This is a genomic window from Microcoleus sp. POL10_C6 (assembly GCF_036701585.1).
Lineage (GTDB): Bacteria > Cyanobacteriota > Cyanobacteriia > Cyanobacteriales > Microcoleaceae > Microcoleus.
Map to the genome: position 1 here is coordinate 41,441 of NZ_JAUBRB010000029.1, position 47,239 is coordinate 88,679.

General features: G+C 45.9%; 27 protein-coding genes and 2 pseudogenes. 20 read left to right on the forward strand and 9 right to left on the reverse strand.

Annotated elements, in window-relative coordinates; all coding sequences use genetic code 11:
* Positions 1 to 570 (forward strand): tetratricopeptide repeat protein (locus QUA34_RS17475; protein WP_333324550.1); only part of this gene is annotated, 570 nt, incomplete at its 5' end.
* An 87-nt stretch (positions 571 to 657) separates the two neighbouring features.
* A pseudogene (locus tag QUA34_RS17480) lies at positions 658 to 1,236 on the forward strand (Uma2 family endonuclease).
* Between the two features lie 245 nt (positions 1,237 to 1,481).
* Here the strand turns inward: QUA34_RS17480 and QUA34_RS17485 are convergent.
* A complete protein-coding gene (locus QUA34_RS17485; protein ID WP_333388610.1) occupies positions 1,482 to 4,508 on the reverse strand; it encodes a PAS domain S-box protein in 3,027 nt (1,008 codons plus the stop codon).
* Positions 4,509 to 4,542: 34 nt separating this feature from the next.
* Positions 4,543 to 4,698 (reverse strand): hypothetical protein, encoded by a 156-nt coding sequence (locus QUA34_RS17490; protein ID WP_333388613.1) that lies wholly within the window; start codon positions 4,696 to 4,698, stop codon positions 4,543 to 4,545.
* Between the two features lie 229 nt (positions 4,699 to 4,927).
* Between QUA34_RS17490 and QUA34_RS17495 the strand changes: the two genes are divergently transcribed.
* Positions 4,928 to 6,352 carry a diguanylate cyclase domain-containing protein gene (locus QUA34_RS17495; protein WP_333388616.1) on the forward strand — a complete coding sequence of 475 codons (1,425 nt, stop codon included), beginning with the start codon at positions 4,928 to 4,930 and terminating at the stop codon, positions 6,350 to 6,352.
* Between the two features lie 723 nt (positions 6,353 to 7,075).
* Here QUA34_RS17495 and QUA34_RS17500 read toward each other — a convergent pair.
* Complete coding sequence (locus tag QUA34_RS17500; RefSeq protein WP_333388620.1) at positions 7,076 to 12,223, reverse strand: CHAT domain-containing protein; 5,148 nt, start codon at positions 12,221 to 12,223, stop codon at positions 7,076 to 7,078.
* A 205-nt stretch (positions 12,224 to 12,428) separates the two neighbouring features.
* Here QUA34_RS17500 and coaE point away from each other — a divergent pair, with 205 nt between their 5' ends.
* Both coaE and patX read left to right on the forward strand, forming a co-directional pair.
* On the forward strand, positions 12,429 to 13,166 hold the full coding sequence (gene coaE / locus QUA34_RS17505; RefSeq protein ID WP_333326511.1) for a dephospho-CoA kinase: 738 nt from the start codon (positions 12,429 to 12,431) through the stop codon (positions 13,164 to 13,166).
* Positions 13,167 to 13,981: 815 nt separating this feature from the next.
* Positions 13,982 to 14,182 carry a heterocyst-inhibiting protein PatX gene (gene patX, locus QUA34_RS17510; protein ID WP_333388623.1) on the forward strand — a complete coding sequence of 67 codons (201 nt, stop codon included), beginning with the start codon at positions 13,982 to 13,984 and terminating at the stop codon, positions 14,180 to 14,182.
* A 310-nt stretch (positions 14,183 to 14,492) separates the two neighbouring features.
* On the opposite strand, the gene QUA34_RS17515 is transcribed toward patX, so the two are convergent.
* Positions 14,493 to 15,899 carry a TldD/PmbA family protein gene (locus tag QUA34_RS17515; protein ID WP_333388626.1) on the reverse strand — a complete coding sequence of 469 codons (1,407 nt, stop codon included), beginning with the start codon at positions 15,897 to 15,899 and terminating at the stop codon, positions 14,493 to 14,495.
* Between the two features lie 268 nt (positions 15,900 to 16,167).
* On the opposite strand from QUA34_RS17515, the gene QUA34_RS17520 reads away from it, so the two are divergent.
* Positions 16,168 to 17,784, forward strand: coding sequence for a HAMP domain-containing sensor histidine kinase (locus QUA34_RS17520; protein ID WP_333388629.1), 1,617 nt, complete (start codon positions 16,168 to 16,170; stop codon positions 17,782 to 17,784).
* A 159-nt stretch (positions 17,785 to 17,943) separates the two neighbouring features.
* Here the strand turns inward: QUA34_RS17520 and QUA34_RS17525 are convergent, their stop codons facing one another.
* The 3 genes from QUA34_RS17525 to QUA34_RS17535 form a co-directional block, all read right to left on the reverse strand.
* Entirely contained in the window at positions 17,944 to 23,460 is a 5,517-nt protein-coding gene (locus QUA34_RS17525) for an AAA family ATPase (RefSeq protein ID WP_333388632.1), read from the reverse strand.
* Positions 23,461 to 23,629: 169 nt separating this feature from the next.
* Positions 23,630 to 25,132 carry a UDP-N-acetylmuramoyl-L-alanyl-D-glutamate--2,6-diaminopimelate ligase gene (locus QUA34_RS17530; protein WP_333388635.1) on the reverse strand — a complete coding sequence of 501 codons (1,503 nt, stop codon included), beginning with the start codon at positions 25,130 to 25,132 and terminating at the stop codon, positions 23,630 to 23,632.
* A 199-nt stretch (positions 25,133 to 25,331) separates the two neighbouring features.
* Entirely contained in the window at positions 25,332 to 25,637 is a 306-nt protein-coding gene (locus QUA34_RS17535) for a glutaredoxin family protein (protein WP_333388675.1), read from the reverse strand.
* Between the two features lie 328 nt (positions 25,638 to 25,965).
* Here QUA34_RS17535 and QUA34_RS17540 point away from each other — a divergent pair, with 328 nt between their 5' ends.
* From QUA34_RS17540 to sbcD, 3 genes are all read left to right on the forward strand, one after another.
* Entirely contained in the window at positions 25,966 to 27,243 is a 1,278-nt protein-coding gene (locus QUA34_RS17540; RefSeq protein ID WP_333388638.1) for an ATP-dependent DNA ligase, read from the forward strand.
* 90 nt (positions 27,244 to 27,333) lie between these two features.
* Positions 27,334 to 27,909, forward strand: a complete 576-nt coding sequence (locus QUA34_RS17545) for a Uma2 family endonuclease (protein ID WP_333388641.1) — start codon at positions 27,334 to 27,336, stop codon at positions 27,907 to 27,909.
* 190 nt (positions 27,910 to 28,099) lie between these two features.
* Positions 28,100 to 29,341 carry an exonuclease subunit SbcD gene (gene sbcD / locus QUA34_RS17550; protein WP_333388644.1) on the forward strand — a complete coding sequence of 414 codons (1,242 nt, stop codon included), beginning with the start codon at positions 28,100 to 28,102 and terminating at the stop codon, positions 29,339 to 29,341.
* An 84-nt stretch (positions 29,342 to 29,425) separates the two neighbouring features.
* Here the strand turns inward: sbcD and fmt are convergent, their stop codons facing one another.
* Complete coding sequence (gene fmt / locus QUA34_RS17555; RefSeq protein ID WP_333388647.1) at positions 29,426 to 30,424, reverse strand: methionyl-tRNA formyltransferase; 999 nt, start codon at positions 30,422 to 30,424, stop codon at positions 29,426 to 29,428.
* 421 nt (positions 30,425 to 30,845) lie between these two features.
* Here fmt and QUA34_RS17560 point away from each other — a divergent pair, with 421 nt between their 5' ends.
* From QUA34_RS17560 to QUA34_RS17610, 11 genes are all read left to right on the forward strand, one after another.
* Complete coding sequence (locus tag QUA34_RS17560; protein WP_333326530.1) at positions 30,846 to 31,031, forward strand: hypothetical protein; 186 nt, start codon at positions 30,846 to 30,848, stop codon at positions 31,029 to 31,031.
* A 146-nt stretch (positions 31,032 to 31,177) separates the two neighbouring features.
* A complete protein-coding gene (locus QUA34_RS17565) occupies positions 31,178 to 31,795 on the forward strand; it encodes a hypothetical protein (RefSeq protein WP_333388651.1) in 618 nt (205 codons plus the stop codon).
* Between the two features lie 65 nt (positions 31,796 to 31,860).
* Positions 31,861 to 33,201, forward strand: coding sequence for an ABC transporter substrate-binding protein (locus QUA34_RS17570; protein ID WP_333388654.1), 1,341 nt, complete (start codon positions 31,861 to 31,863; stop codon positions 33,199 to 33,201).
* Between the two features lie 561 nt (positions 33,202 to 33,762).
* The gene (locus tag QUA34_RS17575; protein ID WP_333388657.1) at positions 33,763 to 36,276 is read left to right on the forward strand and encodes an MASE1 domain-containing protein; all 2,514 of its coding nucleotides are present in this window, start codon (positions 33,763 to 33,765) and stop codon (positions 36,274 to 36,276) included.
* A 951-nt stretch (positions 36,277 to 37,227) separates the two neighbouring features.
* Positions 37,228 to 40,938, forward strand: coding sequence for a response regulator (locus tag QUA34_RS17580; RefSeq protein WP_333388660.1), 3,711 nt, complete (start codon positions 37,228 to 37,230; stop codon positions 40,936 to 40,938).
* Entirely contained in the window at positions 40,931 to 41,305 is a 375-nt protein-coding gene (locus QUA34_RS17585) for a response regulator (RefSeq protein ID WP_015177895.1), read from the forward strand. Before QUA34_RS17580 ends, QUA34_RS17585 begins: the two co-directional genes overlap by 8 nt.
* Complete coding sequence (locus tag QUA34_RS17590) at positions 41,302 to 42,360, forward strand: adenylate/guanylate cyclase domain-containing protein (RefSeq protein ID WP_333388663.1); 1,059 nt, start codon at positions 41,302 to 41,304, stop codon at positions 42,358 to 42,360. Before QUA34_RS17585 ends, QUA34_RS17590 begins: the two co-directional genes overlap by 4 nt.
* 77 nt (positions 42,361 to 42,437) lie before the next feature.
* Entirely contained in the window at positions 42,438 to 42,956 is a 519-nt protein-coding gene (locus tag QUA34_RS17595; RefSeq protein WP_333082593.1) for a Ycf51 family protein, read from the forward strand.
* A gap of 146 nt (positions 42,957 to 43,102) precedes the next feature.
* Positions 43,103 to 44,440: an ATP-binding protein gene (locus tag QUA34_RS17600; RefSeq protein WP_333388666.1), complete on the forward strand. Its 1,338-nt coding sequence runs from the start codon at positions 43,103 to 43,105 to the stop codon at positions 44,438 to 44,440.
* Positions 44,437 to 46,323 carry a tetratricopeptide repeat protein gene (locus tag QUA34_RS17605; RefSeq protein WP_333388669.1) on the forward strand — a complete coding sequence of 629 codons (1,887 nt, stop codon included), beginning with the start codon at positions 44,437 to 44,439 and terminating at the stop codon, positions 46,321 to 46,323. The genes QUA34_RS17600 and QUA34_RS17605 overlap by 4 nt, the downstream gene beginning before the upstream one ends.
* A 35-nt stretch (positions 46,324 to 46,358) precedes the next feature.
* Positions 46,359 to 46,493 (forward strand): hypothetical protein, encoded by a 135-nt coding sequence (locus tag QUA34_RS17610; RefSeq protein ID WP_333388672.1) that lies wholly within the window; start codon positions 46,359 to 46,361, stop codon positions 46,491 to 46,493.
* 311 nt (positions 46,494 to 46,804) lie between these two features.
* Here QUA34_RS17610 and QUA34_RS17615 read toward each other — a convergent pair.
* A pseudogene (locus tag QUA34_RS17615) lies at positions 46,805 to 46,939 on the reverse strand (transposase family protein); the annotation flags it as partial.
* Positions 46,940 to 47,239 lie beyond the last annotated feature (300 nt).

Genomic DNA, 47,239 nt, shown 5'->3' on the forward strand with positions numbered 1-47,239 from the left:
ACGAGTTCCGGCGAAGTCGCCCCGATTAAAACCGGATTTAATGCAGCAGTTCCCATCAATACATTTATCGCGAAGCTAGTGGCGGCGGGAATCAACAAATCCGAGTTGAAAGTAGACAATACTCCCGCAACGATCGGCCCGGTATCCACCACCAATCCGCAAGACGCCCAAGCCTATTATTTTCGAGGACTTTCGCTGTTAGATCAAGGAGATGCTTGGGAGGCGATCGCCGATTTCAACAGAGCACTCGCTTTCAAGCCCAAATATACCCCTGAATTGTATTTTAATATCGGCAATGCCCGCACTTTCATTGCCAGCCTCGAAACAACCCGCGGGCCCAGGCCTATTAGCGCTATTAGCGCTATTAGCGCTATTGAAGCATACACGCGGGCGATCGAAGCCAATCCCGGTTTTGCCGACGCTTACTACAACCGAGCTTTAGCTTACCTGGACAACAAAGACCAACCCCAAGCAATTGCCGACTTTCAAAAAGCAGCAGAACTTTACAAGCAAGGCGGCAGAACCAGCGCCTATCAAGACGCGCTCACCCGAATCAAACAATTGCAGTAAAATGAGAAGTTAATAATTAAGAATTAAAAATGAGTAATCCCATTTTTAATTCTTAATGTAGTTCATAAAAACAGCAGGTAAATAACCATGACTGCTATCACCTTAAACCTCAACTCCCTGATTAAACTAACTTCAGAACAGTTTTATCAACTGTGCGAAGAAAACCCAGACGTGAAACTCGAACGCAACGCCAACGGAGAATTAATCGCCATGCCGCCAACCGGAGGAGAAACAGGGAAACGCAATGTCAAATTGACTACCCAATTGGATGTGTGGAACGAACAAACCGAACTCGGAGAAGTGTTTGGTTCCTCCACAGGATTTACCCTTCCCAACAAAGCCGATCGATCTCCCGATGCTTCTTGGGTATAAAAATCTCGCTGGTCAGCTTTGACGCCAGAACCAAGAGAAAAATTCATCCCCCTTTGTCCCGATTTTGTCATTGAATTAGTCTCGCCCAGCGACAGTTTGAAAAAAAGTCAGGAAAAAATGCAAGAATATATGGAAAATGGCTGCCCTTTGGGTTGGCTGATTAACCGCAACAAACGCGAAGTTGAAATTTATCGCCCCGGTCAAGATGTGGAAGTTTTACAATCTCCTCTCACTCTTTCTGGGGAAAATGTTTTGCCGGGATTTATTCTAAATTTGCAAAAAATTTGGAATTAGCAGAATTAACTTTTGACTTATTATATCGTATCATCTTCAATAAAATAACCGTTACCATTTCGTAGTGAGGAATGCCAGTCAGAGCGAGTTGGATCGGGAGGGTTTTGAGGCTGCGGGGCAGGAGGGAAGAGGGAAGAGGCAGGAGGCAGGAGGGAAGAGGGAAGAGGAAGAACGAAGAAGCCAGAAAAAGTGTTTTTACAAATATGAGATGCTCCCTATAGCTTCTTTGTCCTTAAAATCGATAACTAAACTGGATTCGGGAGCAGAGGTCGAATTAACTCCAGAATTTGGTCATAGTTAAAGTTATTGACACAATCAATTAGCGAACTGGAAAGGGTTGATTGAGATGCGGGAATTTGTTTGATTAGCTCGTTCATGACTTCAGGATCAACATAGTAGGCAGCTTGATACATTTCTTCTAACCACTGAGAGGACATCACGGCTAGATCTTCTGGAGATAAAGAATCAACAAATAGTTTTTGGGAATCTTTTCCTACAACTGTGTAGATGTACTCTACTCCCAAGTATTGAGCGAGTTTGTCAAAGACGAGGCATTCCTGAAATGGCTTGCTCATAAAGTCGTCACAACCAGCCATAAGAACTTTCTCTCGATCTTCTTCAAAAGCACTGGCAGTTAAAGCAATAATGACAGTCTCTTTTCCATGAGGGTGTTCTCTAATGCGTTTGGTAGCTGTGTAGCCATCCATGATCGGCATTCGTAGATCCATCCAAATCAGGTGTGGGGACCAACTTTCCCACAGGGATAGTGCTTCAACTCCCTGTGTTGCTTCGCGCACCTCAAAACCCACTGAGATAAGGAGTTTGACCAATAAGCGGCGATTTTCCTCTACATCTTCAACCACAAGGATGCGGTAAGTTGGTTGTCCTGAAGCTATACCAATCACTCTTTGTGTAAGCAATTCTGAAGCAAGGCAGACTCCTTGAGGTAGCTTTACCGCAAGTTCAAAGTAAAAAATGCTGCCCTGATTCAATGTGCTTTGAACCCGAATCTGACTACCCATGAGTTGGACAAATCTTTGGCTGATAGCTAGACCTAGACCAGTACCTTGATTCAATTTATGCCCCGCTTCAGCTTGCACAAACGCCTTAAATAAACTCTCAATTTCTGTTGGAGCAATTCCCACTCCAGTATCCTCAATTTCAAAATATAGGCGACAGGACGTTTGGTCGCTCTGTTCCGATATTACTCGTAAGGTGACGCTTCCTTTATTAGTAAACTTTATCGCATTACCGAGCAGATTGACTAAGACTTGATACAGCTTATGCTCATCGGTATGGACAAATTGGGGAAGATTGGGGTCGAGCTCGAAAATTAGTTTCAATCCTTTCGATTGGGCTTTGATTTGCAACATTTCTTCAATAGAAATCAGCAAAGATTTTAGGTCAAAGTCAGAAAGAGAGACTGTCATCTTTCCGGTCTCTATTTTAGATAAATCTAAAATGTCGTTAATCAATGCCAATAAATGTGTGCCGCTACGATTGACGATCGCCAAATCTTGTTGGAGTTCGGGAGTCAGAACAGGATCGTAACTCATCAATTGCGTAAATCCCAAAATAGCATTGAGAGGAGTACGCAGTTCGTGGCTCATATTGGACAGGAACATACTTTTGGCTCGGTTTGCTGTTTCTGCTGCTTCCTTAGCTTGCTGAAGTTCCAACTCGGCTTGTTTGCGATCGTTAATGTCAATTAAATATCCCAACATTTCCACTGGTCTACCTGCAGGATCTCGAATTAGTCTGAGTTGACAGAGTATCCAGCGATAAACCCCATCTGAGCGACGAAGACGGTATTCATGGAAATAAAAATCATTGACGAATAGATTGTCTAAGCCATTAACCACTCGTTCTAAATCATCTGGGTGTAAGTTATGCACCCAAAAGTCAGAATCTTCTAAAAAATCAATCCTTTCATAGCCCAATACATCTTTGATATTTTCGCTCATGAACGTTGCTGCATAATTGCCATAAGGTTGACAGCCAAAAATAACGACGGGGCTGTAGTTCAGGAGAAAGTTGAGGCGATTTGTGGTAGATTGCAAGGCTTGCTCAGCTTGTTTCAGCTCTGTCACATCCTCCTGAACGGCAACATATACAGTTCCATATTCAGGATGCTCAAACCTAGATGTATGAACCCTGCACCAAAAGAGAGTTCCATCTTTTTTCTTATTGTAGACTTCATATTGTGCTTCTCCGTCCCGATCTAGTTTAACAACAACATCTTCAACGGTTTCGTCGGGTGTAACCTCTGTATCGACGTAATTTATTACACCAACAGATTGACCTGCGAGTTCACCCTCTGCATAGCCAAACATCGCGTCAAACTTGGGATTAGTGTAGACGATCGTGAGGTCTGAGGCTTTAATTAAACACACTCCACCTGCCATGTTATGGATAATAAGACTCTGAAGCTCTAGCGCCTTTTGAGCTTCTTTTTTAGCGGTAATTTCTTGGATCTGAGCAATAAAATGTAGTGGGTTTCCCTGTTCATCTTGTACTAGCGATCCATTAAGAAGAATCCAAATTATATGTCCTTGTTTATGGAAATAGCGTTTTTCCATTTGGTAAGTTGAAATGGTTCCTGCTAAGAGTTGATGTGCATAGCTAAGATCCCCGTCTAAATCGTCAGGATGGGTAATGTCTTGGAACGTTAACGCTAACAACTCTTCTGATGAGTAGCCAAGAATCTGACATAAGGCAGGATTTACTTTAATCCAGTGCCCATCAAGTGAAACGATCGCCTTTCCAATGGACGCATTTTCAAAGGCATTGCGAAACTGCTCTTCACTGTTTCGTAAAGCCACCTCAATTTGTTTGCGTTCGTTTTCAGCCCACTTGCGCTCATTGATCTCCTTCTCTAAGGCTTGAATCGCCACAATAAGTTGAGCTGGACTAGGTAAAGCTAAGGCTGATGGAATTAAAAACACTAGCTCAGATGCAGTATGTATAGAAATCAGAGCAGTAATAGCTTTAAGTCCTCCATAAATCCAATAATTAGGAAACCAAAGCGTCCAAATTTCCATGATATGAGTTGTACCACAGGCAATTATGAAGGCGCTAAACAGAAATAATACTTTCGGAAAAGGAGTATCTGGGCGCTGTCGCACAAAGTACATTAGCATGATTGGGATGGAGTAGTAAGCTAAAGCAATTAAACCATCGGATAAAATATGTAATCCTACTAAATTTGTTTGCCAGAGATAGCAGTGACCATGAGGAATGAATCCTGCACTTTCAAAAAAATGTGTAATCATACCTAACCTGAATTATTCATGAGTGCTGAAGTGCTTAGCGATTGAGTTCGGCCATTGCCCGCTTCATCATCGAAGTTTTACCGGGAAAACCACTTTTGAGTAGGGAGATGTCAAATTGCCAATCTAGCAGCACGAGACATCTGATCGCAATGACGAGTAGACTTGCTCTTTCAGAAATGTGCTTGTTCATACAGCAGATTGCGTTGAAAAAATGTTCTCCTAATGTTAGCCGAAACGAAGAAGGGCAACTACGGAGAGATTATCCCTACCTCAACAAGTCAGATTTTGTAGGGGCTGTGGCAGCGTGCCATTCCTCGAACTCTGCGATCGCAGGATTTCTTCCTGCGTAAAGTTAGTTTATAACCTAATAATTCAACTATACTCTTATTCATAGGCTTGTAGTCCTCTGGCAAGAAACTATGGAAAGGAGTAGGATTCTCGATAGAACTAGCGATAGAGTGAGCGATCCAGCTACCAACTACCGCGGCAATATTTTAATTGTTGACGATCTGCCTGACAACCTGCGTCTTCTGGGCCGTAGTTTGAGGAGACATGGTTATAAAGTTCGCTGTGCCACAACAGGTGAAATGGCGATTCGAGCCGCCCAATCGCCATGGACGGAACTAATTTTACTAGACATTAAATTGCCCGATTTAGATGGCTATGAAGTTTGTAAACAATTAAAATCTAACGCGCAAACCACAAGCATTCCGATAATTTTTTTGAGTGTTCTCAATGAAACTTTCAATAAGGTTCAGGGGCTGGCTGTTGGTGGCGTAGATTATATTGCTAAGCCGTTTCAAATCGAAGAAGTATTAGCTCGTGTCGAAACTCACCTAACCATCCGACGGTTGCAACAAAGCCTCCAAGAGCAGAACTTACGTCTCTTGAGAGAAATGGAAGAACGCCAACGTCTCGAAGCATCCCTCTTTGCCGAAAAAGAACTCGCTCAAGTGACTCTCCAATCGATTGGTGATGCAGTTATTACTACCAATGCTGAAGGTAATGTGCGATTTTTCAATCCTATCGCTGAGCAACTGACAGGCTGGAAGGCTCATGAGGCTAAGGGACTCCCCCTGTCTACAGTCTTTGAAATTGTCAATGAAGTAACGCGAAAGCCAGTACAGAATCCGATCAACAAGGCTCTGTTGGAGAAGCGAATTGTGGGCTTAGCTAACCATACTATACTGATTGCGCGCGATGGGACGGAGTATGCCATTGACAACTCAGCAGCACCGATTCGAGACTGCCAAGGTCAAATTATCGGGGCAGTCATCGTCTTTCATGATGTTACCGAATCGCGCAATCTTGCTCGTCAACTCTCTTGGGAAGCCAGTCACGATGCTCTGACGGGTTTAATCAACCGTCGAGGATTTGAGCAGCGACTAATGGAGGCGATCGCCTCTGTTCAAGATAGCAATCAGCAGCACGCTCTCTGTTATTTAGATTTAGATAAGTTCAAAGTCGTTAACGATACCGCTGGTCACATTGCTGGCGATGAGCTACTGCGCCAAATCACTAGACTTTTACACAAGGGAGTCCGCGCTAATGACACACTGGCTCGCTTGGGAGGTGATGAATTTGGTCTTTTGCTTACTAAATGTCCCCTCTCTAAAGCCGCTCTAATTGCGGAAAACCTCAAAGACCTAGTGCATCAGTTTCGGTTTATTTGGGATAGCAAAACCTTTATCATCGGGGTCAGTATTGGAGTTGTTGCCATTAACCAAGACAGCCAAGATTTGATGGAGGTTATGGGGGCGGCTGATGCAGCTTGTTATGCTGCCAAAGCCAAAGGTCGCAACTGTGTTCATGTTTATCATCTAGATGATGGCGAACTAATATAATTAGACTATAATTAGACAATGTGGTGAGAGGCAGTAGATTTCCAACATTAGCCGTGCGTTAGAAACCAATCGTTTTTGTCTCTACTCCCCAAAGATTGGCTCTATTACCTTTAATATCGTTTCCGGTTGTATCGGAATGATTTAACCGCAGAGGGCGCAGAGAACGCAGAGGGAGAGAATACAGAGAGGAATAATTCCGATGCAACCGGATTTGATAGAACCCATTATTAGAGCATTATCAAATCTTGTTAAAAATGCTAGACAAAAACGGAGAAAGCGTGGCTCCCAATGATATCAAATCAGTTAGCATCGGAATAGTAAATTCGAGTTCACTGTTGACTGTTCACTGTTCACGGCTTCAACAGTCAACAGTCAACATCATGTATGAGTGTAACCGGAAATGATATGAGTTTATTCTGACCGCAGAGCGTTATGGCTTGATAACCAAGAGCGATTGTTGTTGGGTAAGCGAAACTTTTTGATTAAATTATCCTAATTTATCTGGGCTAAAAGTTTTTAGTAAACACTTGTCTACAATCAATATTTTGGGCGCTAGCAGTCGAGTTTTTTTTAATTATTCTTGTTCCATTTTATCCCGTTTTCGATGTTGAGGTTGCGGTTTCTAGTGTGAGTTACCGCACTTTTTTAGGTATTCCCATCCTCTGAGTTTTGCGACTTGTTCTCTCCCGGTTTTTTAGGCGATCGCACCCTCTTCCTTCAGAATTACCACGGCGAACCGATCATGGTAAAAGCAGCCCAATAATAAGGATGCGACAAATTTCGATCGCCCCTGGTGGCCAACTCCGACGGCAAAGGCAGAGCTTGATTGTTGCCCGATCGTACCAAATAACCATCTTGCAACCGCACTTCACCCCGCAACATCGCCAACTGCGCTTGCCGCAAAGCCTCCGCCTTAATCGGCGCTGTACGCAACTGCTGGTAAAACTCAGTCATCAGCCCCAAAGTACCGACATCGCTGACATACCACAAACTCGCCAAAGCCGATTTTACCCCCGCGTGCACCGCTAACCCCGCAAACCCCAACTCAGCTTGTTCGTCTCCCACCGCCGTAGTACACGCACTCAAAACCAACAACTCCACCTGCGGGTTAGATAACTTCAACTGATCCAACTGATTCAACCGCAACTTAGTATCCCAAAACTGAATGTAAGAATTTTGGGCACCCCCAGGTTGAAAATCGCCGTGAGTAGCTAAATGAATAATTTTGTATTGCGATTGATTGCGCTTCTGCTTCAAATTTGCCAAAGTAAAAGCTTCATTGAGAAAAGACGAACCTGGCCAAATCTTGCCCACAATTGTCGATATTTCCAACGGCACCGCAGGCAAAGGATTTTGATCGTATTTAGCGGGAAAATTCGACGCACCCATCGCTAACACTTCAGAACCCTTAACATCGGCATAGCGAGTATCAGTTAAACTCAAACTCGGAATCAGCCCCAAACTGTACTTTTCTACCAAAAACTGCTTGCCGTCGTAAAGAGCAGCCAAAGGCAAAGTTCGCAAACCGACATCCATAGAAAACACCAAAGTGTCAATCTTGTTAGCCTCCAATTCCGGTTGCAGCGGTGCAATTAACCACTGGTAAAGTTCCTCGGCAGGTTGCTTGTAGTCAGCAGCATTCAATCTCCTGGGAGTTCTGATAGCATTAGTGAATTCTTTAGCAACTTGCAAAACTGTCTCGCGGCTTGCAGGCACACTTTTAAAAACATTTTTGCCGTCTGGCAATAACAACACAAGTTCTAAATGTTTCTCTTTTGCCCATACGTAAAGGATGGCGGGTTTAACCCCAGTCAACTGATTGACGCTGTTGAGAGTATCTCGAATACTTTTCTGCGTAACTGACTTTTCAGTGACAGTGCCCCCAAAGTAACGTTCAAATTCCCGGCCTTGAGTTCTATCCCTTTGCTGCACTGCGTCGATCGGATTTATTTGCGCGATCGAGTTCGATCGAGAAATCTCAGGAACCCTCAGATTCCCCATACTTTCTGCTGTCACCGCACTCGCCGGCTTCTGTGGAGTTGTTGTCACGCTGGCGTTTTCTGTCGCCACAGGCGTACCCAAATTGCCTTTTAACACCGACGGCGACAGCAGTACCGGGCCCGCAGCCGTCTGGTTAGACTGAGCCTCAACAGGCGCAGCAGCAGGTTCTGGCGAGACATTTGTGGTACTGATCTTTGCCGCAGACGCTGTGGGGCCGAGAATCACCTGAGTCACAATTTGTTGAGAATTGTCTGTAGTTTGCAGTTCCACGCTGGTAGTTGGTGCCGAACTCGGCACGATCGCCAGTGGCCCGATCGCAGTTGAGGAGGTGGCAGTGTTCGACTTCGAGTTTCCAGTCCCAACAGTCGCCACCGTGCAGGTTCCAGACGAGCAAGTGCTTTGCAGCAACGTCTGTGAACCCGATTGAGCCAGCCCGTCTGTAGAAATGCTGACCTCGGCGTGCTCAGCATTAGTTCCTGTTCCCGGAGTCCGAAACGCTCCCCCAGCCTCGATTGCCACATCGCCACCCGTATTGCCACGAGCTTTGATCGAAACAACTTCAACATCTTTCTGCCCGATAATTTGGCTCGAACCTGCACTTCCCGATTGCGAACTCGAGTTGATCACCCCTGTAACGATCCGGCCCGGCGCCGCAATCGAAATATCTCCCCCGCTTCTGGCACCAAAAGCATCGATGTTGTCGGTTTCTACCGCACCGGCGCTGCGAATATTGATAGGGCCCGCCACCCCGGAAGTTGAGCGAGATGAAACCGTACCAGCAGTCAACTTGCCTTGGGTGCTAGTGATGTTAATCCCCGCAATCGAGGTAACGTCTCCGACGGCTACAGTACCGCCCATCAGAGAGATCGTGGCGTTATCAGTGCCGACGATCGCACCCGTTCCCACGATCGCGCCTGCGCCATTGGGCGATCGGATCGTCGTCGGATCTTGAAATGTCAACGCCAGTGGCGTTGAATTTGGCGTTGAATCTGGCGTTGGAGAACCAATCGAGATCGCACCGCTACCGTCAGCGCGCCCGATCGTGATCGAAGCAAACCCATTCCGAAAAGTGTTCAATTCAGCAGCAGTCAAGTTCAGAGCTTCTGTATCGCCAGAACCTTGAATTATAATATTTTGACTAGGATCAGCCGGTTGCAGCACCAGATTGCCGTTGCTGATGAGCGAATTTTTGTCACCTATCAAGTCAATTTCGTTGCCCGTCAGGGTAATATCTCCCCCTGTTTGGGCGCCACCAGCTTCGATCGCCCCTGCAGTGACTCCATTGCGCCCCGTCAGCGTCACATTCCCCGCGCGATCGCCCCTTGTGTCGATCGCCCCTGCTGTCACCGTGCCCTGTGCGGTAACACTAACATCTCCCGCCGAATTGCGTATATCTTGGGAAGAATTGACAGAAGTGTTGATGGTGCGGGCAGTTCCAGTAAGTAGCTGACCGGTTGTGACATTGCCTGCGGTGCTGACGATGCGAATTTCCTGATTGTTGGTAGTGATATTTCCGGTTCTGATATTGCCGTCAGCTTTGAGAGTAATTGAGGCATTGTCGGCCGCTGTCAAAGAATTTGTGGTAGTGATTGTTCCCAAACCCGCTGGCGATTGAATAATTAGCGGATCATAAAATGTGAAATCGTTGGCAATCAGAATTGAACCGATACCGTTGCTGCGGCCGATCGTAATTCCAGCAAACCCATTTTCCAAACTTCCGAGGTCGCTTGCCGTCAGATTCAAATAAATATTAGTACCGACATCTCCAGAACCGCCGATCGCAATATTTTGACCGGGACTCCAAGGTTGCAGTACCAAAAAGCCAGTACCGCTGACTGAATTTTTGTCGCCTTTAAAATTAATTTCATCACCCGTCAAAGTAATGTTTCCCGAACCACCAGCGACGACGCTCACTCCCAGAACATTCCGAGCCGTCACAGTTACATTTCCCGTCGCTTTGGAGCCGCTGGCATCAATTTTTTGGGCCGTTACGTTCAGGCCTTCAAGCAAAATATTCCCGCTGCTGCCGGTGCTGGGATTGGATGAAGAAATATTGTTTGCAACGGTTGTGCCCGGACTAATCAAACTAATATTTCCGCCGTTACTCGACAAATTGCCTGCCGTAATTTGACTTCCCGAAATGGCGATCGCACCGCCAGCCGTGCTAATTGTATCTCCAGAATTCATCGAAAAAACACCCGCACCACTGCGATCGGCATCTGCTCTCAATGTTACCGAACCAGTAGTTGCTTGAAAGCTCAACTGATTGTCCGCCAAATCAGCAATTGTAATATCATTGAGCGCTTCGAGAACCACATTTGCCGTCCCCGACATACTTTCCAAAGCTGTAGCCGAAATTGTCAGCGAAGGCTCAGAATTGTTTTCCTGTCCTGGTACCGTTCCTGTTGACAAAATATTATTGTTGGCAATTATTGCCGCATCGCCCGCAGCTTCTGGGGAATCTGTAATTAAAATATTTTCGGGATCTAACAGCAAAGTGCCCAAACCGTTTGTCCCAGAGGTATCAACAGTACCGTTAAAAATCAATCTTTGCTTGCCCGAAACTTCCACAAACCCGCCAACACCTGCGGTTGCCGTTGCAGAAACGCCATTTGCGCTAATGCTGCCCAAAAATGCTGTTGTGTTGTCAGCCCAGACAAAAACTCTGCCGCCGTTGCCTGATTCAGTTGCGTTGGCGGCGATCGAACTTTTGCCATCCACGTAAGTCATCCTGGCATTCGGCACAGTTCCCTCGCCTCGGTAATCTCCCCCGATCCGCACCGTTCCGCCGCCGTCTGGCCCCGAAGCCTCAATCTTCGCTCCCAACAGCCCTACCTTGTCACCCAACACGTTGACGCTTCCTCCCGCGCCCCCCCTGGCAGACACGTCCGCAGCACCCGCTACCAGCGCAGTTCCAGCACCTGCAGGCACTGTTTGGCCGCCTGTGAGTACGACTTCACCTTGAGCGTTCGTAGTTATACCCGTAGCGTTAGCCACGCCTGGGCCCGAAAGCAGCCGAGGTAAAGTCAGCGGAGAGAAGGGAACACCTTCGGAACCCGACACTCCTGCAGCCGGAGAAACTTCTAAACTCAGCAAAAGTCCGTTTTGACTGAACCGCACCAGATTTTCGCCCGGAACAGCCGCCACAGTAATTTGACCGCCTGGGGCTGAAAGTTTCCCTGTACTGATGACCGTACCGCCCAGCAAAGTCAAATTTTGCCCCGTGCCGACAGCCAAGTTACCGGCATTGACAATACTTCCCGGCTGTGAGCCAAAAACAAAAGCATTCGGCGTTCCGACTAGGGCGGCGTAGTCCATCGCCCCAGTACCGTTGAACCAGCCGTTGTCAAAACCGATACCGCTAGCGGTGGTAGCAAAAAAAGACCCGGACACATCGAGTCGGGCATTCGTTCCAAAAATAATCCCTGCGGGATTCATGAGCAACAAATTAGAATTGCCGCCACTAACTTGAATTAAACCGTTAATTAAGGAAGCATCCCCGCCGACAACACGGCCGAGGATATTTTTAACGCTTGGGTTGGAGATGAAATTGGCAGTTTCGCCAGGATTCAGATTAAACCGAGTAAAACTGTGGAACAAATTTGCTCCGTCTCTGGAGGGAGTGCCGCCTTTAATGTCGTAGCGAGGAGGCGACCCTGTACCTGGGGCGGTGACAGCGGTTCCGGTGCCGTCTGGGGCTGAAGTAATAGATTGTGCCGCAGCAATTTGAGATTGGGGATAAATTGCCACGAGTACCCATCCGCTGCTGTTTTCTTTGAGGAAAACCAGGTTGGGTAAAAAATCTACTATCAAAAATCCAGCAAGGGGAATTGCTGCCAGAATCGACCGCACAGCACGTTGAGCATTCATAAGTTTGCCTCGGTCTAGACCTTAATTCGAGTTTAAAATTGAGATTTTAGGTAAAAAAGAGTCGATCGCACCCCAATGCTGACACTTCCTAACGCGAACTCTCGATCGCAAATCTTAAATATTAAGTCTAAATTTGATTGTGTCACCAACATAGCAAAGACTGACAGTAAGTGTCGAAACCCAGGAATTTTAAACAGAGAAAATTATGAGCGATCGAATTGTCCGTCTGATTGGTTTAACTGGGGGCATCGCCACCGGTAAAACCGCTATATCTAATTATCTGAGAGATGCCTGTGGATTTCCGATTTTAGATGCCGATATTTACGCCCGCGAAGCTGTGAACCTCGGTTCGCCAATACTTGACTCTATTGTAAAACGATACGGTGCCGGTATTTTGCTCCCGGATGGCAATTTAAATCGGCCAGAGTTGGGAAGTATTATTTTTTGTAACGCAGACGAGCGGCAGTGGTTGGAACAACAGATTCACCCTTACGTGCGCCGCCGATTAGTTGAGGAAACTCAAAGCTGCATTGCTGCATCGAGTTTGGTATCCCAAGGCACACAGGATTTAGGTACAAAGACTCAAGAAACCGGCTTTTTTCACCCTCATCAAAAGCTAGAACCGAGTATTGTTGAAAAAAAACCCGGTTTCTGGGCCCCGGCTGACACGTTGACTTTGGTTTTGGTAGTGCCGCTGCTGTTTGAAGCTAACATGACTGACTTGTGTACCGAAATTTGGGTAGTGTACTGTTCACCCGAAGTGCAGTTAGAACGACTAATGCAGCGAGATGGCTTAAGTTATGATCGAGCTAATGCCCGCATTAACGCCCAGTTGCCGCTGGCTCAAAAGTGTCAACAAGCTGATGTTATTTTGGACAACTCGTCAACGCTCGACTCGCTATTCCTGCAGGTAGATGTGCAAGTCAGTCGCGTTGAGATTTGAGATTTGAGATTGAATCCGCGATATCAGTTTTAAAACCAGTTTTTTTTTACTCCCTGCGCGCCAGTTCGATTTGAGAGTTGAGATTTGAGATTGAATCCACGATTTTGTCAACGGGCTTTTTTCCCAACCGCTTTCGACTCCTCCTTCAAAGTGGCGCGTAAGCCCTCTTGTCACAAAGCAAGATCAAAAAAGATCAGAAAAAATCAGAAAAAATCACAGGTTCACAATTTATTTAAAAATACAATAGCAACCATTTATGAAGTTAATGTGAAAATTAGGCCTTGCCCGCTTTAAGGAATCTCATTCAACAAGATATTTATATGTAACGTGCGGATGGAGCGCCTCGGTACTCTCTTGTTGTGTCTTTCATCCCAGGGTTGCCGCTTCACCTCAATAAATTATGAAGTTAATCATAAAAGTAGTAAAACTTTACAATTTGCGGTTTTTGTTTCCTTGTTGGAAGACTGTTTCAAGAGGATTCCAGGGGTCATACCATTTTAGATTTTAGATTTTAGATTTTAGATTGGGGAATGATTTATAACTACCAGGGTTGGCAAGACGGGCATATAAGAGTAGCATGATTTTTTTGAACATGGTCTTGAATTATGCTGGTTGCCCGTAAGTAGCAGATAACTAGAAATTATCCGCGAACAAGGGATCTAGATGATGGATTTCACCCGCTTTTAACCAAAACTCAAAAAAATTGCAGGTGTCCTCACTTACTAATTGATGATTTCGCCACAATTATTTTTTTTATCCTGATAGCAGAGTACAGACTGCGTATCAAGGAGGAGAAAATACAAACACCAAAATTTATGATGCGCGTTTACTCTTCCATCCTGATGTCAAGCCTGTTACTGAGTGGTACCGCAGTTAACGCTCAAAGCTTAGAAACTCGATCGACCTTTTTTGCTCAAGACAACTCTGCTCCCGAAATTTTAACCGCTCTACCTGACACTCAGAGCTTGTACGATAACGAGAAAGATACGGCGCCAGGACGAGGCGATGGGAGATAAAGCCGAAAAAAGCGATAATTGCAGCGAATTAGGGGGATAATGGGAGAATATAAAATTGGGATAAGAAGATAAAAATTGAAGATTTCGATTTATTAATTCGGGACTTAGGTACTGTGTACCAAAAAACCGATTTTTCAGCGGTATTTGACGACTCAAGACATAATTTTTGGCTATTCCGGTTTTTTTGCCCAATATCGTCAAAATATCAGACACCACAAACGGGCGGGAAATGTTGCACTCAAAAAATAAAGAAAGGTAAAGCACGAGTAGGAATCTGGCGCTTTACCTTTTTTTTTAAACTTTTGCAGCTTTAATCTTCTTCCGCAGCTTCGCCACCAACAACGACATCGCGAATCCGCAAACTCGGGCCGCCGCAGCCGACGGGCAAACCGCTTTGTCCTGCTTTGCCGCAGCCGCCGGATTCATCCCAGTAGAAATCGTCGCCGATCGCCTCAATATCGGCTAGAGTGCTGAAAACATTACCCGAAAGAGTAACATCCCGCACCGGATTGTCTAGTTTTCCGTCGCGGATCATCCAAGCTTCGCCGGCACTGAAAGTAAACATTTCGCCGTTAGTCATGCCACCTTGCCAATTGCGCGCATAAACTCCTTCCTTGATACCAGAAAATAAGTCAGCAACTGGCGTGTCACCCCGTTCGATCCAAGTATTCGTCATGCGGACGATCGGCGGATAATGATAATTCAAACAGCGAGCATTGCCAGTAGGCGTTTCTCCCAACTTGCCCGCCGTTTCCCGCGAGTGCAGCCGCCCGACTAAAGCGCCGTCTTTAATTAACTGAGTAGTAGTCGCCGGAGTCCCTTCATCGTCGTAAAAATAGCTGCCCCGGTGTCCCTCTGGCGCTGCACCATCGAAAATTTGCAAGTTTTTGGGGCCGAACTGGCGGCCGAGGGTCATAATTTCCAAAATGTCGGGATTTTCGTAGGCCATGTCAGCTTCGGAAAGGTGTCCGAAGGCTTCGTGGACGAATAAGCCGGTCAAAATTGGGTCGATGACGACGGTGTAGGTGTTGCCTTGGACGGGGGGTAAGGCTAGGGAATCTACGGCTCTCTGGGCGGCGCTGCGAACTTGAACATCGAGATCGGTTAAATCTTCGTAAGCTTTGCGGGAACCGGTGGTTTCGCGGCCAGTTTGTACGGTTTCCCCGCTGCGGGCTGTGGCGGCAAAGCGCATTTCCATGTCTGCCCAACCTTGTTCGAGCATGGTGCCTTCGGAGGTGGCGAGGATCATCCGCTGGGTGCTGTCGCCGTAGCGCACGGAGATTGTGGCGATGCGGGGGTCAATGCTGCGGAGGATGGCCGCGTAGCGATCGCACAATTGCTTTTTGTCAATTAGGGGAACCAGACGGGGGTCTGTTCCTGTCAGCGGCAGCAAGCAAATGTCTTGTACTGGCGTAACTGGCGCCAGGATCGTTTCTTCTTCGCCGATCAGTTTTGCCGCGGCGATGGCTTCTTCGATTCTTTCGGCGAGGGTGGAAAGTCGGTTAAAACTGGCAAAGCCCCAGCCGCCTTTGTGACAAGCTCTGACTTGGCCGCCAATTGAGACTCCTTCGCTGAGGGTTTCAATTTTTTCGCCCCGCAGCAGGATGTCGGTGCCTTCGGCTTCTTCCAGTCGAATTGCCAGATAATCGACTTGGTGACGGTAGCGTGCCATTAAGTCTGACAGCAGATTTTTCGAGTCGGCGATCGAGGTGGGCATAAGGAAAGCACGGTGTTTAACTTACTTCATTTTGCACTTTTGTCAGGGCAATCGTACAAAATACCGCCGCAAGCGCGGAGATTGCGACTTATTGGTACGGTTCTGCCAATATCGTTAGTTGACAAATGTGGATATCCTGTGAGTTAGGAGGAAGGCGCAAGAAATTATGCGGGATTTTTCGATCGTGCTGGTGCTTGACTCCTAACTCCTGAACTTTCCTATACATAAATACTTCACCCTTCATGCCTCCGAAGGTGGGTTTATAACTGTGAATACTTACTTTTTACCGACAATAAGCGAAATTTTAGCCTCCGAAGGCCAAGAAAATGATCTCAGTCTCTTTGATGCTAAGTTGGCGGGAGAAAACAACCGCCATCGGTGTCCTGCAAGCCGTGGGGCTTCTCGGCTGAAAGCTGAACAGGAATGGTACGGGGCGATCGCAGCTTTGAATCAAATGCTTGATCGGCAAAAAGCAGGACAAAAAACAAATGCCGATCGAGCAAATTGTCGATCGACAATCTCCAATTCCTGTCAGGGATTGGTGTTGTCCGGCCCGTCTTCGGTTTTGACTCACCCCGCTTTGGCCAACGGCTTTGCCAATTGGATTTTTACCAGTATTCCCGACAACGATGCAGCTTTGTGGTCTTTTCGGGCGAGACAAACTTTAGCTTTAATGCCGGCGGCTGATGTGCAAACCTCAGTGCCTGCGGCGGCCCCGGCTTTGGCTTTGGCAAGTGGTGATCCCTTAGCCAACGAGCAGTTTTGTTTGGTTTTAACTGCTAGTTTTAGCCTGGTGATGGTTTTGGGTGAAAATTCTGGCGGAATTCCGGCTTTTCTATTTTCTTTCGACCCGCAAGTAGTCGCCAAAGCTTGGGAAGTTTTGCGGCGCAGGGTGACAGAAAGCGAATGTTTGCTTGCCAATTCTGACGGTAGCTTTAATTTACCAGTTAGCAAATTAACTAATAATTCTACTAAATTAGACGCGCTGTTCGAGCAGTTTTTGCCTGTGGAGCCAAATTATCAAACAGTGATGCAGTTCAGCCGCTTGCTGTTGCATAATTTGCCGGTTGGGAAAGATGAAGCAGGCAGGATAAAGGATGAAAGAATTGATGATGGTTTGAACCATAGACATCACAAGTTATCGGCTACAGATATCAACTGCAAATCTCCCATGCCTCTGGCTACTAAAGAGGTGGAATTGCTACAGGCGATCGCCCATGAAGTCCGCACTCCTTTGGCTACCATTCGCACGCTGACTCGGCTGCTGCTGAAGCGACCCAAACTCGATGCGGTGGTGGTCAAGCGTTTGGAAATGATTGATGCTGAGTGCACCACTCAGATCGATCGTTTCGGTTTAATTTTCCGCGCCGTGGAATTGGAAATGTCGCAAGCTAAAAATTCTGGCGTGCAGCTAACAGCAATGTCCCTCGGTGAAGTGCTACAAAATAGCATTCCCCGCTGGCAAAAACAGGCGACTGTGCGAAACCACACTTTGGAAGTGATTGTGCCGAAAAAGTTGCCGGCGGTAGTCAGCGATCCGACGATGCTGGATCAGGTTTTAACTAATTTGATTGAGAATTTTACTCGAACTTTGCCTTCCGGGAGTCGCATTCAGGTGGAGGTGACATTAGCGGGCAATCAGTTAAAGTTGCAGTTGGAATCGGAACACCTACCTGAAGGTAATGTCGCATCGACTTTTTCAGCTAATGCGAATGCTCCTTTGCGATCGATCGGGCCTTTGTTGATGGTGCAGCCGGAGACGGGATGTTTGAGTTTAAATTTGAGCGTGACTAAGAATTTATTTCGGGCTGCTGGCGGGAAGTTGGTAATTCGCCAGCGGCCCCAAAAGGGCGAGGTGATGACGGTATTTTTGCCGCTGCAATAGTCAGTTGTCCGTTGTTGGTTGTCAGTTGTTGGTTGTCCTATCAATTGCGGTTGCATCGGAATGATTTAACCGCAGAGAACGCAGAGAACGCAGAGGAAGAGAAGAGAGCTCTCAATAATACCGGTCAACAACGGACAACTAACAAGGGACAACTAACCCTTAATCAATTAAAATCTCAAGGACAAACTCCGTTCCTTCTCCAGGTGAAGAAAAACAACTCAGTTTTCCGCCGTGTTTTTCTTCTACAATTTGACGTGCGATCGCCAGTCCTAACCCAGTTCCTTTGCCCACATCTTTAGTGGTAAATAGATGGTCGAAGATATGATTTTTCACTTCTTCTGACATTCCTTTTCCGTTATCGGCGATGGAAATTTTTACCTTTTCACTTTCTACTTTTGTCCGAATAGTGATGTGATTGGGATGGGCTTTAATTTCGGCAAAACTTCGTCCTTGATTCGATTCTTCTAAGGCATCGATCGCATTTGCTAACAAATTCATAAATACCTGGTTTAATTGTCCCAAATAACATTTTACTTGGGGAATATTGCCGTACTCTTTAATGATTTTAATTTCAGGATGCTTGTCGTTCGCTTTCAGGCGATGCCGTAAAATCATCAAAGTGCTATTGAGACCTTCGTGGATATTGGCCTCAACTTTATGGGCCGTATCGGCGCGAGAGAAAGTGCGGAGGGAGGTGCTGATGTTTTTGATGCGCTCGCATCCTATTTTCATGGAACTCAACATTTTGGGTAAATCTTCTACTAGATAATCTAAATCTATTGCCTCGGCTTTCTTAATCAATTCTGCTTCCGATGGAGGAAATTTTTCTTGATAGAGGCGCAAATAATCAATTAAGTCTTGGACTCCCGCATGAGCTTCATTAATATTTCCGGCAATGAAACCAACGGGGTTGTTGATTTCATGGGCAACCCCGGCCACTAGATTACCTAATGCTGACATCTTTTCACTTTGGATCATTTGCATCTGAGTTTGCTGAAGTTCATTCAAAGTCTGCTGCACTTGGTGATAGAGACGGGCATTCTCTAGAGCGATCGCGGCTTGACTAGAGAGAAAATTCAGCACTAGGAGGCGATCGCGACTAAACACCCCGCTGGTTATCCGATTTTCTAGATACAAAATGCCGACCAAATTCCCCTGATTTAGAATTGGCAAACCCAGCAAACTCTCTGGTTGGTGGTGGTCTAAATAATCGTCAATCACAGGCAGATCAGTTTTGGCGTGATCGATGACAACTGCTGCTAGGGTGTTTTTGACATACTGGATTAATTTAACAGGAACGGTGGGATTATTCTCTAGGGGTTCCTTTTGCAGGCTCATGTTTTCCCACGTAGCTATTGCCCGCACTTGCCATTGTTGATCTTGGCAGAGCATCAGTACACAGCGATCGGCTCCCGAGTTTTGTAACATGGTTTGGGTGACAATTTGCAGCAACTCCTCCAGGTCGATCGTACTGGAGATCATTTGGGAGATTTGCAGCAGGGTCGTAAAATCTAGAGCATGGTTGATGGAGGTGCTTGAGGTAGTGTGGTGGGTACTCGAATGAATTGAGTAGGTGGGATTGGTGAGGGTGGATAGGGTTTCTAAAATAGTGACGGGTTGGGCGGACTGTTGTAAGATGGGGCGCAGCAGATGGGGATAACGTTTTTCTAGGTCATCGGTTTTGGCTTTTGCTCCCCAGCGGGCGTAACAATAGTAGGCTTCCTGCATATAGCCAGCAGCGACTTTTTCTTTGCCCCAGCCGAGGTAGAATTTAGCGGCGAGTTCGTGGGCTAAGGCTTCCTCGTTGAGGAATTGGTTGTCTTTAGCCAGTTGAATGGCGCGATCGTACAACTCAGCAGCCGGCCATTTTTCTTCAGCAACACGAGCCATCTCCGCCTCTAAAAGCAGAAATTTGGACAAACAGTTTTCAGGACAGTTGTGTGCCCAAATTTGAAGTTGTTGCCGATTATTCTGAACAACTTCTTGATAATCTTTTGGTTGTTTTTCCGGTGCTTCCCCATAAAGTTGCAAGACAGTCAAAGACTGATAAAAACAATGCAGAACACGTTGAAATTGTCCATATAGTGCATGAGAAAACTCGGCCGCGGCTACTAACATTTCATAAGCCTTAGCATACTCACCATAGGTGAAAAACAAAAAGGCTTTAGCGAAATAGTATGTACTACTGCCATAGCCATAGCCAATTTCATTGAACGTTGCTAGCGCCGACTCTTCATCAAATGTTTCAGAGCTAAGGCTATACTTCCCTATCGTTAGCCCTTGCAAATTCTCTAGGAGCTTGCACTGAAGAATTAGGGCAAATGCTGTCGTAATCTCAGTCCGCTCCGCAAAGCTGATGTACTTTTCATGTCGAGCCAGCAAAATGTGAATATCGCTTGAGACGATCGCCTGCTGCCAAAAACTGAACAGAGCACTGTGATGACACCAAGAAAAATCCCCTACCTCCATTGCCCCCTGATAAGCAGCTTGTTGCAGAACAAGATTGGAACTGACGTGCTTGCGCCAATGGTTGATAAAGTTGCCAAACGACATATAAATTTTGCCATTCAGGGTGGTGTTATGAAATTTTTCATTCACCTTCAACCCTAAAAGTCCAAACTCATAGCCCAGTTCATAGTCTTGAAAGCGTTGGCAGAGAATTGTTCCATACCAAACATAAACAAAACCCGCCACATTGGTATTCCCGTATTGCAAACAGAGATTGGTCATGTGTAACACAACCAACACTAATAAGTCCTGATTAGTTAGGTAAGTGGGCGGTACCATGTTCATTAGCAGTTTGATCAGCATTTGGCGTTCTTCATCGACAATAAGTGGTGCGTCGATTAGTCGTGCAACTGCGCGCTGATTTAAGGTTTGTTTAACTTCCAAAGCCATCCCTTCTAACTCTGCTTTATTTGGCATAATAGCCAGTTCTAAGCCTAACAGTTTCAGCCCTTCGATTCCTACCTGAATCGCCTTTTGATACAAAGCCTTATTTTGATAATGAGTTAGTTGAATTGCAATAATTTTTGTTCGATCTAAACTAAATCGGGCAGAATTAAAAGCGACTTTTATCAACTTTTCAGCTTCTTCAAAATTTCCTGCTAAAAACTCAGATTCAACGCTTTCTAAATACATTGTAAATGTTAATTTATAGGCACATTCCCATTTATTGCTGGGTAGGAAAGTTAAACCGAAAGCGAGATATTTTGTCGCCGATTCATACGCTGTTGATAGTTTGGCTCTCTGCCCTGCAAAGAGGCTAATTTTAGCAAGCTTGGTTCGTTCTTCTTGCTGCGTTATTAGCTCCGAACTAAGGATAAAATGATTAATAATATCGAACACTTCTTCTCCTCTTTCAACTTCTGAGAAATTGGGAAGAAGTAACTGTCCTATTTTGAGATGGGTGGCTTGCTTTTGGTCATCAGGAATTAATGAATAAGCAGCTTGCTGAACCCGATCGTGGAGAAACTTGTAGTGAGGTAATTGAGCGGCTGTTGTTGGCAATGCGGGGCTGGTGGTTCGCTCTTCTTTTCCTATATAAAACTTGTAAATTTCACTCGTTGGTAAGATGAATCCTTCTTGCAAGGATTTCCACAAATCCGCAGCAGTTTCTTCCGGGGACTTCTCGCTGACTACCGCCAATGTATTCAAATCAAACTGCGCTCCAATGCACGCAGCCAACTTCAGCACATCCTGAGTTTCTGGCGGCAACTTCTGCAATTGCACCGCCATAAACTCCACTACATCATCGGTAATAGTTAGGGCTTTGACTTTGGCAATATCGCACTGCCACCCCTCTGTTACCCCTTTCTCTCCCCCCTCGGTAAGGGGGGTGGGGTTAAACGCAATCAGCCCATCTTCCTGTAGCGCCCTGAGAAATTGCGTGGCAAAAAATGGATTGCCTTTGGTTTTTTGATAAACTAACTCGGTTAATGGCTGAGCAAGAAGGATCTCGCACGAGAGCGTATCTGCTATCAAATCGTTAATATCGACTTGACTCAGAGGTTCCAAGGTAATAGTATTTACCGTTACTTGGGATTTTTCCATCTCTGCTACTGCCAACATAAATGGATGAGCCGGAGATACTTCGTTATCTCGATATGCCCCAATTACCAGCAAATTCTGAGTATCTTTTTCACTCATCAACACTTGCAAAAGCTTTAGAGATGCTGAATCTGACCATTGCAAATCATCCAAAAAAATCACTAAGGGATGTTCTTTTGTAGCAAAGACAGAGATAAATTTTTGAAATAGTAAATTGAAACGATTTTCGGCGGCACTTCCCGAAAGTTCAGAGACAGGCTGTTGTTTCCCAATAATTCGTTCCAGTTCGGGAATCACTTCTACAATAACTTGACCGTTTTCGCCAAGAGCCTTGATAATTTTCCTTTGCCATCGTTCTAGCTGAGCGTCGCTTTCTGAGAGTAATTGCTCCATCAAATCTCGGAAGGCTTGCACAAAAGCACTAAAGGGAATGTTACGTTGAAATTGGTCGTATTTGCCTTTGACAAAATAACCACGTTGCCGAACTATGGGTTTGTGAATTTCGTTGACTACAGCGGTTTTCCCAATGCCGGAAAATCCGGCTACTAGCATCATTGCGCTGCGGGATAAGTTCGAGTCACGCCAGTCCTCCTTAATCAAGGCGAGGTCTTCTTTTACATCGTTTCTATCGGTTCCAGGCTCTTCTGGGGAACGAGATTTAGAGGGGTTTGCTACTCGCTCGAATGCTGCTAATAATGCAGCGACTTCGGTAGCTCGGCCGTAGAGTTTTTCGGGTATGATAAAGCGATCGCAAAAATCCCGCCGCCCAATGGCAAAACTCTCAATTTTACCTGTCTCATTGAGTTGTTGCAAACAAGTTTTTAAATCGGCTTTCAACCCCAATGCACTCTGATACCGAGTTTCAGCATTTTTGGCTATCAATTTGCTGACAATTTCCGAGAGGACAACAGGAATTTTGGGATTAATTTCACGTACAGATGGCGGGTGCTGGGCAATATGACAGTGAATCAATTCCATTGGATCGCTGGATTGAAATGGCAATTTTCCTGTCAGCAATTCGTAAAAAGTTACACCTAATGAATAGAAATCTGTGCGGTAGTCAAGGCCGCGATTCATCCTTCCTGTTTGTTCGGGAGATATATAGCTGAGTGTTCCTTCGATTACGTTGGGACTCATCAGTGTTTGAGTTTCTCGTGGCAGCAAAGATGCAATACTAAAGTCAATGAGTTTGACTTGTTTAGTCTCAGGATTTATTAAAATATTGGCGGGTTTAATGTCTTTGTGAATGATGCGGTGGCGGTAAAGTATATCTAATGTATTGCTTAGGTCGATCGCAATTTGGAAAAAATCTACCAGAGATGGCACGGTTTTTCCTTTTCCCGTCCATTCCTTCAGAGAAATTCCCCCGAAGTCTTCCACAATCAGGGCATAGCCGTTCCGGTAGGGTTCCAAGCTGTAGGTTTCGATGATTCCGGGCAAATTCAGGTTTTTGGCGATCGTGTATTGATTGCGAAAATGCAAGAGTTCGCTGAAGCTGGGATATTCGTTTCGCAAGACTTTGATGGCGATCGGTTTTTGGTCGCAGAGGCGAATTCCGTGATAAACTAGGGTGCGAGTGCCTGAATAAATTCGAGCGAGAATTTGATAGCCACTTAATTCTATCATAACAATAATTATTTTGCTGTTAAAATATTTTGTATTACTATTATAATCTAGTGCAAATCAGATTCTTGCTTCGTCTTAATACTTAAAAATATAACAAATTTCGCAGCCCGCGAACAGCTAAGCGTTAACGGTTAACCGAATTCGGTTAACCGTTAACAGTTAACCGAATTTACTTAACTGAATTCATTCTGGCTTTCAAGGCATCTCGCGCTTGTTCTCGATCGTCAAAATGGACTTTTTCGGTGCCCAAAATTTGATAATCTTCGTGTCCTTTCCCTGCAATCAGCACGCCATCTCCGGGTTTAGCATCCATAATAGCAGTGCGAATTGCAGCGGCTCGATCGCACATCACGATCGGCTTTACTGGGGCGGGAATTCCTGCTAAAACATCCTCCAAAATGCGATCGGGATTTTCCGTCCGCGGATTGTCGGAAGTAACAACAGCTAAATCGGCTAATTCTGCAACGATTTTACCCATGATCGGGCGCTTAGTGCGATCGCGATCGCCACCGCAGCCAAACACACAAATCATTTGACCCGGAATAAACGGCCGCGACGCCTTCAACAAGTTCTCCAAACTGTCTGGAGTGTGCGCGTAATCCACAATAACGCTAATATCTTGGTCGGGACTAATTTGCACCCGTTCCATCCGTCCCGGAACTCCCGAAAACTGCGATAATTTCTCCACAATTGCGGACAAATCCAAACCCAATTCTAAAACAGCACCGACAGCAGCCAACATATTTGATAAATTGAACTGACCGACTAAAGGCAAAGAAAAAGCAGTTTCGCCCTTGGGAGTGTGCAGCATTCCCTTAACTCCGTTCGGCTGATACTGCAAATCTGAAGCATACAAATCTGCCGTTTTGTCGCTAGTGCTATAACTCCAAATTTGTTCAGATTTGAGATTTTCAACTATCCGCTTCCCGTAGGGGTCGTCAATATTAATTACAGCGCGCTTTTTGAGGTAAGCCGAACCAAACAAAAGCGATTTAGCCTCAAAATAATCTTCCATATCCCGGTGATAATCGAGATGGTCTTGAGTCAAATTTGTAAAGACAGCAACTTCAAAACTACACCCCAAAACTCGCTGTTGCGCTAAAGCGTGGGAACTGACTTCCATCACCCCGTGTTTGCATCCGGCGACTACGGCTTCTGCTAATTGCTTTTGCAGGTCAACCGCAAAAGGTGTGGTGTAAAGTGCAGTTTGTTGGAAGCCCGGCCAGCGAGTGTAAAGCGTGCCGAAAATAGCCGTCGGCAACTGCATTTGATTGAGCAGAAATTCGATTAAATGAGTGGTTGTAGTTTTGCCGTTAGTCCCGGTAACGCCGACAAGTTTTAATTTGCTAGCTGGATTGCCGTAAAAAGCAGTGGCGATTTGACCGCAAACTTGAGCCATATCGGCTGCTGCGATGACGCAACTACCCCCGTCTTCGGGGGGTGTTTTCTCGGCTGCTTGGGTGGAAATTATGGCGGCAACTGCACCAGATTCGATCGCACTTTGCCAAAAATCTCCCCCATCAACCCGAGTTCCCGGCATTCCCAAAAACAAATCACCCGCCTGACAAGCGTGGGAATTAGTGGATAAACCCTTGACTTCGGCATCGAGGGCGGGATGTTTGGCATCAAAGGAAATGCTAGGAACTGCTGCTAATAATTCTCTCAATTTCATCTGAAAAACGCCTCACTTGGATGTCTTGAATATGACTGGCGGAACACATTGTTTGAGCCACTATCTACAGGTTTTTGCTGTGCGCGGTGCAAACCCTAGGTTTTTTTTATGCGCGGTGTAAAACCTATCGGCATAGAGTAAGCTGCACACCGAGCACCCCGAAGTCAGGATTAAAACCTGAGTTTTTGGGTAAATCGTATTATTGTGACCGATCGATTTGCAAATATTTCTGTAACATTTGCTCCAATTGGGCGACACTACAGCGGGGAGAAGGACGGGGTAACAGTTCTTCAGCGGAGAATGCAGCCTCGCCAACAGAATTTTTGGGCTGGGGCTGCACTTTAAACAAAACTGGAACTTCGTACTGATAAGCTTGAAACCAATCATCGCGTTCGGTAATATCTCTGACTTCGAGTTGAAAGTTCAGGCTTTCAATCTGTTCGATTTTTTCTTGCAACCCTTCACACAAGTGGCATCCGGGTTTGCTGTACAAAATCAATCGCATCATAACAGTAAGATTAAACTCGATCTTAAATTCTCAAACCTGCGATCGGCAGTGGGCGAACTCAACGCGAGTAAGACACAACTCACGGCTTTATTGGTCGCAATGCGCGATCGAAGTTATCTTAGCATTGGCAGCCAACAGATTACCGCGCTTGACTATCTCTTTCTTCTCTCCCTCTGTGCCCTCTGCGCCTCTGCGGTAAAAAAATAAATCTAGTTCACCAATGAAAAAGTTAAATTTATTCACACCACCTAATTATCAAATTACGATTGACTAATAAATCAAGCTTTAGTATAGTATAGAAATAGCCCTACATAAAGGAGGCAGTATGGACTGCACCGAATACGCAGAAGCCAAGCGAAAAGCAGCCAAAAAAATTAGCGCCGACATTCGAGAACGCTGGAACAATCGCATCGTTCAGCGAGAATTGCACTTGATGGGAGAAGCGGGGGCAGTGCAGTATTTAGCTGATTACGGGCGCGGAATTGGTACGGCAAAAGTTATCGGTTTTGCACTGTGCGCGGAGTCGGAAGGATACCCGGAAATGGCTTTTGGCTTTTGGAAAAGAGCGTTTGAATTGGAAACTGGAGAAAAGCCAATCGCCCTCAATACTCCAAACAATTCTACCGCCGATTTCGCTCCTGCTAAATCATCAACTTCCGCCCCAAAAGTAGAAACTGCCAACAATCCTATTGTTGCCGAATTACCACTGCACTTGCAGCCGGGAAGGATTGTCACCATGCAGCCAGTTGACGCGCCGAGTGAACGTTCTTATTACATCGAAAATCCCGATTATTGGGGACAGCCAAAGCGCGACGGCAATCGAGTAGTGGTCATTGCGACGCCAGATAAAGTATACTACCAATCGCGATCGACTAACCTGCGGCAACAAGCATCGATTGAGATCGATCGCACTTTAATCGACACAGCCACTAAAATTGGCACCTTTGTTTTAGACGGCGAACTGTATTACAAAAGCTGTACAGGCAGCGAACACCGCACCGGCGCGCAAGCTGCTACAGTTAATATTGAAAACGGTTTTCCGACAATCCAGCCCAGCGCAATTTATGCCATTTTTAAAAGTTTGTTTTTCCAAGGCAATGATTTAACTACCGTGGCAGAATCCGAACGAATTGCAGCGGGAGTTGAAGTTGGCGAAATGCTGGCAAATTTATCCCCAGCCTTTGAAGTTGTACCGACATTTCGCACCGCAACCGAAAAAGTCATCCTGGCAAATCAGCAGGAATCTGAAAATAAAGAAGGCGAAGTTTGGGTGTTGAACAACTGTCACTATGTCGGCGGAAAAGATGTGAAGAAATATCCGATAGTGAGGACTAAATACTGTCAAGAACACGATTTATTTATTGTGGGTTTGACGGCGACAAAAGTTGCGGGCCGGCCGTTTAGCGCCGTCAAAGTAGCGCAAGAAATTGATGGCAAATTAGTCCCAGTAGGAACCGTGGGAACCGGGTTTAGCGGGGAGGAAATGCAGGAAATTGCCCGACTCTACGAGGCTAACCCCAAAAGTGTCAAAATTAAAGTGCGATCGCAGGGTTTGACAGAAAGTGGCAAACTGTGGCACGCACGATTTTTGGAGTTTTGTTAAATTTGTAGGGAAACGGCAGTGCCGTTTCCTTCCCCAAATATGCGATTTCCAACGCATAGTATCAGATAAAATCAGCGGATTTAAAAATCAATGGTTATCAGCAAAAACAATTTCTACATCTCCCCAGAAGAGTACCTAGAAGGCGAACGAGTAAGCCCCATCAAACACGAATACAGACGCGGACAGGTTTATGCAATGACACGGGCAAAAAAACCTCATATTGTTATTTCAGTAAATTTAGCAAGTTTGCTTAACAATCATCTCCGCGAGAGTTCCTGCTTAGTTCTTTCATCAGATATAAAAGTCCGACTGGAAGAGGCAAATTGCTATTACTATCCTGATGTAGCGGTGACTTGCGACGAAAGGGATACCTCAACTACTGAAGATTTCATTTTATATCCATCTTTAGTAGTTGAGGTATTGTCGCCCTCAACGGCCGCTTTCGACAGAGGCGATAAATTTGCCGATTATCAAACTTCTCCAAGTTTGCAAGAATACGTACTCGTCACTCAATCTGAGATTAAAATTGAGTGTTTTCGACTCAATGCTGAGGGAAATTGGGTTTCTCAGATTTACCGACAAGGAGATGAGTTAGAGTTAATGAGTATAGATTTTCGCTGCCCGATCGCACAAGTTTATCAAAAAGTCCCCGGAATGGTATTGTGATGTATGAAACAATATTTTTAGTAGTAATCTCCTCTCGTCTGTACTTTGACAAAAACCTTAAACCTAGTTCTTAGTAAAGACTTTAGTTTTTCTGCCGAAGCTAAAGGAGGGCTGAAGTCATCACTACGAACCGATGACGACTGAAGTCATCACTACGAACCAAAAAGATAATTTACAAATAGAAAAAACAATGATTAAAATCTTACACCTTTCAGATATTCACATGGGCAGCGGCTTTTCTCACGGCCGCATTAATCCAGAAACCGGTTTAAATACGCGGCTGGAAGACTTCGCGGCGACGCTGAGTAAATGTATGGATAGAGCAATTTCTGAACCCGTAGATTTAGTCATATTCGGCGGCGATGCTTTCCCGGATTCAACGCCTCCACCGTTTGTAAAAGAGGCTTTTGCTTGCCAATTCAGCCGCTTAGTTGATGCCCAAATTCCGACAGTTTTGTTAGTAGGAAATCATGACCAACATTCTCAGGGACAAGGCGGCGCGAGTTTGGGAATTTACCGGACTTTGGGGATACCTAAGTTTATTGTAGGCGATCGCCTAGACACTCACCTCATCCAAACCCGCAGCGGACCTGTACAGGTGGTAACATTGCCTTGGTTGACTCGATCGACCTTAATGACACGTTCCGAGACTGAAAGCCTGTCTATGGGCGATGTTAACCAATTATTAACCGAAAAACTGACGATCGCAATGGAAGGCGAAATTCGCCGCCTCAACCCCGACATACCAACCGTACTTTTAGCGCACTTAATGGCAGATAAAGCCAGTCTGGGCGCCGAACGTTTTTTAGCAGTTGGCAAAGGTTTTAACATTCCCGTTTCCATGCTAACTCGCCCTTGTTTTGATTACGTTGCTCTCGGCCACGTTCACAAACACCAAAATCTCAATGCTTCCAACAATCCGCCCGTAATTTATCCGGGAAGTATCGAACGAGTTGATTTTAGCGAAGAGAAAGAAGATAAAGGTTTTGTGTTAGTTAATTTGGAACGGGGGAAAGCAGAGTGGGAATTTTGCACTTTGCCAGTGCGGGTGTTTCAGACTATTAAAGTGAATGTTTCGGAATCGGAAAACCCGCAAGCCGAGTTAGTTAAAGCTATTGGCAAGAAGGAAATCCAAGATGCGGTTGTGAGATTAATTTACCAATTGCGATCGGAACAATTAGATTTAATCGACAACGGAGAATTGCACACACTTCTCGGCGAAGCGCACAGCTACACAATCCAACCGGAATTAGTGAGTCAGCTAGCGAGACCCCGGTTGCCAGAATTGAATGCTAATAATAGTATAGAACCGTTAGAAGCTTTGAAAACTTATCTGGCAAGTCGCGACGATTTGAAAGATGTTGCTGAGAGTATGTTAGAGGCGGCACAAGGTTTGTTGGGCGGTGCGGAGGAAGTTTTGGTAGAATTTTAGGTCAAGAATCGCGCATCTAATTACAGGATGATTTTGCTGCAAAATATTGTAGGGTGGGCATCCTGCCCGCCCTAAATATACTATTTAAATCCCAAAAACCTCACCCGCTGCCAACCGAGTTCCATTGGCAAAATCCACGCCAGACTGCACCTTTTTCCCCGCTAACTGCACCTCGCGCAACAATAATAAACCATCGCCAGTTTGGACGATCGCCCCCAAGCCCTTCACAACCTTAACAACTTCCCCATTCGCGCCCGATAACTTGGCCAAAACAGGCCAATCGCGTTCCAAAACCCTCAGATCCGGCGGTAATTGCAGCCAATATTCCGGCCCGACGGGCACAGTAGCTATCACCTTCAGAGAATTGCCACGAAAACTGGTTGTGCAATCCGGGAAAAAGCCCCTAACTTGATTGTGAAGGTCGATCGCACTTTTCGACCAATCCAGCACATAATCCGCACTCTTAATCATCGGCGCATAAGTCGCCTCAGCATCATTTTGAACAACAGCTTCAATTTGGTCGTCCCTCAATTTCACCAAAGTTTCTATCAACAAATCCGCCCCAACTTCCGCCAACCTATCCGCCAAAGAATCAGCATTATCCAACAGTGAAATACCAGCAAAAGCCTTCAATAGCATCGCCCCAGTATCCATCCCAGCATCCATCAGCATAGTAGTAATTCCTGTTGTCTTTTCCCCGTCAAAAAGACAGCGCTGAATCGGTGCTGCACCGCGATACTTCGGCAAAATTGAACCGTGAACGTTAACGCAAGCCAAACTAGGAATATCCAGAATTTCTTGAGACAGAATTTGGCCGTAAGCCACCACCACAAACACATCCGCCTCCGCTTCCCGCAACTTAGCAAGCGTTTCAGAATCCTTCTTAATTCGGCGTGGCTGCCAAACCGGGAGACTGTGATTTAAAGCCACATCTTTTACAGGTGAAGGCATCAATTGATTCCCTCTTCCCCGACGTTTGTCCGGCTGAGTCACCACACCCACAACTTCAAATTCTGGGTGACTTAGCAAGCTGGATAAAGTAGGAACAGCAAAATCGGGAGTGCCAAAAAAGACAATTTTCATAGATTCTTCGTTATTAGTAAGTAGTCCTCAGTCATTACTCATTAGTCATCAAGTAGGTAATGGCAAAAAACCCTAGTATATTATAGAGACTATTCAGCGCGTAGCAGCTATGATAGAAGCCAGTTTATGAGTATTTTTACCTTCCGGACTCATGTAATGTTTATTTGTCAGCTCAAACAATAGTAGTTTGCTTCTCGATTATACACTTCGAGAATAGTTCCGAGTTGTGCGATCGGCAAAAAGGATCTCGATTGATACTCAGATGCAGCCAGACTCAAACGCTCCAAATCAATGGGTTTGATAGAAGCAACAACATTTCCATCCCTCCTATCCAAGTTAACTACAACTGTTTTACACTAGGAATTATCATCTCATTTACCTTTGTCACTGCTAATCTCAATCTTATCATATCTCCTCGAACATGGAAAAACCGTCGAATCTCCTGTTTAAACTCAGCCGCAGCTTATTTGCCGACACCGCAGAACAAGAAAAATTTATTCAGGCTGTTATCAATCCCCAAGCTTTTAATCGTGTCATCTTGTGGCTGCAACCAAAACCCACAGAAAACCCATTTACTGTCGAAATTCCCGTTTCTTGGCAACCGTAATTTGTAAATAGACTTGCCTGAGAATCCCAGCCGGGAAAACATTCCTTACATCAAGCAGGACATTACTACTGTCTAGACTTTTCCTCAATCTTCGCCGCCTCCACCTTATTAACAATACCGCAGCCCATCAAACTAATCTTAGATATGTGCGCCGCCCCGGAGGAAAAAGTATATTTGCCTGGAAAACATTAAACCCAAAATTCCTGTTGTGCAACGAAGCCATAGGCAAACGCATGGGAATGTTGATCTCTAATTTAAGACGCTGCCAAATTCTACCATCCGCCGCCGCCAACCTCGATTCAAAAATACTTGCCGAAAAGATGCCACAAACGGCTAATTTAGTAATAGTAGATGCTCCTTGTACTGGTCAATCACTTTTAGCAAAAGGAGAGAAAGCACCCGGCTGCTTTCATCATGTCACCATCAACAGCAATGCCAACCGCCAAAAAATAATTTTAGCCAATTCTGCTAAAATTGTAGCGTCCCAAGGTTATCTTGCATACATGACCTGCACTTATTCAACCGCAGAAAATGAACAAGTCAGCCAATGGCTGTTAAGCAAATTCCCCGATTTTCAGCCAGCCTCTGTTCCTCATTTAGAAAAATATCGATCGCACCTGACAGAAATTCCTTGCTATCGGATGTGGCCGCAAGATAGACTAGGAGCAGGAGCTTTCACTGTTTTGTTTCAAAACACCTCCGATGGAGAGAGAAATCAGCTACCAGCAAATTTTCGAGATTTAGCTCCTTTTACCAACCTCTAACTATCCGCGTCCATCCCCGTTCATCTGCAGTTAAAAAAGTCTTCTTCCCTGAATCTAACTAAAAAATGATATTATCCAAATTATCCAAAGCAATTAAAAGACAACTCAAACTAGCGATCTGCATTTTAATTACCTTAAATCTGCTAATATTAAGCGGCTGTCAAAACAGCACAACCCCAGCCTCAAAAAACGGCGAACCGCTCGAACTCACACTGTGGCACGGCATCAATCCCCCGCCAAACCGCGACGTATTTCAAACCCTCACCGACCAATTCAACAAAACACATCCCAACATCCAGATCAAACCAGTTTACATCGGTCAGCCAGACCAACAACTCCCAAAAATACTAACAGCAATAGTTGGAAATGCACCGCCGGATTTGCTGTGGAATGGCCCCTCAATTGCAGGAAAACTAGCAGAACTCGACGCCATTGTGCCCTTAGAAAACTGGCTCGACAAATCGCCCCGGAAAGCCGAAATCGACCCGGCACTCTTCGAGTCAATGGAACTCGGCGGACATACTTGGTCAGTTCCCCTAGGCACAAACAACGTCGCCATATTTTACCGTCCCAGCTTATTTGCAGCAGCAGGAATCAAAGAAGTGCCGCAGAATTGGGCGCAATTAAAGCAAGTAGCCCGAACGCTCACGCGAGATACCAACGGAGACGGCCGCACAGACCAACACGGCATAGTGATCCCCCTAGGCAAAGGAGAATGGACAGTATTTACCTGGCTGCCATTCATGTTCAGCGCCGGCGGCGAACTCAAAGGCAAAACACCTCAAAGTCCTGTACCCCAAATAGATAATCCCGGTTCTCACGCCGCCTTAGAATTGTGGAGCGACTTGTTAAAAGAAGGTTCAGCAATATTGTCAGCACCCGAACGCGGTTACGAACTCGACAATTTCATCGCCGGGAAAGTCGCCATGCAAATCACCGGGCCGTGGACGCTAGCACAGTTGCAGCAAAGCGCGATCGACTACGCAGCAATGCCTTTACCGCTCCTCAAACGCCCTGCAGCCGTCGTAGGGGGTGAAAACATATTTTTAATGAAAACCTCGCCAGAACGAGAGCGAGCAGCCCTAGTATTCTTAGAATACGTTATAGGTGAAGAATTCCAAACAGCATGGGCATTGGGAACAGGTTATTTACCCATTAACTTAAAATCGAGACAGAGCCAAGCTTATCAAAGCTTTGTGGAAAAAAACCCTGTTTTGCGAGTATTTTTAGAACAAATGAACTCAGCCAGAGCGCGACCCATTATATCAGGTTACTCCCGCCTGTCAGAAAACCTCGGTCGCGCCATAGAGGCAACCCTTCTCGGCCGCAACCCCCAAGACGCCCTTAAAGAATCTCAAGAGCGTTTGACACTAACCTTAGATATTGCAACAGCCAAAGAGAAATAGACAAGAAAAAATATTTTTTTTCTGTAATATATCCGCTTTCACTGTATTCCATCGAAAGACTTAAAACCTAGATTGATTGGTTAAAAATCTAGTGAAAATCACTACCGCCTGTACTTCTAATCAAAAACCGTGTTTATTGCCTCAAACTTACCTAAAAGCAGAGATTTTACGTCGCTGTGATTGGTATTTTAGGTATTTTAGGTATTATTGAGCATGGTGCAAGATGTTAGGGTGCATTGAGTTACGATCGCCCGACACAAAAAGACACCCACTGTCGCTCGGTAATAAATTTTTAACAAAAACCAAAAATTTACAAACCAATTGCTTAGCCATTAGAGATATATTTACAAAAAAGCGATACTCCCGAAATTCATGGGCAGATTTGATCGAACAAAAAAACCGCTCCCTCAACGGCACTACAAAAAGTTAGCTCAAAAGCTTCTCCCAGTACCTACCACCCATGACCTACCATCACCTAATAGAAACATTTTCTCTACCCTCTGCCTGTCCCGTGCCACCTACTGAGATCCCAACAAGCGTCCACCTTTTCCCTAAACGACCATGCAGACAAAGTTCCTTAATGCAATCAAAGGACATTCCTGGCGGTACTTCCTCGCAGTAGGTGCGATCGCCCTGGTCTACTATGGGGCGTCGCAATTCGCCATTTCCACTCTCACCCTCAGTTCAGAAATTTACCCGATGTGGCCAGCAGCAGGAATTGCCCAAGTCGCCCTGCTGCTGTTTGGGCGGCAACTGTGGCCGGGAATCGCGATCGGAGGCTTCCTGTTCAGCATGAACGTACCATCGGCCAACATCGCCACGGCATTGATATCGGCAGCCGCCAGAAGCCTGCAAGCGTGGACGGGAACTTATCTACTCCAAGGCCTTAACTTTAGCGCCGGGCTCGATCGGCTCAAAGACGTTTTAGGAATAGTCGGGCTAGCAGCCTTGGGATCTACCCTGATCAGCTCCACCATCGGCAGCATCCTCGTATGCCTGAGTGGTATATCTAGCTGGAGCGATTTTGGCACGATTTGGGGGACTTGGTGGGTGGGAGACGCAATGGGAATTGTGCTCGTCGCCCCGCTGCTGCTGACGTGGCAACAATTGCCCAAAGTCCCCACCCATCGCAAACAGATAGTTGAACGAGCGATTTGGCTGCTGCTGCTACTAGCAGTCGGATGGCTCGTCTTTTGCTCGCGCACCCGCGCCGCCTACGCCCGCTATCCCCTCGAATACTTACCATTTCCCCTAGTAGTTTGGGCTGCCTTTCGATTCGGTCAGCGCTACACAGCCCTCTCCAACCTCATCCTCTGCGGCTTCGCCATCTGGGGTATCGCCCGAGGCAGCGGCCCCTTCCTAAAACACGCCAGCAGTATCCCCCAAGCACTGTTATCCCTGCAAGCCTTCATCGCCGTCATCGCCGTCACCGGCTTAGTCTTAGCTGCCACCGTCGCCGAACGCCACCAAGCAGAAGTCTCCCTGCGCGCCAGCGAAGCCAGCCTCGCTAACGCCCAACGCATCGCCCAGCTAGGCAACTGGGACTTAGACCGCAACGCCCAGCAATTGCGGTGGTCAGAGGAAATTTACCGCATCCTAGGACAGCAACCGGGAAGTTTTGAACCCAGCCTGGAAGCCTTCTTGGAATACGTCCACCCTGAAGACCGAGAATTAGTCAAAACCTCGATCGAAGCCGCTTTATTTCAGCAACAGCCTTACAGCATCGACTACAGGCTCATACTCCCCGACGGTAGCAACCGCACAGTCTACGAACAAGCCGATGTCAACTCCCTCTACATCACCAGCACCGTCCAAGACATCACAGACAGAAAGCAAGCCGAAGCAGCCCTGCGTTCTTCAGAAGAAAGATTTTCCAAGGCCTTTCACGCCTCCCCAGTTGGGATCAGCATCTGCACCCTCACAGACGGATGCTTCCTCGATGCCAATGAAAGCTTTTTGCGCTCATTAGGCTGGCTGCGGCACGAATTTATCGGCCGCACTCCCAGCGACTTAGGAATGTTGGTTTATTCAGAAGACGGGCGGCGGCTGGCCCAGATTTTGCAATCACAAAATTCGATCAGCAACCAAGAAATCAAAATTCGCACCAAAGCCGGCGAAGTGCGCGACTGGCTGCTGTCAGTGGAACTCATCCACCTCGGCAACACTGAGTGCATTTTAATCATGACCACCGACATCACCGAACGCTTGCGTTCCGAAGAATTCCGCCGCGCCGCATTAGCCGCCGAAGCTGCAAATAGATCCAAAAGCATTTTTCTCGCCAACATGAGTCACGAACTCAGAACCCCCCTCAACGCCATCATTGGCTACAGCGAGATCCTGCAAGAAGACGCCCGAGACCTTGGTGCCGAAGAGTTCATCGACGACCTCCAGAGAATTAATACGGCCGGCCAGCACCTACTCGCGCTGATTAAAGATATTCTCGACTTGACCAAAATTGAAGCAGGCCGCACCGACTTGCACGTCGAAACCTTCACCATTTCAACTCTGGTTGAGGAAGTAGTTGCCACGATCAAGCCGACGGCAGACAAAAATAGCAATATTGTAGAAATACAATGCCCCGAGGATATTGGCTCGATGCAGACCGACTTGACTAAACTCCGGCAGTCTCTGCTCAACATCCTCAGCAATGCCGCGAAATTTACTTGCTCCGGCGCGATTACCTTCGCCGTTACCCGATCCGGCGAAACCCCCGCCGACGCTGCAAACAAAGGCAAAAAACTTGGAGCGTATAGAGGAGGTGACCAAGCTGAAAATAGCTTGTCTCTGTTATCTTCCGCTCAAGATTGGATCATTTTTACGGTCAAAGATACCGGCATTGGCATGAGTCCCGAACAGTTAGCCAGAATCTTTGAGCCTTTCACGCAAGCCGATTCTTCAACTACTAAGAAGTACGGCGGCACTGGTTTGGGGCTGACGATTACTAAGAAATTCTGCGAAATGATGGGCGGAGACATTACCGCATTCAGCGAGTTGGATAAAGGTTCTACTTTTACAATTAGGCTGCCAGCTATTTTCACCGACCTTTCAATCTCAACCGAAAAGTCTGACGAATAATATTTTTTTGACATTTATTTTCGATGTCTGCAACTTTTATTTACCTCCGCAATAGGCTGATTGTTTGGCTAGCAGTTAGGAGATTTGATCCATAATTTATCACATTATCAACTCAGTTTTTTTCCGGGGTTTTTCTAAAATAGAGTAATTTTAAATCAGTCGTAAAATTTTTACCCCACCTCAACCATCTCCTTGGTAAAGGGAGGGAGTAATAAATTCACAAATAATTTAGAATTGCTGTAGACGTAGAAGATGAGGGGGGGTTAGATCACCCTAATTAATTTATGAGTAAATACGAAAAGTGCTGAAATCGTTTCCGCTGGCATGGGAATAAGAAATTTTCCTGTCCAGTTCCCGCGTCCACGATCGTTTTTTGGCTGCCACCTAGTTTTTGAGGCTAAGCTCACTTGATTAATACTCCGAACAGTTTTTCTATAGCCCGATGGCTGATTCTCGCTTGACTTTGATCGACTGTGGATAATTAAATCAATGTCAGATCCACCCTGGGCTTGCATTTAATTCGACTTTTTTAGGCTCCTTCCCCTATAAAGCGTGTATAGCCATCCTAAATCATTTGTGAATTTCTTACTCCCTCCCCTTGATAAGGGGAGGGTTGGGGTCGGGTAAAAAAATTACGACTCCTGCAAGGATTGCTATAGTATCGTTACCAAAACTTTCCTGAGTATTGACTTGATAAGATGATATTATTATTTTTTAGCGTGCTGCCGACATTCAGAGGATTGGTTGGTTGACAACCCTTAAAAGTTCTGAGAATTAATATAATTAGCGCAGTTTGAAAGATTTGGGAGAGGAGACATGATCCCTCGGCTTCTCAATAAAACCTGTGATAGACTTCGATCGCGTACTTGTCCCCTAACGGTATACCTACGTATATATACTATTAATTAAAAAGATATACTGTAGAAAGTTGCCTACAAAGCGCCAGAAAATATGCACCCCCACCTCCAGCGCCAACTCGAACACCTCGGTTTAGTCGGCGAGTCTCCTCCTCCCACTGCTGAGCAGTGGCAGCTTTTATTAGAGCAGGTAAGTTGTAGCTATGACCGAGTTCAGAGTCAGCAAGAACTTCAGCAGGAAGATTGTTTTAACTTGGAGACGGTGGCATTAAAGGATTTAACGGACTCGCCCCAGTCCCCTCAAGACTCTCCAACAGCTTCAGAATTCGATCGACTGCGGGCGAGTGTCAACAGTTTGGGGGCGGGATTGTGTATCCTTGACGCGAAGGGCTGTGTAATCTCGGTGAATCCAGAGGCAGAACGCTTGCTGGGATGGCGACAGTCGGAACTTGCAGGCGTTTCCCTGCTAGAGCGCATCGGGAAGCAAAACAAAGGCAACAAATCCCAAGTTTTGACGGCTCCGAAACAGTCGCCAAGCAAGACTGAAGATGCGACGATCGCACCTACACTAGATTTACAAGAGGCGATCGCTTCCAGTCAACCTTGCAACAACTGGGACGACGAGTTTTTGTGTCGCGACGGCAAGATGTTACCAGTTTCCTATTTTTTCCATCCCGCAGTTGACGGCCGCGAAATATCAGTCTTGGTGTTTTTTGACATTAGAGAACACAAGCAATCGCTCTCGATACTGCAAGCAGTTCTAAAATCTACAGATGCAGGAATTCTGGCGGTTGACAGAAACGGCAATATATGTAATTATAATCAGAAATTTCTAGAAATGTGGGGGTTGTCTGCCAACCAAGGAAAGTTGAGCCGATCGACCTTCGCAACACTCACAAACACGCTCAAAACAGGATTCCCCTTCGACAGGGAACTATTGAAATACCCGCAAAGATTTCTCCCAAACGTGATTAAAGTGTCGGCAGATTCAGATACTCAAATCAGCGAATTATTAGAATTTAAAGACGGAAAAATTCTTGAATTAAATTCGTTGCCATCAAAAGTCGGAGCGAAAACAGTTGGTAGAGTCTGGAGCTTTCGAGACGTTACCGAACTCAAAAAAGTAGAAGAATCTTTGCAGTATCGAATAGAATTCGCTCAGTTGATTTCCCGTTTGTCAACCCATTTCATCAGCCAGCCCTTATCAGAAATAGACAAAGGCATCGATCGAACCCTGGAATCGATCGCCACCTTGAGCGGGTTTGACCGCAGTTACATCTACCTGTTATCATTCGACAAAACCCGCGCCCACAAAACCTACGATTGGTGCGGCGAAAGCATTCCGGCAGTCAAAAACAGCACCGACAAACCAATAGAGATCGCACAAATCCCTTGGATCGCAGAAAAACTCGATCGCGCCGAATGCCTCTATATTCCAGAAATCGGTGAACTCCTGCCCCCAGCCAAAGCCGAAATAGCCTATTTTATGGGTCAAAATTTAACCGAATTCCAGACAGACTCCCCATCCCAAACAGTCAATCAAACAGCAACCGCCTCAATTCCTTCGATTGGCGCTTCCCTAAATAATTTAGAATTAAAAAAACAGCTAAAAAATATTAAATCCCTGATAATTATTCCCCTAATTTGTAGTAAAAACCTAGTAGGATTTCTCGGATTCGATGGCTTAAAGCAAACAGCAGGTCGATCAACCGAAATATCCACACAGCTAAAAATGGTAGGAGAAATGCTCGCCAATGCCCTAGAGCGCAAGCGAGCAGAAGCAGCCTTGAGACAATCCGAAACAAAATACCGCAGCATCTTTGAAAACGCAGTCGAAGGCATATTCCAGACAACGCCGACCGGGTACTACCTCAGCGGCAATAACGCACTAGCCCGAATTTACGGCTACGAATCCTGTACCCAAATGCTCGCTGAACTCACCGAGATCAACCGTCAATTTTACGTTAACCCCAATCGGCGCGCCGAGTTTATGGCAGAATTGGGCGCGCGCCGCCAAGTGTCAAAATTTGAATCCCAAATATACCGCCGAGACGGTAGCACGATCTGGATTTCTGAAAACGCGCGCAGCATCTGCGACGAAAACGGCAGCGTTTTGTACTACGAAGGCACAGTCCAAGACATCACCGATCGCAAACAGGCAGAATCCGCCTTGCAGTCGGCCCTAGAAGCAGCAGAATCAGCCAACCGGGCAAAAAGCACATTTCTCGCCAACATGAGCCACGAACTTCGCACACCGCTCAATGCCATCATCGGCTACAGCGAAATGCTCCAAGAAGAAGCTGAAGAATTGGGCGATGAAGCTTTCGTCCCTGACCTCGAAAAAATCTGCAGCGCCGGCAAACACCTGCTGTCGATGATCGACGACATCCTAGATATCTCTAAAATTGAAGCAGGTCGAATGGATCTCTACTTAGAAACCTTCGACATCCATACCTTAATTGAAAGTGCAGTTGCCACGGCCAGGCCGCTGGTCGAGAAAAACGGTAATACCCTAGAAGTGTACTGTCCAGACAACCTCGACACCATGCACGCGGACATGACCAAAGTGCGGCAAGTGCTGCTTAACTTGCTCAGCAACGCTGCCAAGTTCACACAAAACGGGAGAATTGCGATCGGAGTGGAAAGAATTAAAAATGAACAATTAAAAATGAAAAATCAAGAGGAATCTTCCGAAATTTTAATTTCCAACTCCGAATTTTTAAGTTTCCGCGTCGCCGACACCGGCATCGGCATGACACAAGAGCAATTGGAGCGAGTTTTCCAACCTTTCACCCAAGCTGATGCCTCGACTACCCGCGAGTACGGTGGCACCGGTTTGGGACTAGCAATCAGCCAGCGCTTCTGTCAGATGATGGGCGGCAGCATTGAGGTCAGCAGCACCTTGGGCGCAGGCACCACTTTCACCGTGCTCTTGCCCAGCGCCATCAAACAGCCGGAAATCCCCAACAAAGTCCACGACAGCACTAGCCCTCCGGACGCCCCCGCTGTCGGCACGGTGCTGGTAGTTGACGACGACCCGATCTCGCGAGATTTAATCCAGCGCGCCCTCAGTCGCCAAGGACTGCACGTAGAAGTCGCCGGCGGCGGCGAGCAAGCTCTCCGGCTCGCTAAGCAACTACGGCCAGACGCCATTACCCTGGATGTGATTATGCCCGGCATGGACGGCTGGGCGGTACTCTCAGCGCTGAAGGCAGATCCTGACCTTGCCGAAATTCCCGTAATCCTGCTATCCTTTGTGGGCAACAAAAGCCTCGGCTTTGCATTGGGTGCCTCGGACTACCTCACCAAACCAGTGGACGGCAAACGGCTGGCTGCTTTGTTGAACAAGTACCGACGCGACCAAGACGGGGTTGCAAGTAACAATTTGACCTGTCAGATTCTAATTGTGGAAGACGACGTTGCCACGCGCGAAATACTGCGATGCGTACTAGAAACACAAGGCTGGGCAGTAACGGAAGCTGATAGCGGACGCGCTGCTCTCGATCGGCTAAAAGTTGCTCGCCCGCACCTGATATTACTGGATTTGATGTTGCCAGAAATGGATGGTTTTGAGTTGATCGGGGAAATTCGCAAATCCCATTCGGGAGATCCTATACCGATTGTTGTGATCACGGGGAAAGACTTGACACCGGCAGAAAGCCAGCAGCTAAACGGCTACGTTGAGCGGGTGCTACAAAAGGGAGTCTACAGTTGCGATACTTTGTTGCGCGATGTTCGCTCTATAGTGAATGACAGGTTCGATCGCAGGTACGACTCGAAAGGCAAGGAGAACACCAATGGCTAAAATCCTGTTGGTCGAAGATAACGAAATGAACAGGGATATGCTTTCTAGGCGTCTGGCCCGCAAGGGACACGAGGTCTTTATTGCTGTTGACGGTGCTGAGGGAGTGTCGATGGCGCTCGCGAAAGTACCGGATTTGATTCTGATGGATATGAGTCTGCCGGTTCTAGACGGGTGGCAAGCAACGCAGCAAATTAAGGCGGCTCCTGAAACTAGCAGGATTCCGGTGATTGCGCTGACGGCTCACGCAATGGCGGGCGATCGTGAAAAGTGTCTTGCTGCAGGCTGCAATGACTATGACACTAAACCGGTCGAGTTTCCCCGACTTTTGGGTAAAATTGAAACTCTTCTGAAAGAGGCCCTGACATGAAAGGTGACGAGGGCAGCGTGCTGGTTGTTGACGACAATGAGGTAAACCGCGATTTGCTGGCCCGCCGACTTCAGCGTCAAGGCCATCTGGTGACTGTTGCTGAAGATGGTCTCCAAGCTCTGGAAATGTTGCGAAGCGATCCTTTTGATTTGGTTCTTCTAGACATTATGATGCCGCAAATGAACGGCTATCAGGTGCTGGAAAATCTGAAGGCGGACGAGAAGTTGCGCCATATCCCGGTGATTATGATTTCGGCGGTGGACGATATCGACAGTATCGTCCGGTGTATAGAGTTGGGGGCGGAGGATTATCTTTCTAAACCATTCAATCCGGTATTGCTCAAGGCTCGGATTAGCGCTTGTCTGGAAAAGAAGCGGCTGCGGGATAAGGAACAGGCGTATTTACATGAATTGGCTCAGGAAAAGGAAAAGTCCGAGCGTTTGCTGTTAAATATTTTACCGAGGGCGATCGCACAGCGCCTCAAACACGGGGAAATTACGATCGCCGACAGTTTCGCTGAGGTAACAGTGATGTTTGCCGATTTGGTTGGTTTTACTAAGCTTTCGGCTCATTTATCGCCGGCCCAATTGGTGGAGTTGCTCAACGAAATTTTTTCGGCTTTTGACGAGTTGGCCGAGCGCTACGGACTTGAGAAAATTAAGACGATCGGCGATGCTTATATGGTGGTTGGCGGTTTGCCGACGCCCACCGAAGACCACGCCGAGTCGATCGCCGAAATGGCGCTGGAAATTCAAGCAGCAATGACTAAGATGCGTACCAAGGGAGGTCAGCCGCTCAGCATTCGCATCGGCATCCACACAGGCCCGGTAGAAGCTGGGGTAATCGGTACTAAAAAATTTACTTACGATTTGTGGGGAGATACGGTAAATACAGCTTCCCGGATGGAATCTCAAGGCGTCCCCGGCAGCATTCAGGTGACAGTTGCTACCTACGAACGCTTGCGGGGTAAGTACATTTTTGAGGAGCGCGGCGTGATTCCAGTGAAGGGGAAAGGCGATATGATGACTTATCTGCTTGTGGCCCGAAACGCTTAATTAATCATTGGGCATTGGGCATCGGGTATCGGTAACTAATATCAACAGTCAACAGTCAACAGTCAACAAATCATCAAATGAGCGTAAATTCTAACCTTTTAATGTACGCCCAATGGGCGGGAATTCTGACAGTAGCTTTGGCTATTCTAACAGTTATAGCATTTATCTTCAAATGGGGTTTTCGCTTCCGATTGGTGGGAGTGACAAGCTTTATGGGCGTGATTGCTGCGAGTATATTCGGTCTCGGTTTGGGACTCTTTTCCCGTACAGAAATTCCGGGTGCAGTTCGCTATTCTTTAGTTTACGATACTGGCGGCGCTCAAACAGTAGTTACTGTGCCACCTACGATCACGGAATCGGAATTAGAAGCAACGATGCAGCAAGCGGCTGCGGATTTGTACTCTCCAGGGCGCTCTGGAAGGGGCAGAGACTACATGACAATCCGGGTTCGTACAGTTGTACATCCTGAACCTGGGCTGTCGCAGCCGCTGTTTTTGGGCGAGGTGAGACGATCGCTCGCGACTCGTTATGATGACAAAATGGCGATCGAAATCTTCCCCGAAAAAGTTGCTATTCTGAAAAAATATCAAGCTTAAAAGTAGTGATTGCTGGGTGCGCCATGTGCACCCAGCCTTTTGCATAGATTCGATCGCTCTTATTATAATTATCTGCGTTTATCCGTGTTCATCTTCCTTAAATCTGCGGTTGAGCCTATAAAAAACCAAAAATACTAAAAAAATTTATGACTCAAAATACAGAAAAACTACTAAAAGACCTCTACAACGCCTTTAACCCATCTTCTCCTTTGCCAGCAGGCGACCCGCAATATGTTGACTGTGGGGAAGTGCGAGGAGATGACAATATTACCCTAGACTTGGGCCTCAACATTGAGCGTTCAGAACCGATGACTTGCCAGTTGTATGCAGGACATCGCGGTGCTGGAAAATCAACCGAATTGCTGCGGCTACAGCAACACTTGAACAACAAAGGTTATTTTGTAGTTTATTTCGCGGCTGACGCGGAAGATATCAATCCCGAAGATACTGAATATACAGATATTTTGCTAGCTTGCACCAGACACTTATTAGAAGCAATTAAAGAGGCTGACTCCAAGCCTTTGCTCAATTGGATGAAAGACCGCTGGGACGATTTAAAAGATTTAGGGCTAACAGAAATATCTTTTGAAAAATTGAGCTTAGAGGCGCAAATTAGTCAGTTTGCCAAGTTGACGGCGAATGTGAGAACTCAACCGAGTCTGCGCCACAAAATCCGAGAAAAAGTTGAGCCCCAAACACAAACGCTGATTGATGCGCTAAATGAGTTTATTGGCGACGCTAAAAAAAAGTTGCCCAATAAATATTCGCAACTGGTAGCGATTGCCGATAATTTAGACCGGATTGTGCCATTTTCTACGACAGACGCAGGAGGACGCAGCAATCTAGACCAAATTTTCTTAGACCGCAGCGAACAACTCCAAGCTTTAGATTGTCACGTCGTTTACACTGTACCGATTTCGCTGGTGCATTCTAACCGCGCTGCTGATTTAAGCGATAAGTACAATACTCCGCAAGTGCTGCCAATGATTCTGGTACAGAATCTAGATGGTAGCGCTCACCAACCGGGACTTGCTAAAATTAAAGAGTTGATTAAGAAGCGGGTGCAAAAAATCGCTCCAAATCTATCTTTAGAAACAGGATTGTTTGACACCGAAGAAACCCTAGAACGGCTGTGCTTGATGAGTGGAGGTCACGTTAGGGATTTGATGAAGATGATGCGAGAAGCTGTGAATCAAACACAGAATTTGCCAATTACTGCCAAAGCGGCCCAAAGAGCAATCACCAAAGAGCGGGATGTATACCGCAGAACTCCCGGAAAAGATGAATGGCAAATTTTAGCCAAAGTATCTCTTTCTCACGAGATAGATAATGACGAACAGCACCGCAATTTGCTATTTAACCGCTGTATTTTGGAATACCGATATTTTGATGATGAAGCAGAAAAGCTGCCTTGGTATGATGTTCACCCGCTAATTAAAGGCATTCCGCAATTTAAGGAAGCAATTGCACTAATGCAGCCATGAAACCACAAATAATTGATGGGGACGAAGATTTGCCACCGGCAGAACCGGAGGAAGAATATCTAACTCTGGTACGCACTCTCAAGCGGACAGATGGCTTTAGCTTGTTGTTTGTGGAGTGTTCACCGGCGGAGGGAGAACGCTGGATTACTAGAGTTAAAACAGATATTCCGCAGCAAAATATTGAGGTTTTGCGGCTGAAGGAATCGGTTTATGATTTTTACAATCTAATTGAAGAGTTGCCAAATCGCGATCGCATCAATGTCCTATTCGTCCAAGGTTTAGAATATTCACTTTATGAATACGAACAAGAGAAAAAGGATATCGGCTGGGAAAGTAAGGATATTTACTCTTACAGTTGGCGGGGAGTGCCGCCTGTTTTAATTAATTTAAACCAGCAGCGAGAACGATTTCGAGATAATTTTAAAATCTGTTTTGTTTTTCTGTTGCCTAAATTTGCTATTGATTATTTTATTCAGCGGGCGCCGGATTTCTTTGATTGGCGATCGAGTTTATTTAAGTTGTCAATGGATAAAGAACTGCTGCAACTAGAATCAATACTAGCTTGTTTGGAAAGAGGGAAACGAGAAGATTATCTAGCTTTGAATCCCCAAGAACGGAAACGGGAATTGGTGAAAATTCAATCTTTAATTGATGAGGATGGGCAAACATCACAACAACAAGCAGAATTGTTTTATGAACAAGGTTTATTGTATGGCTATGCTGAAGAATATGAAAAGGCGATAGCCTCCTACGACAAAGCCTTAGAATTAAAACCAGATTATCACGACGCCTGGAACAATCGGGGCAATGCACTGGGTAATTTAGGAAGATTGGAAGAAGCGATAGCCTCCTACGACAAAGCCTTAGAATTAAAACCAGATTATCACGAAGCCTGGTACAATCGGGGCATTACACTGGGTAATTTAGGAAGATTGGAAGAAGCGATAGCCTCCTACGACAAAGCCTTAGAATTAAAACCCGATGCTCACGAAGCCTGGTACAATCGGGGCATTGCACTGGGTAATTTAGGAAGATGGAAAGATGCGATATGCTCCTACAACAAAGCCTTAGAAATCAAACCAAATTCATACGAAGCCTGGAACAATCTGGGTCTTGTGCTGGATGATTTAGGAAGCTTAGAAGAAGCGATAGCCTCCTACGACAAAGCCTTAGAATTAAAACCAGATTATCACGACGCCTGGAACAATCGGGGCAATGCACTGGGTAATTTAGGAAGATTGGAAGAAGCGATAGCCTCCTACGACAAATCCTTAGAATTAAAACCCGATTTACACGAAGCCTGGTACAATCGGGGCATTACACTGGGTAATTTAGGAAGATTGAAAGAAGCGATAGCCTCCTACGACAAAGCCTTAGAATTAAAACCCGATTTACACGAAGCCTGGTACAATCGGGGCATTGCACTGGGTAATTTAGGAAGATTGGAAGAAGCGATAGCCTCCTACGACAAAGCCTTAGAATTAAAACCAGATTTACACGAAGCCTGGAACAATCTAGGCATTGCACAGGGTAACTTAGAAAGATTGGAAGAAGCGATAGCCTACTTCGACAAAGCCTTAGAATTAAAACCAGATTATCACGAAGCCTGGTACAATCGGGGCATTACACTGGGTAATTTAGGAAGAGGGGAAGAAGCGATAGCCTCCTACGACAAAGCCTTAGAAATTAAACCAGATAAAGACGAAGCATTTTATAATAAAGCTTGCTGCTATGCGTTACAGAGTCAGATTGACCAAGCCATTCAGAATTTGCAGCAAGCCATCAATCTGAATCCTGACACATACCGAGAAATGGCAAAAAATGACTCTGTTTTTGATAGCATTCGATCGCATACTCGGTTTCAAGCCTTGATTCAAGGATAGATAGTTTGATAGAATAATTAAGAGTGAGGTAAAAGATGACTAAACTAAATGTAACCGTAACTAATGACAGATTACCCGAACTCATTGCCCATGTCGAGGATACTGGGGAACGAATTGTCATAGAACAGGAAGGAAGAGCGATGCTGCTATCATTACTTATGCAGACCTGAAGCGACTGGAAGCACTAGAAGCCACCCTAATTGACAAAGCAAAACTACAAGAATATGAATGGCTAAAAGCTGCGATCGCAAATCCAGCATTTGATTCCCTAAGAGACTCAGCGGAAGATATCTACACTTTAGCTGATGGCTTGGCATTCCACAACCCTGAATGGATTAAAAGAGTAGCGATAGATCCTAATTTTGGTTCGATACTCGACCCAGAAGAAGACATTTATAGCATAGCTGACGGTAAACCATTCCATGACCAATGGTAAGATATTCCTAGTACCGTTTCCCTATTAGGTAGGTGAAAATAGACAGCAATTTATACACTTAAATCTCCGTCGATTTCCTTTGAGAATTACTTCTTTATCACATATAGGCAAATCTCTAACTAAGTGTCCTTGATTCTGATGAAGACGATGGCTAGTTTGACCGCAGCGTGGGCAAATCGCTGTTTTCTTTGATAATTTAACGGTGAAAATTAATGTTTCTGCCGTTTGTTTTTCATTTTATACTATTACCCTAGGTAAATATAGTATATTGTCATTAACCTCTTCATAATTTATTTTCTCACACTTTTTCTGCACATTCCATTAACATTTGAGCAGCGGTAAGTATCGAAGACCCGACGTATTTTCTATGTTTACTTATTTTAACAGAGTTGGGTTTTTTCTCACCTACTTAGGGCTTGCTGAATATATCGATGGCACTTGACGTAGCCTGGGTTATGCGCTCGCGAGAGCGAGGGTAAA

Excerpts from the sequence above, each read along its gene's own strand:
- QUA34_RS17485 (WP_333388610.1), bottom strand. The coding sequence starts at position 4,508 with ATGATTACACATTTTTTTGAAAGTGCAGGATTCATTCCTCATGGTCAC.
- QUA34_RS17490 (WP_333388613.1), bottom strand. The coding sequence starts at position 4,698 with ATGAACAAGCACATTTCTGAAAGAGCAAGTCTACTCGTCATTGCGATC.
- QUA34_RS17495 (WP_333388616.1), top strand. The coding sequence starts at position 4,928 with ATGGAAAGGAGTAGGATTCTCGATAGAACTAGCGATAGAGTGAGCGAT.
- QUA34_RS17500 (WP_333388620.1), bottom strand. The coding sequence starts at position 12,223 with ATGAATGCTCAACGTGCTGTGCGGTCGATTCTGGCAGCAATTCCCCTT.
- coaE (WP_333326511.1), top strand. The coding sequence starts at position 12,429 with ATGAGCGATCGAATTGTCCGTCTGATTGGTTTAACTGGGGGCATCGCC.
- patX (WP_333388623.1), top strand. The coding sequence starts at position 13,982 with ATGATGCGCGTTTACTCTTCCATCCTGATGTCAAGCCTGTTACTGAGT.
- QUA34_RS17515 (WP_333388626.1), bottom strand. The coding sequence starts at position 15,899 with ATGCCCACCTCGATCGCCGACTCGAAAAATCTGCTGTCAGACTTAATG.
- QUA34_RS17525 (WP_333388632.1), bottom strand. The coding sequence starts at position 23,460 with ATGATAGAATTAAGTGGCTATCAAATTCTCGCTCGAATTTATTCAGGC.
- QUA34_RS17530 (WP_333388635.1), bottom strand. The coding sequence starts at position 25,132 with ATGAAATTGAGAGAATTATTAGCAGCAGTTCCTAGCATTTCCTTTGAT.
- QUA34_RS17535 (WP_333388675.1), bottom strand. The coding sequence starts at position 25,637 with ATGCGATTGATTTTGTACAGCAAACCCGGATGCCACTTGTGTGAAGGG.
- QUA34_RS17540 (WP_333388638.1), top strand. The coding sequence starts at position 25,966 with ATGGACTGCACCGAATACGCAGAAGCCAAGCGAAAAGCAGCCAAAAAA.
- QUA34_RS17545 (WP_333388641.1), top strand. The coding sequence starts at position 27,334 with ATGGTTATCAGCAAAAACAATTTCTACATCTCCCCAGAAGAGTACCTA.
- sbcD (WP_333388644.1), top strand. The coding sequence starts at position 28,100 with ATGATTAAAATCTTACACCTTTCAGATATTCACATGGGCAGCGGCTTT.
- fmt (WP_333388647.1), bottom strand. The coding sequence starts at position 30,424 with ATGAAAATTGTCTTTTTTGGCACTCCCGATTTTGCTGTTCCTACTTTA.
- QUA34_RS17560 (WP_333326530.1), top strand. The coding sequence starts at position 30,846 with ATGGAAAAACCGTCGAATCTCCTGTTTAAACTCAGCCGCAGCTTATTT.
- QUA34_RS17570 (WP_333388654.1), top strand. The coding sequence starts at position 31,861 with ATGATATTATCCAAATTATCCAAAGCAATTAAAAGACAACTCAAACTA.
- QUA34_RS17575 (WP_333388657.1), top strand. The coding sequence starts at position 33,763 with ATGCAGACAAAGTTCCTTAATGCAATCAAAGGACATTCCTGGCGGTAC.
- QUA34_RS17580 (WP_333388660.1), top strand. The coding sequence starts at position 37,228 with ATGCACCCCCACCTCCAGCGCCAACTCGAACACCTCGGTTTAGTCGGC.
- QUA34_RS17585 (WP_015177895.1), top strand. The coding sequence starts at position 40,931 with ATGGCTAAAATCCTGTTGGTCGAAGATAACGAAATGAACAGGGATATG.
- QUA34_RS17590 (WP_333388663.1), top strand. The coding sequence starts at position 41,302 with ATGAAAGGTGACGAGGGCAGCGTGCTGGTTGTTGACGACAATGAGGTA.
- QUA34_RS17595 (WP_333082593.1), top strand. The coding sequence starts at position 42,438 with ATGAGCGTAAATTCTAACCTTTTAATGTACGCCCAATGGGCGGGAATT.
- QUA34_RS17600 (WP_333388666.1), top strand. The coding sequence starts at position 43,103 with ATGACTCAAAATACAGAAAAACTACTAAAAGACCTCTACAACGCCTTT.
- QUA34_RS17605 (WP_333388669.1), top strand. The coding sequence starts at position 44,437 with ATGAAACCACAAATAATTGATGGGGACGAAGATTTGCCACCGGCAGAA.
- QUA34_RS17610 (WP_333388672.1), top strand. The coding sequence starts at position 46,359 with ATGACTAAACTAAATGTAACCGTAACTAATGACAGATTACCCGAACTC.